Origin of the sequence: Janthinobacterium pasteuri, from assembly GCF_051380775.1 — a bacterium.
Classification (GTDB): Bacteria; Pseudomonadota; Gammaproteobacteria; order Burkholderiales; family Burkholderiaceae_D; genus Janthinobacterium.
This window is the reverse complement of record NZ_JBNYXS010000022.1, coordinates 56249-104153: the sequence shown is the minus strand read 5'-3', so window position 1 is coordinate 104153 and position 47905 is coordinate 56249. Positions and strand designations below refer to the sequence as shown.

The following is a 47905-nucleotide window of genomic DNA, read 5'->3' as shown; positions in this document are numbered from 1 at the left end:
ACCTGCCGAATTATCTGGGGTGGCGCTGGATACTCGACGCCGGACGCATCCGCTCCCCAGAAACATTGTTGAAGGCAACTATGGGAGAGTTCCCACACCTTACGGTGACATAGCCTTTCTTTTTAGCATTGTTCGTTGGCGAACAGATGAGTTTGCCGTCCTGCGAGATGATGCACTCAGGAAAGCTCGACGGATATCTTCAAGGAAATGCGATGAAACACGACAAGACAAGCGGCAACAGGATCTGGCTCGGCTTTATCGGCGGCGGCATCCTGGCCACCGTGCTGGGCTTCTGCGCGCTGGACCTGGCGCCATTGCAAGCGAGCGCGCCCGTTTTCGGCGTCATGCTGCTGCTGACGGGCGGTATGGTCAGTTGCCTGGCGGGCGCCGTCGGCATGGCAGGCATGCTGGCCTGGATACCGGGCATGGCAGATGAACACGCTGAGCGGCCCCGATAGTTGAGCCTTGTGTACGACAGCGTACAGAACGCAAGGGAAAGAAAGTAGACACTAAGTCATGGCATCAGCGCTCAGCGACCGAGTCGCCGCGCAATGACAAAAACCGATGACGGCGCCAGACGCCATTGCCTCGCAAGGCCAAGGCCGTCGCCGTCATCCACACATTACTCTCGGAGGACATATCATGCTGTATACAATCGCCGTCGTACTCATTATTCTTTGGCTGCTGGGCCTGGTAACTTCTTATACCATTGGCGGCTTCATCCACATTCTGCTGGTAGTCGCCGTCATCATGATCCTGCTGCGCCTGATCAGCGGGCGCGGCTTATAGAGCCAATTCGCAGGCCAGACAGGGCGGCGCGCGTGCAAACGGGCGCCGCCTTTTTGTTGCCTTTTGCGTACAGTGTGCACGCACTGGCAAACAGCTTCATTTTGCAGTAACGTGTGCAGGTAAGTCTGGGTATGTCCCAATAACAAAACAAGGAGAAAATCCATGAAAGAAACCTTCAAAAAAGGCCCTGGCGCCAAATCCCTGATCGGCATGCTGGTGATCGCATTGGCCGCGAGCGGCTGCGCGGATATGTCCGCCACACAACGTGGCACAGCCACGGGCGCTGGCGTCGGCGCAGGTCTGGGCGCCTTGATCGGCGGCACCACCGGTGGCGGCAGCGGCGGCCGCACGGCCGGCGGCGCCCTGATCGGCGCGGCAGCGGGCGCCGTCATCGGCAATATCTGGTCGAACCGCATGGAAAACCAGAAGCGCGCGATGGAACAAGCGACACAGGGTACTGGTGTGCAAGTGTCTCAGACGGCAGATAACCGCTTGAAGATGGAAATTCCAAGCGACATTTCCTTCGACACCAACCGCGCCGACATCAAGGGCAACTTCCGCCCCATTCTCGACCGTTTTGCCGCCACCCTGAACGAAAACCAGAACACCACGGTCAGCATCATCGGCCATACGGACAGCACGGGCAGCGCTTCCATCAACGAACCGCTGTCGGTGGAACGCGCGGCTCACACGCGCGACTACCTGTCCATGCGCGGCGTCTCGCCGACCCGCGTCGTCACGGAAGGCCGCGGCGCCCGCGAGCCGATCGCCTCGAACGCGGATGCATCAGGACGCGCACGCAATCGCCGCGTGGAAATCTACGTAGCCGAAATGGCACCGCGCTAAGTTGACGCGCATCAATAGAAAAACCCGCTGGCAATGACATTGCCAGCGGGTTTTTTCCATCTACAACAGCTTATTTTGACGTCGTTGCCTTGGCGCCGCTCTCACCCTCTTTCGCCACCTTGGCAAAATCGCCGGCCGTGACGATCGAGATGGCCGATGGCTTCAGGTGCTCGCGCAAGCCCTGGTTCACTTGCGCCAGGGTCAAGGCGGCCACTTTCGCTTCCAGGTCCTTGTCGTAAGCCATGGTACGGTCTTGCGCCAGGTAATCGGCCAGACCGCGCGCCAGGCCGCTGTCCTGCGTGCGGCCCACTTCTTCCGATTGCAGCCAGCCTTTCTTCGCCTCGACCAATTCCTCTTGCGTAAAGCCGTCGGCCAGCACCTTGGCGATTTCCTCGCGCAGGGCCGCTTCCACCTTGGCCGTGTTTTGCGGCGCGCTGATGGCATACGCCATCCAGAAGCCGGCCGGCTCGCGCGATGGCACGGTCACTTGCGAGCCGACGCCGTACGACAGGCCCTCCTTCTGGCGGATGCGGTCCGCCAGGCGGCTGCGCAAGGCGCCGCCACCGAGCATGTGATTGGCAATCAGCAAAGCAGGATAGCTGGCGGCATCATCCTTGAGGGGAATCGGCTGGATGGCGAACAGCACGCTGTTGGCCTTGTCCGGCGTTTCCAGCGCGACTTTCTCGCCACTCACGGGCTTGACGGCATCAGGTATGCGCACATACGGCTGCTGCGCCTTCCAGCTGCCGTACAGGCTGGCCACTTGCGCCTTCAGCGCGGCCGGGTCGAAGTCTCCCACGGCGGTAAAGGTGGCGTTCGACGCGCCATAGTAGGCGCCATGGAAGGCTTGCACATCGGCCACCTTGATGGTTTTCCATTGCGCCAGTTCTTCAGGCAAGGTACCGACATGGCGCACATGACCTGGCGGCGTGGCATCGAGCAGGCGGCGGAAAGCATTCACGGCCTGCGGTTGCGGCTCAGGCAGTTCCTGCTCCGCGCGGCCGACGCGCTCGCGCTGCAATTCCAGGAATTCCGTCTCGCTCAGGGCCGGCTTTTGCAGCACTTGCGCCAGCAGGTCCATGGCGGCAGGCAAGTTCTCGCGCTTGCCCGTCAGCATGGCGGTGACGCCTTCGGCGCCGCCGGAGATGGCCACTTGCGTGCCCAGCTGGTCGAACTTGTCCTTCACTTCCTGGCGCGACAGTTTATCCGTGCCGCGCGACAGCAGATTGGCCGTATAGCTGCCCACTTGCGCCTTGCCGCGCAAGCCTTCTTCGCTGCCGATCTGCAATTTCAGCACCACGCTGACGGTGCTGCCCTTGGTTTTCTTCGGCAGCAAAGCGCCTTTCAAACCGTTCGGCAAGGTGAAGCGCTGGGTGCGCGCTTCGATATTGTCGGGGCTCGGATCGAACGCTTCGCCCTGCGCCACCACGGCGCGGCCCGTGTAGCCGGCCAGTTGCGGCGCCACGTCGGCGTAAGCCGGCACCACCGTGCGGTCCGGCGCATCGGTAGGGATGAAGCGGCCCAGGGTGCGGTTCGAGCTCTTCAGGTATTTCTCGGCTGCTGCCTGCACCTGCGCCGTCGTCAGCTTGTCGAGCTGGTCGCGCTGCAGGAAGAACAAACGCCAGTCGCCGGCCGCCAGGGACTCCGTCAGGGCGATCGTCAGGCGCGCCGTGTTCGAGGTGGCCAGTTCGATCTGTTTGTTCAATTGCTGCTTGACGCGCGCCACTTCCGCATCCGTGACCGGTTGCGATTTCAGCTCTTCCAGCACCTTCAACATGGCCGCTTGCGCCGCGTCGAGGTTGCCATCGACGGGCACCAGCGCGCCGAACAGGTTGTAACCCGGTTCCAGGTTGCTCACCGAGTTGTATTCGATCTTGCTGGCCAGCTTGGTTTCCACCAGCGCCTTGTGCAATCGGCCGGCAGGAGCATCCGTCAGCACATGGCCCAGCACCTCGATGGCGACGGCGTCCGGGTTGCCGGACGGCGCCACGTGGTAGCCGGCGCCGACGAATTGCGTGCCGCCACTGCGGCGCACCGTCACGGCGCGCTCGCCATCCTGCACCGGTTCGGCCGTGTAGGTCGGCTCGATCACGCGCGTGGGTTTCGGGATCTTGCCGAACAGCTCATTGATCTGCTTCAAGACCTTGGCTTCATCGAAGCGGCCCGCCACCATCAGCACGGCGTTATCGGGCTGATAATATTTATGATAAAACGCGCGCAAGCGGGGAATGTTCACCTGCTCGATGTCGGAACGGGCACCGATGGTCGACTTGCCATAGTTGTGCCAGTCGTAGGCGATGGCCTGGATGCGTTCGCTGGTCACGCCGATCGGATCGCTCTCGCCCATCTCGAATTCGTTGCGCACGACCGTCATTTCACCCTTCTGCGTCTTCGGATTCCACAGATCGTTCTGATCGATGGCGGCGTTCACCATACGGTCAGCTTCCATCGCCAGCATCTGGCGCAGATTGTCGTCGTTGGCGGGGAAGGTGGCGTAGTAATTGGTGCGGTCGTACCAGGTGGTGCCGTTGAATTGCGCGCCCGTCGAGTTCAAAATCTCGACGGGGGTTTTCGTGCCCTTCTTGACGCCGAAGTTGGCGCTGGGCTTGAACAGCAAGTGTTCGAGCAAGTGGGCCATGCCCGTTTCGCCATAGTTTTCATGGCGCGAGCCGACCAGGTAGACGATGTTGGTGGTCAGGGTCGGCTTGCTGGCGTCCGGGAACAGCAGCACGCGCAAGCCATTGGCCAGTCGGTATTCGGTGATGCCTTCGACGGACGTGACTTTGACGGCGGCGCCGCGGTTGGGTGCAGCCTTGCCGGTTTTCTGAGTCGGTGCGGTTTCCACCGGGGTGGCGGCCAGGATGAAGGAAGGCGAAAGGATGCCGGCGGCAAGCAGGAGAGCGGTAATTGGTTTCAAGTCAGAGTCCTATTAACACTACGATATAAAAGTGCGAAAGATGCACAAACGAAAGATGCGTAAGCACAATGCGATACAAACGCAAGAATTGCCACAGGCCCGCGCTGCGTCTTCGCTGCCCAGGGAAATGATTGCTCTCACAATTTACGGCATACTTATCAGTTACGCAAGTCCTGTCATCGGGCTGTTATCTGCCCGTGTTATACTCCGCAATTCCAGAACTATATGCCTGTATATGAGACGAGCTCTCGTCCTGCTCTGCCTTTTTGTTTTCATCGCTTTACCCCAGGCGTTCGCCAGCATGGCCTACGCCAGCCCTTCCCCATTCCAGCATGCAGTCGCGGCCGGCACTACTGCCACGCCTGCCTTCGTCGCGGATTGCCTGGACCCCGGCGCCCATGCGGGCCAGCCCGGCGACAACTGCGATGCCGAAGAATGCGACAACGACCCCATCACGCTGTACCCGACCTCGCGCCAGGGGGCGCCGTCTTGCGCCATCATTTGGCAAGCGGGACCGGGCGCACTTGCCGAAGCGGACGCGCGGCAGGCCACCCGGCCGCCACGCGTCCGCCACTGATACCGCAGCACTCGTTACGCCTGGGGCATTGGGCCGCCAGGCAAGTTTGATACTTACTGACTTTACAAGGTTACACACATGGAATGGTTATTTGACCCGACAATCTGGGTCGGCCTGCTGACGCTGGTCGTACTGGAAATCGTACTGGGTATCGACAACCTGATCTTCATCGCCATCCTGGCCGAGAAACTGCCGCCGCACCAGCGCGACAAGGCGCGCGTGCTGGGCCTGACCCTGGCCCTCGTCATGCGCCTGGGCCTGCTTTCCCTGATTTCCTGGCTGGTCACCCTGACCACGCCATTGTTTTCCCTATGGACATTCTCATTTTCCGGGCGCGACCTGATCCTGCTCGTCGGCGGCCTGTTCCTGCTGTTCAAGGCCACCACCGAGCTGCATGAGCGCCTCGAAGGGGTCACGCATGCCCAGACAGGCCCGAAAGTCTACGCCGGCTTCGGCCTGGTGGTGGCGCAGATTGTCGTGCTCGACGCCGTCTTTTCGCTCGACGCCGTCATCACGGCCGTCGGCATGGTGGACAACCTGTACGTGATGATGGCGGCCGTCGTCATTTCCATCGTCGTCATGATGCTCGCTTCAAAAGTGCTGACGCGCTTCGTCAACGCTCACCCCACCGTCGTGGTGCTGTGCCTGAGCTTTTTGCTGATGATCGGTCTCTCCTTGGTGGCAGAGGGCCTGGGCTTCCACATTCCGAAGGGATACTTGTACGCCGCTATCGGTTTCTCGATCGTCATCGAGTTCTTCAATCAGCTTGCGCGCCGCAACTTCCTCAAGCTGCAATCGAACGCGCCGCTGCGCGACCGCACGGCGCAAGCAGTCCTGAGCCTGCTGGGCGGACGCAAGGGCCGCGAAGCGGTCGAAGAGCATGAAGTCAAGGAAATGCCCGACGTCTCCGCCTTCGGCGTGGAAGAGCGCAACATGGTCAGCGGGGTGCTGACCCTGGCCGAACGCTCGATCCGCTCCGTGATGACGCCGCGCGGCGACGTCTCGTGGGTCAACCTGAACGACAGCAGCGAAAAGATGCTGCAACTGCTGCGCGAAACGCCGCACAGCATGATTCCTGTCTGCAATGATGACCTGGACAATGTGATCGGCATCGCGCGCAGCAAGGACCTGATCGAAGATCTCGTGTCGCATGGCAAGATCGATCCGGCCAGCATGCGCGAAGCCGTCGTCGTGCCGGAAGCGGCCGGCGTGCTGAAGGCCATGGAAACCCTGAAGCGCTCGCGCGGCCAGCTGGTGCTGGTGGTCGACGAGTTCGGCACGGTGCAAGGCGTGCTCACGCCGATCGACATCCTGGAAGCCATCGCCGGCGAATTCCCCGACGAGGACGAGCTACCCGACGTGGAAGTGCTGGGTCCAGGCCACTGGCGCATCGATGGCGCCACCGACCTGCATTACCTGGAGCAAGTGTTCGAAACGGAGTCCTTGGTCAGCGAAGATGGCGAGTACAACTCGCTGGCAGGCTTCCTGCTGGCGCATTTTGAAAACATGCCGGCCGTGGGCGAAGTGCTGGAGCTCGATGATTTACGTTATGAAATCGTCGAGGCCGACGAGCGCCGCATCGCCTGCGTGGACGTGCGCCGCATCGAGCCCGATCACAGTTTGTAACACAATGGCAAGCGTGCCCCGCTTATCATGCAGTATGCTGGGGTCTGCTTTTTTTGGAGATGCCAACATGAACCACTGCCTGCTACGCCTGAGTTTACTGGCCTGCGCCGCCATCGGCGTGCAAGCCGGTGCCCAGGCCTCCTCGCCGTCCACCGCCATCAAGCCGGGCCTGTGGCAAGTCGACAGCAAGATGGCGTCGCCCGATGCCGCCACCGACAACGCCATGTCCATGGTGCTGCAGCAACTGGGCAACCTTCCTCCCGATCAACGCAAGCAGCTGGAAAGCATGGCCGCCAGCCGTGGCATGGCCATGCCCACCGTGGGCGCCGATGGCGCCGTGCGCGTGACGGCGTGCGTGACGCCGGAAATGGCTGCGCGCAAGCAGATTCCCACGGGCCAGCCCGGCGATTGCAAGTCGAAGAACACCGACATCGCGGGCGGCATGCATGTATCGTTCACCTGCGCGAACCCGAAATCGAGCGGCGAAGGCCAGGTGCGCTTCAGTGGCGACCAGGCTTTCAGCATGCAGCTGGCGGTGACGACCAGCGCGCGTGGCACGCCGGAACAGGTGAATGTGACGAGCAACGGCAAGTGGCTGGGGGCAAGCTGCCCTGCGCCATCAACCGCTGCCGCTCAGAAGCCGTGACGAAAGCCCATATTGAAGGCCGCGTCGCCGCGCCCAGCATCGCTGGCATTGCCCACCGTGTAGCGGGCGCCGTTCTTGTTGTGGATCTTCGCGTAAGACGCGTAGAAATCGCTGCGTTTTGACAGCGAATACGTGAGGCCGACAGCCACCTGGCTGGCGTCGCGGTTGGCCAGGTCGCGGTCATCCTTGCGCACGTACGAGGCCAGCAGCTTGAAGCCGCCCACGGGCACGGACACGCCCAGCAAGGTGTCGCGGCTATCCGAGGACGACATCGACAGCGCCAGCGAGCTGTACGCATTGCTGGGGTCCCACGGCGAACTGCCATAGCCCTTGTTCACGCCCACGGCGGCAAAGGCGGTGGCCACTTTCAGGTCGATATTGGCCGCGATCAGGGTGTTGCGCGACGACATGTCGATGGCGGGCAAGGTGCCGCTGGCGAGGATGAAGTTATTCTTGCGCTGGTGCGACACGCTGAGATTCACGGCACCGGCCGAATAGCCGAGCGTGGCGCCATACGCGCGGTTGTTGGCGCTGCTATATGGCGACTCGCCAAAACTGTAAATGGCGCTGGCAGACACGCCGCGCAAGGCGGGCGTCACGTATTTGACGGTATTGTCGTAGCGTTTCACGCTGTAGCCGGCCAGGTTGCTGGCACTACCAGCCATGCCGCCCTTGAACGGGTCGGCCACGTCGGTGAGCGTCAGGTATTGCAGGTTGTACTGGCGCCCCAGAGTCAGCGCGCCCAGGCGGCTGTCCAGGCCCACGTAAGCCTGGCGGCCGAACAGACGGCCGTCTTCCGACTGGCCCGTGTCGTTTTGCACGCCCGCTTCCAGGGTAAATACGGCGGACACGTCATTGCCCAAGGCTTCGCGGCCCTGCAACCCCAGGCGCGAGCCGGACGCCACGCCGCCGGACACCTTGCTGCCGGCACAATTGGCGGCACAGCCCCGTTCGGCAACGATAGCCGCGTCAAGCACGCCATACACGGCAACGTTAGTGGATGCGGCACTGCCCGCGCCATCGGCGGCCTGGGCCGCAGCGCCCAGCGCAAATGGCCCCATCCCTGTCACAGCAAGCGCAAAATACAAGGTCTTCATGATAAATATCTCGGTCACGTGGGTGAAACTTCCCGGTATTGATCAGGACATGCGCTGTATGTCTGATCTTAGTGTTACCTTATCCTCGCTTTTTGTCCAGCCATCCGTGCGTTGTACAACAGAAACTTCAGCTTAGCCCCGGGAAATGCGTCGTGCACTGACAACACGCAAGAATGACCATGATTCATGGCAATCTGCGGCAAAATGAGGTGAATAGCAGGCCCTGCTGTAAAGCAATGTTCGGTGGCGAACGTTGCGCGATTTGAAGCAGGCGGTACACTACTGGTTTTACCGACAGCGGCTCGCCCGTTTTTTCTGCATGCTAGCTATCCTCGAACGCATTGACCCGAACTCCAGCAATATCGACTTGCTGGTGGAATTATTCAACTCACTGCGTCCCAAGCGCCCCCACGACAGCGCTACCGCGATCGCCAACGTGCGCACCCTGCGCCAGCTTCTCAAAGGTAACCCCGCGCAAGCGCGCGCCCTGCACGAATACGTGCTGCGCGTGCTGGCCGCGCGCCGCCACGCAAGCCTGTACACAGACATCGGCGTGCTGTCGAACAGCGGTTTTTTCACCGAATTGAAACGCCGCATCGCCTACCGCATGCTGCCACCCGCCCTGGGCGACGAGTACCTGAACGACGCGCTCGACCAGGTGCTGTACCTGAAGACCGATTATTTGTGGATCAGCAACGTGCCCGCCATGGACTGGCTGGAACTGTTCGACGTGCTCACCAGCGACGCTATCGAACTGGCCGTCGGCGATGGCAATATCATGCTGCCAGGCCTGCTCGACGCCATCCGCACCCTGTCCTACCGCGTCTGCGCCATGGGCCTGGAACCGGAACTGACGCGTTTCCACAACGAAATTGAAGTGTTCCAGTCGCCGTTCATGGTGCAGAACACGGAAGTGAACGCCTACCTGGACGCCTACGCGAATCTGTTGCACGGCAATATCGAGCACATCGAGGACGCGCGCCATTTGCTGGTGATGCTGGACCAGTGCGATGCCGTTATCGCCAAGATCCGCAAGAAGGCGCTGTACCAGGGCACCAGCATTGCCCTCACGTATTTATTGGTGGCGCTGGCGCAAAGCATCGATCGCCTGCGCAAGCTGCTGTTCCTGGTCGACACGAGCGGCGAGCTGCCCGCATCCAACAACGTGGACATCGCTGCCATCACGGTAGACGCCACGCAAGACTTGCTGCACCCCCAGCCCGTCAGCCGCCGCCGCGCAGGCGCCGTCGCGCTGGCGCTGGAACTGATACGCGCGCACAACCACAAGTACAAGGTCAGCGACCTGTTTTCCGACAATATCAACTTGCTGGCACGCAATGTGACGGAAAACGCCAGCCGCACGGGCGAACACTACATCGCGGAAAGCCGGCGCGAGATGGGCGCCATGTTCCTCTCGTCCGCAGGCGCGGGCATCATCATCGGCTTCATGGCCCTGTTCAAGATCCTGATGTCGTATTTGCGCTCGGCACCGCTGGTCGAAGCGTTCATGTTCAGCATGAATTACTCGATCGGCTTCATGTTCATCCACTTGCTGCACTTTACGGTGGCCACCAAGCAGCCGGCAATGACGGCCTCGCGCATCGCCGCCGGCCTGCACAGCAAGGATGGACGAAATATCGACCTCGACAGCATGGCCGAACTGATCAACAAGGTTTTCCGCACGCAAAACATGGCCGTGCTGGGCAACCTGGCCACGGCCATTCCCACGGCCTGGCTGATCGCGCTGGGCTACAAGGCAATCACGGGCCACCACCTGGTGTCGCCGGAAAAAGCCATGCATCTGCTGCACGATATCGACCCCATCGGCAGCCCCGCCATCTTCTACGCCATGATCGCCGGCGTGTGCCTGTTCGTGGCCGGCCTGATTTCGGGCTACTATGACAACCAGGCGCTGTACACGCGCTGGGCGCAGCGCATCGCGCAATTGCGCGGCCTGGGCCGCGTGATCGGCCAGGATCGCTTGCAACGGCTGGGCTTGTACCTGGAAAACAACCTGGGCGGCCTGATGGGGAATTTCTATTTCGGTATCCTGTTGGGCACCATCGGCACCCTGGGTTTTTTGATCGGCTTGCCGATCGATATCCGCCACATCACCTTCTCGGCCGCCAACTTTGCGACCGCGCTGGTGGGACTCGACCACAACATGAGCTGGCAACTGGCCGTCAAGTCGCTGTCGGGCATCTTCGCCATCGGCACGGCCAACCTGCTGGTCAGCTTTGGTTTGGCCCTGTGGGTAGCCCTGCGTTCGCGCCAGGTGCGCTTCAAGCACGGCATGCAATTGTTGAAGATTCTGGGCAAGCGCTTCCTGCGCTCGCCCATCGTCTTCTTCTTCGGCTCGAAAAACCCGCCACCGCTGGCACTGGCCGATGATTCGGCAAACCTGTCACCTACGACCAAGGCTCAAAAATGACCGCCAGACGCATGCAACCCTGTCTCACCGCCCTGCTGCTGTGCTGGACCCTGGCTGCATGCGCCTCGCTGCCCGATGTCAAGAATCTCAACACCACCCTCGAACCAGTGGCCAAGCCGAATGTGATCACGGGCAAGGGCGCCTTGCTGAACGTCAACAGCCGGGCCGCCCTGCTCAACAAGCGCTGGGCCAAGTCCGGCATGGACTTGAAGGCCCAGGCCGCGCTGGAAGAGGCGGCCACGGGCGTGCCTTTGATCAAGGGCAACAAGGTGACCCTGCTGTTTGACGGCCCGCAAACCATGGCCGCCATGTTCCAGGCCATCAGCGAAGCGAAGAACAGCATCAACCTGGAAACGTATATCTTCGACCAGGATCCGCTGGGCCTGAAGTTTGCCGACATGCTCATCGAAAAGCAGAAGGCGGGCGTGACAGTGAACGTCATCTACGACAGCGTGGGCACCCTGGGCGTGCCGCAAGCGTTTTTTGACCGCATGCGCGCGGCCGGCATTCACCTGGTGGCCTTCAACCCCGTCAATCCGGCCAAGCTGAAGGGCGACGACTGGAAGATCAACAACCGCGACCACCGCAAGGTGCTGATTGTCGACGGCAAGATGGCGTTTACGGGCGGCATTAATATCAGCGATACCTATGCGAAAAGCTCGCTGTTCCGTTCGAAATCGAAACCCACCGACAAGAAAGACGTGGGCTGGCGCGATACGCACGTGAAAGTGGAAGGCCCGGCCGTGGCCGCTTTCCAGTGGCTATTCATCCGCACCTGGGCCCAGCAAGATCAGGCCGACTTGCCGGACGCCAATTATTTCCCCGCGCTGTCCGAAGTGGGCGACAAGCTGGTGCGCGTGGTGGCAAGCGAGCCGGACGGCGGCTTTGAAATCTACAAGGCGTATATTTTAGCCATCCAGGAAGCGAAAAAATCCATCCACATCACGTCCGCCTATTTCGTGCCCGACCAGCAGACGGTCGACGCGCTGGTTGCAGCCGCCAAGCGGGGCGTGGATGTCACCGTGGTGCTGCCCGGCGTGTCCGACAGCGGCCTGGTGTTCCATGCGGGACACGCGCTGTACGACCAGCTGCTGGCCGGCGGCATCCGCATCTTCCACTTGAAACTGGCCGTGCTGCACGCCAAGACGGCCGTCATCGACGGCGCCTGGTCGACCGTAGGCTCGACCAACATCGACATGCGCAGCTTCCTGCATAACAGCGAACTGAACGTGATCGTGCTGGGCGACAGTTTCGGCCGGGAAATGGAAAACGCTTTCCAGGAAGACTTGCGCGACTCGGAAGAGATCACCAAAGCGAAATGGGAAACGCGACCCCTCTCGGACCGCATGAAGGAGTGGGCGGCGCGCTTCATGAATTATTGGCTATAAGGCACAGAAGTGTGCCCCGGCAGGTCGGCGCAGGTCGGATTAGCGCAGCGTAATCCGACATTACCACAGCTATGACCAAAGCCAACAATAGCGTCGGATGACGCGTGGCTTCGCCCCGCTAATCCGACCTACAGCGGCCGCAAGCTGGCCCATACCCCGCCTTCGCGCTCGAACGCTTCCGTGCTGACTTTTTCAAAGTCGGCATGCTCCTCGTTCCAGCTGTAGCGCTCGACTCTGATGCAGCTGTCTTCGATGCGGATGACATTGAACGAGTTCGATTCGCCCCTGCCCCGCGTGGACGTGGCCGTGCCCGCCTGCACCATCAGGGCGGCGTAGCCGTCGATCTTGTAGCGCGCCGAGGTGTCGCCCGCATGGCTGGCGTGCAGATGGCCGGCCAACAACAAGTCCACACCACATTCGGAAAACATTTGCAGCGCCAGCGGCGCGCGGTCGACCAGGTCATCGTTGTCGAAGTGCTCGGGCAAGTCAAATGGATGGTGCGTGACGATGATGCGCGTCAAACCGGGCGGCAAACGGCCCAGGCGTTCGCGCAGGACATCGATCTGCTCGTGGCTGATGCGGCCATCCTTGAACGTCAGGGAGCGGGCCGTATTGATGCCCAGCACGGCGATTTCCTCGTCCACATATTCGGGCGACAGGTCCTGCGTCACATGGCGCCGGTATTTCACCAGCGGCGTCAGGAAGCGGGAAAAAACGTTATACAGCGGCACGTCATGGTTGCCCGGCACCACGATCTGCGGCCCCGGCAAGCTGTCGAGAAAGGCTCGCGCCTGCTGGAATTCGGCGCTGCGGGCGCGCTGCGTCAGGTCGCCCGAGACCACCACCACATCCGGCTCCAGGCGCTCGACCAGCGCGCGCAAGGGCGCCAGCAGGGCCGCATCGACCCTGCCAAAATGCAAATCGGATAAATGTACGAGGGTACGCATGGCCTTACTCCGGCGCTGGAGGCGGGGCAGGCACCAGCACTGCCAGCGCGGAAGGGCGGATGCGGTAGCGCAGCGGCGTATTCATGATGGTCACTTCGCCATCGGTGGCCACGCGCAGGCGGCGATGTTGCGTGGCGATTTCCAGGTCATTGGCCGTCAGCATATCGAAATCCTTGGCCTGCGACAACTTGCCGAACAGCGCGTGCAAGGCCAGCTTCAGCAAGCCCAGGCGTCCCGGACGCTGCGCCACGTACAGGCTCAGCTGGCCGCCATCGAGCCGTTCGCGCTCGCCGATATTCAAGCCTTCCATCAGGTACTCGTTATTGCCGATGAACACAAACGGCGTGCGCCGCGCATGCACGGCATCGTTGAGTTTCAATTGCACGCTGAGAAACGGATAGCGGCGCAAGGCGGCCACCAGGGCCCAGCTGAACGCCAGCCACTTGCCCCGCCCCAGCCGGCGCTGCTGCTTTTCGCGGTCGCGCACGATATCGGGATACAGGCCCAGACTGGAATTGTTCAGGAAGATGCGGCCATTCACTTCGCCCACGTCGACCTGGTGCAGCACGCCCTGCGCCACATTGGCGATGGCCGCATCGAGCGCCAAAGGAATATTCAAATCCTTGGCGAAATGGTTCAGGGTACCCAGCGGCAAGACGCCAAACGGCGTGCCGCTGCCCACGACGACGGATGCCACGGCATTGATGGTGCCGTCGCCGCCACCGGCCACGACGATAGGCGCGCCATCGCGCAGGGCCTGCTCGGCCGTGGCAATCATTTCGTCCCCGCTTTGTGCCAGGGTGATGGCGGCGTCGAGCCCCACGGCCAGGAACTGTGCTTCGAGTTGCTGCGCCCAGTCGGGCGCATAGCCACAGCCCGCGCCCCCGTTGATGATGACTGCAATTTTACTCAGGATCATTCCCCTTATTTGGTTTGCCGGATATGCCGGCGGCGGCGCAAGGTCGACACGCCGGCGATGCAGATAGCCAGCCAGCCATAGCTTTCCGCCATGGCCGCCAGCACATCGCTCAAATAATGCGCGCCCAGGTAGATGCGGCTGAAACCCACGAGCGCCGCCATCAGGAAAGCACCCAGCGCGATGGCGATACGCTTGCCCCAGGCACCCGGCGCCGTCTGGCAAATCAGGTAGGCAGCCAGCAAGCCGTACAGGGCCGTCGAGGTGGCCGTATGACCACTGGGAAAGCTGTAGGTGCTGAGGGCCGTCTGCAAGATGGGCTCGTCAAAACTGGGCCGCGCACGGACAAAAATGTACTTTAGCAGCAGGTTCAAAAACATGACGCCCGGCATGGTAATGACCAGGGTAAACAGCCAGTAAGTGGCGCCCTTGCGGTGCAGATACCAGCCCAGCAGGGTCGCCAGGGTGATGGCACCGATCACGCCATGCAGATGCGTGACGACCAGCAGGCAACGGGTGATCCATGGCACGGCATGCTGGTTGAACCACTGCGCCACCTGCAAGTCGATCACCGTGATCTGGGCCATGCCCATCACCGCCTCTGCAATCTCGTGGAACACCACGATGGCCACCAGCATCAGGGCCACGCCTACCGTCATGTGCAGGCCCAGTTCGCCCTCGGGCGACAAACGCGCCTCGACGAAGCGGCGCAGTTTCGTGGTCCAGCCCGTGGTCATGCCCATGTCATTCTTCTCTTGCAAACTGCGCTCACTTTCCTGTTCGTGGTGATGATCAAAAAAACCACACCAGTAAAAAAATACTGTTTATTCATACAGTAGCTGTGTTTTCATACAGTAGTTATGCTATTCTGGTGACTCGTTCAACACATCTCCCTCAAAGGAATTGTCATGGCAACATTGAATAGCGGTTTTGGCTCACGGTTCGGCCTGGAATACGCCCCAAGCTCTTTCCTCGTCCGCATGGGCAAGCGCGAAATCCTCGTCTGCCGCGACTTCCGCAAGCGCTACTACACCGTCAATCCCTTGATCGAGTGCGGTACGGGCATCGAGCCGGGCTATGTTGAAGTGCTGCTGATGCGCCGTTGGCTTTTAATATTATCTAAAGCGCATTAAGTCCACCTTAACCGCGTAGCGGTCCAGGTGTTCGGCCCGGCCATGCCGGGAACGCCTCAGTACCGGCCAGCGGCAACAGCGCTGGCCGACCCCTCACTACTGTGTGCGTTCCGGTGCGGCCGGGCTGGCAGGTGTTTTCACTGGAGACACCTTGTCAAACACATTCGCTTCGTACCACAAGGTTACGAACAACACCATCACGACGGGGCCGATGAACAGGCCCACGAGGCCCAGGGTTTCCACGCCACCCAGAATACCGAACAGCACGGCCAGGAAGGGCAAGCGGGTGGCGTTGCCGATCATGCCGGGGCGCACGAAGTGGTCGGCCACGAATAGCACTACGGTGCCCCACGCGGCTACGCCGATGGCGGCGCCTACATTGCCCTGGAAGATCAGCAAGGCGGCCGCGCACAGGTAAGCCAACGGCGCGCCGAACGGGATGATGGCCAGGATGCCGGTGGCAAACGCCCACAGGGCCGGTGACGGCAAGCCGGCGATGGCGTAGGCGATACCGATCAGCACGCCTTCGGCCAGGCCCACCAGCACCAGGCCGTTGACGGTCGCGCGTATGGCCGTGGGAATTTTTTGCGCATAGCGGCCCCAGCGTTCGGGGCGCAGGAAATGGCTGCCGACGGCCGTGATCTGGCGCGTCAGCGCTTCGCCATCCTTATAAAAGAAAAACAGGCACAAGAAGGCCAGGCCGAAATCGACCAGGCGGTGGAACACGTCCGCGCCGAGGATTTTCAGCATGTCGCGCGCGGAATGAAAGCCGCCCACGGCGCTGCCCGCAAAGAAGTGACTGAGGCCGTGGGGCTGGCTCAGGGTGGCTTGCCACCAGTCGCCGATGGCGCTGCCCGCCAGCGGAATGTGCGCCACCCAGTCCGGCACGGGCAAGCCGTCGGTATTCGCATGGACGATGAAATTGGCCAGCACGGGCACTTCGCGCGCCGCCTGCGCCACGCCGAACAGCACGGGTATGATGAAGATGCAGGCGAACGCCAGGGTCAGCACGGCCGCCGCGATGATGGTGCGCTGGCCCAGGGCCGCGCGCACGCGCAGATACAGTGGCCAGGTGGCCACGCACAGGATGCCGGCCCACACGAGCGGCAAAAAGAAACGCTGCATGACGAAGGCCGTCACGGCGATCAAGGCCAGGGAAAAGCCTGCGCTGACGATGTCGCGCTGGGTATCGTTCATGCCACTCCATTCGTGCGCGACGCCACAGGCCGCCAGTATTTGCTACGCGCCAGTTGCGCAGGCGTAGCGTAACACGGCGGCATGGCAATTTAAACGAGTCCCAGCTCCACCGGTTTGACGCCGGCAAACACGTGATCGAGTTGCGCCGGCGTCAAGCCGAAGGTGCGGCGCAGCAAGCCGCCCAGCACGGCGCGATATTCATTCAGCACGGGCATGTCGCGGTTCTGGAACAGGTTCGCCTGCGAAATCGCCACCTGCTCGCCCGCCACCTGCTTGCCCTTGATCCCGCCACCCAGCACCCAGAACACGCTGCCGTGGCCGTGGTCCGTGCCGCGGTTGCCGTTTTCGCGGAAGGTGCGGCCAAATTCGCTGACCACCACCACGACGGTATTGCGCCACTCGCTGCCCATTTCCTGAGAAAACGCGGTCAGGCCACGCCCCAGTTCATCGAAGCGACCCGCCAGGTAGCCGTTGGCACCGCCCTGCCCCACATGCGTATCCCAGCCACCCACGTCGACGAAGCCGATGTTGTACTTGTCCTTCATCAAGCGGGCGATGCGCTGCGCTTCCAGTTCAAAACCCTTGGTACTGATGGCGTTGCGGTTGGCCGCCTGCATCTCTCCCGTCAATTCCTTCGTTACATCGTCGCGCACGGCAAAGCCCGCGCTGACGGGTTGCTGCAGAGGCGTGCCCTTGTACATGGCGGCGATGACCTGGCTTTGACGCGCATCAATACCGGACTTGCCGACGGAGCGCAGCCCCATGTTCGGCACTTGCACGCCGCCCTGAAAAATCAGGGGCAGCTGGTCCGTGAAGGAAATGGCGTGGTTGCCCTGATTGGCATTCAGGCTTTGCGCCAGCCGGTTCAAAAAGCCCGAGCGGAAATCGCGGCGCCCGCCGATGTCCTGCCCCAATTCGATGCTGTCCTGCGTCTCGAAATGGCTGCGCGTCAAATCCGTCGTGCCTGCGAATGGAATGAAGGCCGCCTCGCCGCCGTTGAACATGGGGTAGATGGTCTCGCGCAAGGCCGGATGCAAGGCCCAGTCGCTATTCAGGGCCAGCGCACCGTTGTCCGCACCAGGTTTCGCTATGGCGATATTCGGCCGCGATGCATAGTAAAAATCGCTGCCGACCGGCACCAGCAGATTGTTGGCGTCATAGCCGCCGCGCAAAAAGACGAACAACAGCCGGGCATTCGTGGCGGGCGCGGCCAGCAAGCTGCCCGCATGCGACAACAGGGGCGCGGCGGCCAGGGCTTTCAACAGGTCACGACGATTCATGGCGATTCCTTCAGTGTCAACTTAGCGATGCATCATTTCTGGCGAAGAGAGCAAAAACGTGTTCCACTCCTGCGGCGAGGCGGCCTGCTCCAGCGCCTGGCGCGTGGCCGGGCTCAAGCTTGGCTGCAGCGACTGGTAATACAGGGCGCTGGCCAGCTGGGGAAACGCCACCTTTTCCTGCGGCTGCAGGCCATCCGTCTTGAACAGGCCAGCGCTGCCCGAGCCGATGGTGCGGGCGATATCGAAGCGCGTCGTCATCTGCCCGGGGCTGGCCCAGGACGCATCCGTCAATGGGTAGCCGTCCGGCGTCTGGCGCCCGTACAGGGGCTGGCCCATGCGCGAAAGCCAGTTCAGCATGGGACCCGCGTTCAGGATGGGCTTGTCGTCATAGCTGAGGCGCACGGCTGACACCACATAATGCATGGGGTCCTTGAATTTCTTGCCCAGCGATTGCCTGAATTCCGGGCTGCTGAACATGGTCTGCAGCACGTCGGCGATCATGCCATCGCTGTGCTGGAAGGTGGCGGCCATGCGTGCGACCAGCGGCTCGGGCGGATTGTCACCGACGAAATACTGGGCCAGCTTGCCGCTGATGAAATGCGCGGTGGCTGGGCTACGGCTGAGGCGGTCCAGCGCTTCATCGAGCTCGGCCAGTCCCCTGCCCTTCACCGTTTGCCCGAGAAATTGCTTATCGCCATAATCGTGGCGGTTCGGATTGAATTCGAACAAGCCCCGGCGCACATATTGCGACTGCAGCGCCGGCCTGACTTTCGGCGTATCCGGCCCCAGGTTGACGCCCACGCCGGTCAGGATGCGCGCCAGTTCCTGCACGTCAGCCTGGCTGTAGCCGCCGTTGACGCCCAGCGTATGCAGCTCCATCAGCTCGCGTGCATAGTTTTCGTTGATGCGCTTGACGGCATTGGCCTCATTGTCCAGGTAGCGCAGCATGGCCGGATGATGGACGGTAGCACCCAGCAAATCGCGAAATTTCCCCAGAGCATGCGGCGCGATGGCGTTCGCCTCGTAATCGCCCACCATGGCGCGCAAGTTGTGCTTGCCCTGGTGCACGCTGAAATGGTTGAGCCAGAACCAGCTCAGCTGCTGCTGCAGCTGGTTGGGCGAATACACGTCCAGCAGCAGCGAACGCGTGGCCGCTTCGCGCGCCAGGCGGTTGAGTTCCTGCTGGTAATCCTTTTGCGCCTGCTGCTTCGCCATGTCGTCCATGACGCCGGCCGAGTCCTTGCGCTTTTGCTCCACGGACATGACGAGTTGATCGAGCGGCACCTGGCTGATGCTCATGGCGTCGATCTGCGCCTGGACGGCAGGCGGCAAGGTCGTTTTTCCTGGGTGCAACTGCGCCTGCAGGTAAGCGTTCCAGCCTTGCGCCTGCAACTGGCGTACGCTGCCGCCGTTCACGCCCCAGCTGACGCGCTCGAGCATGGCAATGCCTTGCGCGGCGTTATCGGGCGCAGCGACGGCGTGCTGTGCGGCCGGCGGCGCCGTCGCGGCACAGCCGGCCAGCAACAGCAGGGAAATCAAGGTCGTCGGCAGCAGTCGGTGGGGGGTCATGGCAATCCTTCAGGCGGTTTCATGCAGAATGTTTGAGGGTACGCCCAGGTTGACCTGTGCATGATTGCCATTTGCAACGAGTTGTAATCAATAGTGCTGTTATGCCAACTCCGCACACTTGTCGCGCAGGAAATCGCGCAGCTGCAGCACCAGTGGCGTCACTTGAGCCCGGTGCGTGCACACCAGGTGCAGAGGCGTCGCTTCGCCCGCCACGTCGGGCAGCAGCACGTGCAGGCGGCCCGCCGCGACGTCACCAGCAACGTCGAGCCGCGATTTGTAGGCGATGCCCAGGCCCGCCACGGCCCAGCGCCGCACCAGCTCGGCGTCGTCGGCACTGCGGTTGCCGCTCACTGGCACGGTGACTTGCTCGCGCTGCGGCAGGCGGTAAAAAGTCCAGCGGTCATGCAAGCCGTCTTCCAGCGCGAAGCGCAGGCAATTGCGCTGCGACAAGTCATCCAGCGACAGCAGGGGGCCATGCGCGCGCAGGTACTCGGGCGAGGCCACCAGCACGCGGTCGTTGGCGGGCGCAATCGGCATGGCGATCATGGACGAATCGTCCTGTTGGCCGTAACGCAAGGCAATGTCCACTTGCTGGCGCACCATGTCGGCCACGCGGTCGCTGACGCTGAGCTGGTATTGCAGCTTGGGATGGCGCGACTGGAATTCATCCAGCCAGCCCAGCATGAGGTTGCGGCCCAAGTCGGAAGGCATGGCAATTTTCAAGGTTCCGCCGAAACTGTCCTTGCCGGCCAGCAGCGCATCATGGCCTGCGCGCAGCAGGCGCAAGGCTTCCCGCGCGTGCTCGAGGTATTGCGTGCCTTCCGGCGTCAGACTCAGCGAACGGGTCGTGCGGGCCAGCAGACGCAAGCCCAGCTCTCGTTCCAGGCGCTTGACGGCAGCGCTGGCCAGCGCGGGCGAGATGCCGATCTCGCGCGCGGCCGCCGATAAGCTGCCCCGGTCGGCCGTGCGCACAAATACCTGCAAGTCATCGAATCGCAGCAATTTTCAGCATTCCTTTGAAAGTGTTTCGGTGCGCACCCCCTGTTTCCAGGCAGGCATTGCCACCATCATACGGTATCCACTCAACGAGGAAGCATATGAAAGCCATCGCCTACCACCACAGCCTGCCCATCACGGATGCGCTCGCCCTGCTCGACATCGAACTGCCCACGCCCGTCGCCACGGGGCGCGACCTTCTCGTCGCCGTGAAGGCTATCTCCGTCAACCCCGTCGACGCCAAGGTGCGCAAGAACCGCGCCCCCAAGGACGGCCAGCCGGAAGTGCTGGGCTGGGATGCAGCAGGCGTCGTCGTCGCCGTCGGCCCCGACGTCACCCTGTTCCAGGTGGGCGACAAGGTCTGGTACGCGGGCGCCATCAACCGCCCCGGCAGCAACAGCGAATTCCAGCTGGTCGACGAGCGCATCGTCGGCCACATGCCGGCCAGCCTGGACTTTGCTCCCGCTGCCGCCCTGCCCCTCACGGCGATTACGGCCTGGGAATTGCTGTTCGACCGCCTGCAGATCAGCCGCGACAAGAGTCTCACCGGCAAGTCGCTGCTGGTGATCGGCGCGGCGGGCGGTGTCGGCTCCGTACTGGTGCAGCTGGCGCGGCAGTTGACGGGCGTCACCATCATCGGCACGGCATCGCGCACGGAAACGGCCGACTGGGTCAGGGAACTGGGCGCCCACCACGTGATCGACCACGGCTTGCCGCTGGCGGAGGAAATCACGCGCCTGGGCTTGCCGCCCGTCGATTATGTGATCAGCCTGAACCAGACCGACAAGCATTTCGACCAGATCGTGGAATTGATCGCGCCGCAAGGCAAGTTCGCCCTGATCGACGACCCCGAGCATATCGACGTGCGCAAGTTCAAGGGCAAGAGCGTATCGCTGCACTGGGAACTGATGTTTACCCGCTCACTGTTCCAGACGGCCGACATGCTCCAGCAGCACGCTTTGCTGGAAGAACTGGCGCAACTGGTGGACGCGGGCGTCATCAAGACCACCCTGGCCGAGCGCTTCGGCACGATCAATGCGGCGAATTTGAAGCGCGCGCATGCCTTATTGGAAAGCAACACGGCAAAAGGGAAAATAGTGCTGGAAAATTTCCAGTAATCAGGTAATCAAGATGGCCCGAAAATCATTGACGTTCGTCAAGGTCGGGCCCGTGATCACACTGTCTCCCAGCGCCTGGAAGAAGCCGTGACCATCGTTATTGTCGAGGCTGTCGCGCGGCTTGATGCCCAGCGCCCAGGCGCGCTGCAGGGTGTCCGGCGCCAGGACCGCGCCGGCGATGTCTTCCTGGCCGTCGACGCCATCCGTGTCGCCGGCCAGCGCGTGGATGCCTTGCTGGCCTTCCAGCGCGATGCCCAGCGCCAGCAAAAATTCTACATTGCGCCCGCCGCGGCCTTTGCCGCGCACGGTGACCGTCGTTTCGCCGCCCGACAGCAGCACGCACGGGGCGGGAAACGGCTGACCCCGCAAAGCCGTTTGCAGCGCGATGCCGGCCATGACTTTCCCCACGTCGCGCGCCTCGCCTTCCAGGCTGTCACCTAATATATATGGCGTGACACCGGCCGCGCGCGCCACAGCCGCCGCTGCTTCCAGGGCCATCTGCGGCGTAGCGATCAGGGTCGTGCGCGTGCGCGCCAGGCGCGGGTCATCAGGCTTGACCGATTCGCCGCGCCCGCTTTCCAGCGCCGCGCGTACGCTGTCCGGCAAATCCATGCCATAGCGGCGCACGATGGCCAGCGCATCCTCGCAGGTGGTGGCGTCGCCCACCGTGGGGCCGGAAGCGATATCGCCGAGCTTGTCGCCGGGCACGTCGGAAATGGCCAAAGTGACGACTTGCGCCGGATGGCAGGCGGCCGCCAGCCGGCCTCCCTTGATGGCAGACAAATGGCGGCGCACGCAATTCATTTCGCCGATGGTGGCACCCGAGGCCAGCAATGCGCGGTTCAAGGCTTGCTTGTCTTCCAGGCTGATGCCCTCCAGCGGCAAAGCCAGCAGGGAAGAGCCGCCGCCCGAAATCAGACACAGCACGGTATCGTCAGCCTGCAAGTTGGCGACCAGGTCCAGCATGCGCTGCGCTGCCTGCATGCCGGCAGCGTCAGGCACGGGGTGCGAGGCTTCGACGATTTCGATGCGCTCGCACGGCACAGCGTAACCGTAGCGCGTGACGACCAGCCCGGACAGCGGCCCCGGCCAGTGCCGTTCCACGGCTTGCGCCATGGCGGCCGACGCCTTGCCGGCGCCGATGACGATCAGGCGCCCCTTGGGCGCGGGCGGCAGATGGGGCGGTATGCAATGCGACGGCTGCGCCGCTTCGATGGCGGCCTGAAACATGGCTTGCAGCAAGTCGCGCGGCGCTGGGGTCGTCGTCATGGTGTTTCCTCCGGTATCCGAACCCGATCATAGCAGGGACGGCGCCGCCCGGAGGCTACAATGGCGCCTTGAGCACATCACAGGAATGCCATGAGCGACGCCATCGAATGGACCAGTCTTGCCCGCACTTTCGGGCTGTTTACCGTCACGGCCGTGGCTGAACTGCTGGGCTGCTACCTGCCCATGCTGTGGCTCAGCAACAAGGGTAGCGCCTGGCTGCTGTTGCCGGCCGCCATCAGCCTCTTGATCTTCGTGTGGCTGCTGACCCTGCATCCAGCCGCCAGCGGCCGGGTGTATGCCACGTATGGCGCCATCTATATCGCCACGGCCCTGGGATGGCTGTGGCTGGTGGACGGCGTCACGCCCGCCTGGACCGACATCGCCGGCGTGGGCCTGGCCCTGGCCGGCGCCGCCGTCATTGCCATGGGGCACAAGGCGGTTTGATGTGCCTCAGGCGGCATGTGCGCGGAAGTTCGTTTCCGCCGACCATGCCGCGCTGGCACGGGCCAGCAACACGGCTTCGCCATCGGCCAGCCAGTCGTCCGCATCGGCGATCTTCCACATGGCTTGCAGCAGCTTGCGGCGCAGATCCGGGTCATCGATTTCATCGAGCAGGCTGTCGATCACGCCATTGGCCAGCTGCACGGCGCCATGCACGGTCGACGTCAGCATGTCGTCGCACAAGTCTTGCAGCAGCTGTTGAAAAGCGGCTGGCGCCAGGTCGATATGCTCGAGAATCTTGCTGCGGTGCATGGCTTGCAGCTCGGCGCTGGCCAGGTTGCCGTCGACTACCATCATCAGGGCCAAAATACGTCCCGCTGCCTGGGGACTGTTCATTTCATAGGTACGCATAGTTTCTCTTCCATTGTGAGTTTAAACAGCGCGCCACCGCCATGCGGGGCGCGCCATATCGCTGTTAAATTCGCTGTTTATTTCTTGTCGCTGCGGGTGATGAACACGCTCGCCACGCAGCTCGATACGATCAGCACGGCCACCACCAGCAACGAAGCTTCCACCGGCATGTGGTACCACGGCATGATCAGCATCTTGGCGCCGATGAACACCAGCACCATCGCCAGGCCATACTTGAGCATGTGGAAGCGGTCAGCCACATCCACCAGCAGGAAGTACAGGGCACGCAAGCCCATGATGGCGAACAGGTTCGACGTGAAGACGATGAACGGGTCCGTCGTGATGGCGAAGATCGCCGGGATCGAATCGACCGCGAACACCAGGTCCGTCACCTCGATCAGGATCAGCACCAGGAACAGCGGCGTGACATAGCGCAAGCCACCTTTTGTCACGAAGAAACGCTCGCCATGGTCGCCGTCTGCTACCCGCAAGTGGCGGCGGGCAAAGCGCAGCACGGGATTGTTCGCCACGTCCGGTTCCGCATCGGCCGCTACCAGCATGCGCATGCCGGTGATTAACAGGAAGGCGCCAAACAGATACAGGACCCAGCTGAACTCGCTTACCACCCAGGCACCGGCCATGATCATCACGGCACGCATGACGATCGCGCCCAGCACGCCATAAATCAACACGCGGCGCTGGTACTGGATCGGCACCTGGAAGGCGCTGAAGATCAACAGGAAGACGAACACGTTATCGACCGACAGCGCTTTCTCGATCAGGTAGCCGGAGAAAAATTCCAGCGCCTTCTGGTTGGCGATCTCGGGACCGGCCGTGCCGTTCAGATACCACCACAGGCCACCGTTGAACAGCAGGGCCAGGCTGACCCACACGAGCGACCACGTCGCCGCTTCCTTGACGCCCACCTTGTGCGCCTTGTTGCCGCCGAAGACGAACAGGTCCAGCGCCAGCATCACCAGGACAAAGGCGATGAAGCCGGCCCACATGGGTGCCGTCGCAATGCTTTCCAGGCCGTTCATCGGCGGCCTCCGCAACTGTCTGTGTGTATCCTGATGCCCATGGCACTCTCCTTGCATGAATTGAGCAGCCATCATAGTCCGAATATAAACATCGAACAAATCGAATATAATTTACAAATACATCGGAAAATTCGATGCATTAATTTCCGGGAAGATCATGTCGACACTTAACTTCAAGCACTTGCGCTATTTCTGGATGGTGGCCAAGACGGGCAGCATCGCGCGCGCGGCCGAGCAACTGCACCTGACGCCGCAATCGATTTCCGGGCAGCTCAGCGAGTTTGCCGACACGCTGGGCGTGGAATTGTTCCGCCGCAGCGGGCGCCAGCTGGAATTGACGGACACGGGCAGGCGCATCCTCAGCCATGCCGAAAGCATTTTCAACACGGGCGATGCATTGCTGGAAATCGTGCGCGACCAGTCGCGCACGGCAACGACCACGTTCCGCGTGGGCTGCGCCGATTCCGTCTCGAAACTGATCGCTTGCCGCCTGGTCGCGCCCGCGCTGGGCCTGGCCGAACCGCTGCGCATCATTTGCCGCGAAGGGCGGCTGGCCAGCCTGCTGGCGGACCTGGCCGTGCACCGGCTGGACCTGATCATGGCGGACCGCCCCATGCCGGCCCATTTGAGCGTGCGCGGTTTTAACCATTTGCTGGGCGAAAGCGGCATGACACTGTTCGGCACGCCAACCCTGGCCGCCACGTTGACCGGAGGCTTCCCGCAATGCCTGGATGGCGCGCCGCTGCTGCTGCCCGGTGAAGACTTCGCCATTTACGGGCGCTTGCTGCAGTGGCTGGGGGATCACCATCTGCACCCGCGCATCGTCGGCGAGTTCGACGACAGCGCCATGATGAAGGCCTTCGGCCAGTCCGGCGCCGGCCTGTTCTTCGCGCCCACCGTGATCGCGCCCCAGGTGTGCGAACAGTACGCCGTGGTAGCGCTGGGCCGGGTCGACAGCCTGGTCGAGCAAGTCTACGCGATCACCACGGAACGGCGTTTGAGCCACCCGGCCACCATCGCCATCAGCCAGAGCGCGCGGCACGAACTGTTCGTGTAAGCGCTACACCGCGCTGACGACGATCTTGCCCGGCTGCCCGCCCCGCTCCAGCAGCGCATGCGCGCGCCGCAGGGTGGCCGCATCCATCGGCGACAAACGCTGCCGCAGCGTATGGCGCAGCACGCCCTCGTCCAGCAGGCCCGCCACGCGGGTCAGGATGCGCTGCTGTTCCTGCATATCGCCGGTGGCGTACAACGGCCGCGTAAACACCATTTCCCAGTGCAGGGAAATGCTCTTGCCCTTCAGCGGCGCCGCATCAAATACATCGTGGTCGTCGATGACGGCCAGCTTGCCATGCGGCGCGATCAGCTCCAGCAGTTCCGCGACATGCTGCGCCGTGTGCGACAGGGCGGCGATGTGGCGTACCGGCGCTACGTTCAATGCCGCCACCTGCGCCGGCAAAGGCTGGCGATGGTCGATCACGTGATGCGCGCCCATGGCCCCGCACCAATCCGCGCTGTCGCCGCGCGAGGCGGTGGCGATCACGGTCAACCCCGTCAACTGGCGCGCCAGCTGGATCAGCAGCGAACCGACGCCGCCCGCGCCGCCCAGCACCAGCAGGCTGCCCCGTGGCTGCCGGTCGCCGGGCGTGATGACAAAGCGCTCGAACAGCAGTTGCCACGCCGTCAGCGCCGCCAATGGCACGCTGGCCGCCTGCGCATAATCCAGGGTCGCCGGCATGCGCGCGGCGATGCGCTCGTCGACCAGGTGGTATTCGGCGTTCGCGCCCGCGCGGTCGAAGGAGCCTGCGTAATACACGGCCTGTCCCGGCGCGAACAGGGTGACCTCGCTGCCGACAGCATGCACGATGCCGGCCGCATCCCAGCCCAGGGTCGCGACACGCTCCGGCACTTTCACAAGCCCCGCGCGCACCTTGGTGTCGAGCGGATTGACGCCCACGGCGCGCACTTGCACCAGCACCTCGCGCGGACCGGGCACGGGCATCGCCCCCTCCATGTCGAACAGGCTCCCTTGCTCGTCCACACTGCTGCCCTTGTTGAAACCGATCATCTTCATTGCCTACCCCTGCAGATAAAAGCCCATGGTAAGCAGCCACGCGACAAAGAAAAATATGCTTCAATGCGTTTCACACCTGACCAAACTGTCATGAATCATGCAAAACCAAGATGTCGACAACCTTTCCGGCGTGGCCCTGTTCGTGCAACTGGCGCAGGCGGGCAGCTTTGTTGCCGCCGCGCGCCAGGCCGGCATTTCGCCGTCGGCCGTCAGCAAGAGCCTGGCGCGTCTGGAGCAACGGCTGGGCGCGCGCCTGTTCCAGCGCAGCACCCGCCAGCTGAGCCTGACAGCGGAGGGCAAGCTCTTCCTCGCGCGCAGCGAGACCATCCTGGCAGAAATGCAGGCGGCCCAGGAGGAGCTGGCGGGCCATCGGGTGCCGCGCGGCCGTCTGCGCCTGGGCTTGCCGGAACTGGGCGCCCTGTTCCTGCCCGCGCTGGCCGAATTTTCCCGGCAGCACCCCGCCATCGCGCTCGATCTGGACTTTTCCGACGCGCTGGCCGACGTCGTCGGCGATGGCTTCGACGCCGTCATCCGCATCGGCGCACCCCGCGATTCGCGCCTGGCCGCCCGCAAGCTGGGCCAGTTCCGCTCCTGCCTCGTGGCCTCGCCCGCCTACCTGGCGCGCCACGGCACGCCCAGCCATCCTCCTGATCTGCAACAACATGCCTGCCTGCACTACCGCTTCCGCCACAGCGGCAAGATCGAACAGTGGCAGTTGCGCCAGGAGGCGGACGCTGCGCCCCTGGACTTGCCCGTGTCGATGGTGTGCAACAACATCGAAGCGCGCTTGCACTTCGCCCGGCAAGGCCTGGGCATCGCCTGGCTGCCCGACTTTCATGTGCGCGGCGCGCTGGCCGACGGCAGCCTGGTCGAAGTGCTGACGGACTATGCGATCACCGATCATCGGGCCCACAGTTGCTGGCTGCTGTGGCCTTCCGGGCCGTACCTGGCGCCGAAAGTACGGGCGCTTGTCGATTTCATGGCCGAGGCAGGTATTCTGTTGCCAGCCGCCCACGGGTCAGGCGCATGAAATACATTTGAGCAAATATATCGATATAATGGCAAGTCTCCCCGACGCCCTGCGCGCCCTACCCTGGACTTGCCGCAATGAAGCACTTGCATGACATCCCCTCTGCCTTCAAGCATGAATTTGCCAACCCGCGCCTGTGGTGGTCGCGCGCCGTCGTCGTCGGCATGGCCGCCATCGCGGGCCTCGTCGTCGTCGGCTTTACGTGGCTGGCGGCAGAAGCGCTGGACCTGTTTCTCTTTTTTAACGGCAAAGCCTGGTGGTTCGCCCTGCTGTGGACACCAGCCTGCGCCGCCCTGCTGGTCTGGCTGACGCGCCGCTACGCCATGGGCGCGGCCGGTTCCGGCATCCCGCAAGTGATGGCCACCCTGGACCCGGCCGTGGCGCCCGAGCAGCGTTCGCTGTTCGTCTCCCTGAAACTCAGCGCCGCGAAGATCGTCCTGACGGCGGGCGGCTTGCTGGGGGGATTGTCACTGGGGCGCGAAGGGCCGTCCGTGCAGATCGCCGCCGGCGTGATGCTGGCCGCGCGCCGCTGGCTGCCCCGTCACTCGCAGGTGAGCGCCCATTCACTGCTGGTAGCTGGCGGCGCGGCCGGCATCGCGGCCGCCTTCAATACGCCGCTGGCAGGCGTCATGTTCGCCATCGAGGAACTCTCGCGCTCGCCCGAGCAGCGCAACAGCGGCCTGATCGTGGCAGGCATCGTGCTGGCCGGCATGATGGCCGTCTCGATCCACGGCAACGCTACCCACTTCGGCATCATCCACCCCGGCCCCATCGGCCTGGCGCTGGCCTTGCCGGGTTTACTCGTGACCCTGGTCGCGGGCGTGGCCGGCGGCCTGTTTGCGCGGCTGCTGCTGGCCTCCGCCCGCGGCAATCCGCTGGGAAGATTGTCCGCGTGGAGAAAAGGCCGGCCCGTGCTGTTCGCCGCCGTCTGCGCTCTGCTGGTGGCAGCCATCGGCATCGCCAGCCATGGCGCCACCTTCGGCAGCGGCACCGTGGCCACGCGCGCCATGCTCGATGGCGCCAGCGACGCCTCGCCCGCCTTTGTTGCCTTCAAATATGTAGCCACCTGGCTGACCGTCTGGTCGGGCGTGCCGGCCGGCATCTTCGCGCCCTCTCTGGCCATCGGCGCTGGCATCGGCCACGATATCGCCGTGCTGCTGCACTACCCGCACGCGCCCGCCCTGATCGCGCTGGGCATGGTGGGTTTCCTGGCCGCCGCCACGCAAGCGCCGCTGACAGCTTTCATCATTGTCATGGAAATGGTCGACGGCCACGGCATGGTACTGAGCCTGATGGCGTGCGCCGTGGTGGCCAGCACCGTGTCGCGCGTGCTCAGCGAACCGCTGTACGGGGCGCTGGCGCAGTTGCAGCTGCAACGGCTGCCGGCGCCACCCAACTAAAAATGACTGCAGGGACGCAGCAAGCGGCCCTGCTGCCATGCGCAAAGAGTGCGCGTGCCGCCCTCGCCCCAGCTGCGCTCCAGCCCGTGCTTGCGACCGTCAACATACTCGACGGCGTGCAGCGGCGTGCCATCCTCGCGCCAGCTCTGCGTGCTCAGCAGGACGCCATCCTCGAACAGGTTTTTCTGCTCCAGCTGGCCATTCGCGAAATATAGCAGCGACCAGCCCTGCGGCTTTCCATGCAGGAAATTGAGGCGCGACTTTTCACGGCCGTCCGGCCACCAGGTCTGGTGCAGGCCGTTGCGCTGGCCTTCCAGATACGGCCCCTGCTCGGCCAGCCTGCCGTTCGGATGAAATGCTTGCGCCTCGCCCGACAGCACGCCGTCGGCAAAATGCGCGCGGTTGCTCACCTGGCCATGGGCATCAAAGCTCAGGTATTGCCCATCGGCGGGCTGGCCCGCCTGGTACCGCAATTCACGACTCAGCTGGCCATTCGCATGATAATGGCTGTGCAAGCCCTCAAACTCGCCGTCGCGGTAAGCCTTGCGGCTCTTCACCGCACCATTCGCATGGTATTCGACGCTGACGCCGTCGAAATCGCCCTCCCCGTTGCGCTCTTCCAGCAGGGCCAGCTGGCCATCGGCGAAATACACGCTGCGCTGGTAGGCATAGCGGGGCGACGCCAGGTTGGCGTCCAGCAGCCAGGCATCCATGTGCAGCTTGCCTGGCGGCTGCGCGAAATGCAGCTGCCAATGCCAGGCCTGGCGGGCCGCATCATGGCGCAGCGGCGCGCGCTGCTCGTACACGGCCGCAGCGGGTGCGGCGGGCTGGTAATCCGCGTCGAAATGCAGGGTGGCCGGCGACTGCCCGGAAGGCAAGGCAGGGGTAGCCAGGGCGTGGGCAAATGCGTTGGCCATGGGAATGGACGAGGAACCGGCCAGGACGGTGGCCAGCAAAAAGGGAATGACTATCTTCAATGCGAACTCTCATCAACGGTGCGACAGCGCCGATGATAATGGCAAGCGGGGCGGTCCAGCCACACGCTTGCCCCTGGATTACATGGTGAAAGGAAACGGCTGCATGCCCGCCTGCCTGTCATCGGGGGCGACCACGGCCAGCAAGGCGTTCAAGCCCTGGTTCAGGTGCGCCAGGCTGTCGGGGTCCAGCTGGGCCAGCGCGCTGGGCAGCAAGCCGCGGGCCGGTTGCGGCGCGCCGGCGATCACGGCCTGGCCTTCCGCCGTCAAGGTCAACGTGACCACGCGCTGGTCGGGTTGGTCGCGCGCCTTGCGCACATAGGCTTTTTTCACCAGCGCATCGACCAGGTTGCTGGCCGTCGTCTGGTGGATGGATATCTTGCTGGCCAGCTCGCCCATGCGCAAGCCTGGCTGCTCCAGCAATTCCTGCATCACCCACAATTGCGCGCCCGACACGCCACATTGTTTCTCGATCTGCGCCGAGTGCCGCTGCGCCGCGCGCATGACGACGCGCATGTTTTGCAAGGCCATGCCTTGCGCCCTGGCCATCGCCGAACCTTCCGCTTCCACCACCATTGCCTCCAGTTATCCTGCCGGCTTCACGCCTGCTGGCGGGCCGGAATCCGTACATGATACCTGCAAAGGCGGGTGGCCCTCTACTGCCTATAGCCCGACAGGCACTGGCACTCCGGCCTGCCATGTCTTCTCCCATACCTGTTTGCCCAGCTCGTCCCAGCGCCGCTCGATGCCCTGCTTCTTGCCATGCTCATACGGCACAAGCTGCAGCAGGCTGCCGTCGCTGGCCCAGACTTGCAGCAAGCCATGGCGCTGGCCATTGTCATGGCTTTCAAACGACCAGCCATCGACTTCGCCATCCAGCCAGACCTTGTGCGCGAGCACCTTGCCATCCTCGGCCAGGGTGAGGAACTCGCCATCCTGCTTGTCATCGGCGTAAAACACTTCCGGCAAGCCATGCATCTTGCCGCCTTTCAAGAAGGCATGGCTGCTCATCTTGCCATTCGGCACGTATGACACGTACTCACCATCGGCCAGGTGGACGAACCTGGCCTGGCGCTTGCTGCTGCCACTGTGCCGCAGCCTGCTGTTACTCCTGTGTCTGCTTCTGCGCCGCCAGCGGCAGGGCCGTCATGAGCACAGCCAGCAGCGCCAGGCGCATGGTCCGCATGGTCTGTCCATACCGCATGCTGATCCCCCTATTTCGCTACAGGCTGTCCATCCTGCCAAGCCTGCTCCAGCACCAGCTTGCCGGCCTTGTCCCACTGGCGCTCGATGCCGTGCTTCTTGCCGTGCTCATACGGCACGATCTGGCGCAGGCTGCCATCGCTGTACCAGGTTTGCAGCAAGCCGTGGCGCTGGCCTTTGACAAACGGCGTCACGCTGGCGCGCACGCCGTTGGCATGCCAATCCGTCGTATCGCCGTGGTCGCGCCCCTGCGCATCTTTCTGCCAAGCAAAGATCGGGCGGCCGTTCGGACCCCACGTTTGCAAGCTGAGCACGGCACCTTTCCGGTACAGCGACTTGTTCGACATGACGCCATTGCCATGGCTTTCAAACGACCAGCCGTCGGGCTGGTCGTGCACCCACACGGTCCTGGCCAGCACGCTGCCATCCTGGGCATACGTGACAAACTCGCCCTCGCGCTTGCCATTCACAAACTGTCCCCGTTGGAACAGCTTGCCATCGTCATAAAACGATTCCTGCACGCCATCCATCTTGCCATTGCGTTGATACGAGCGGTGGCTGACGGCCCCGTTCGCGGCATACGACACTTGCTCGCCATCGGCCATCTCGTCATCGTGATACAGCGTCTTGTACGCCAGCTGGCCATTCTCGTGATACGTTTCCGAAATGCTGTCGCGCCCGTTCGGCAAGGCGGTCACCCGCTGCTGGACCTGGCCATTCTCGAAGTACACGCAGCCGCCCAGCAGCTCCTCGCCCTGGGCATTGAAGTAGGTTTCGCGCAGCAGCTGGCCATTCTCGTAGTAATGCTTGCGAAAACGCACGAACCTGACCTTGCTCAAGTCGAGGTCCGTGGTATAGGTTTCAAAAGCCAGCACGCCCGGCGTGTCGGGAAATTCGAGCCGCACATGCCAGGCGCCCAGCGCCTCGTCGCGCTCGGGCGGCGTGCGCAGCGCATACGCGGCGCGACGTTGGTTGCTGGGCATAAAATTGATATCCAAATACATGGTGTGGTCTTCCTCCTGTAGCGTTGGTGCTGGGGTTGGCGTTGGCGCTGCGGGCTGTTCCTGTGCCGCCACGGGCAAGGCTGCGCCCATGCCCAGCGCGGCAGCTAGCAGCCAGCGCATCGTCTGTTGTGTGTGCATTGTGTTCCGTTGCAATGTTATTGTGCGGCTGCCATCATAATGGAAAGCAACGTTTTCCCCTGTCACGAAAGAAATCCATGCACTTGCCCGCCGCCCCCAGCGACTCCCATATACTGGCCATCATCGATGCCTGGATCGCCGACCTGGCGCGCGGCGATTACGCGTGCGCCCATGCGCGCACGGCGCATGACGCGTATTACGGCTGGACGTCGGCGCTGCTGCGCGCCGTGATCGAAGGGTATGGTTCGCCGGAGCCGTATGCGGACGGCAGCGTGTATCGCGTTACGCCGGCAACGCTGGCCAGCGGCGCGCCACAGGAGCGCTGCGTCGAGCGCCCGACTGGCCAGGACGGCGGCGCCGCGCTTGCCGAAGCGCGCCATTCCCTGCCACTGAATGGCGTTTGGTCCGATCTGACCGCCACGTTTCGCGTGGAGCACGCGGCGCCGGGCGTCAGACTGGTATTACAGGAAATTCACGTGTTCTAAGAGCCTACCCCAGTAGATGAATACATCCCCTGCTGGCGACCCTCAGAAGCGGGGACTGTGTTGATCGTCGTAGCGTGGCTCGCCACGCGTCCTCCTCACGCCTTGTTCGCGCTCCTGATGTTCTGCCAGCAGAAGACGCTCCCTACTGGCATAGGCTCTAAGCCGCGCCATCCTTGACGGGCGACAACTGGCTTGCGTGCAGGCGCGCATACGCGCCGCCCTGTTGCAGCAAGGCGGCATGGCTGCCAGACTCCACCAGGCGCCCTCCCTGCATGACGACGATGCGGTCGGCGCTTTCGATGGTGGATAACCGGTGGGCGATGACGATGGTGGTGCGCTTGCGCATCAGCACTTCCAGCGCCGCCTGCACCTGTCGCTCCGATTCCGTGTCCAGCGCGCTGGTGGCTTCGTCCAGCAGCAGAATCGGCGCGTCCTTGTACAGGGCGCGCGCGATGGCCAGGCGCTGGCGTTGCCCGCCCGACAGGCGCGAACCATTCTGCCCCGCCTGCGTTGCGTAGCCTTGCGGCAACTGCATGATGAATTCGTGGGCGTAGGCGGCGCGCGCCGACGCTTCGATGCGCGCCATGTCCGGGGCCGGGTCGCCATACGCGATATTCGCCGCCATCGTGTCGTTAAACAGAATCACATCCTGGCTGACGAGGGCGAACTGGCGCCGCAGGGCCAGCAGGGCGTAGTCGCGCAGGTCGACGCCGTCGAGCAGGATCTGGCCGCCGCTGACGTCGTAGAAGCGCGGCAGCAAGCCCAGCAAGGTGGTCTTGCCGCCGCCCGAACCGCCCACCAGGGCCACCGTTTCGCCGGCGCGGATGTCGAGCGTGATATCGCTCAAGGCCGTGGGCGCATCGGGATCGTCGCTGTTGTAGCGGAAGTGGACGTTTTGCAGGGACAGGTTGCCCTGCACTGCCGCCGGCGCGATGCTGCCAGGGTCCGGCTCCAGCGGCGTGTCGATCAGCCCGAAGACGGATTCGGCCGCCGCCAGGCCCCGTTGCAGCGGCTCATTGATCTTGGTCAAATTCTTGATCGGCGACTGCATCGCCATCAGCGCACCCATGAAGGCGACGAAGGCGCCCGGCGTGATGGCGCCGCTTTGCGCGCGCAGCATGGCAAAGTAAATCACGGACGACAGGGTAATGCCGACGAGCATCATGATGAAGCCGGAATTCATGGCCGAGGTGGCTGCATGCTTGACGGCCAGCTGGCGGTTGCGCTTGACGACGTCGACGAAACGCGCCTGTTCATAATCTTGTCCGCCGAAAATTTTCACCACGCGCTGGCCGGCGATGCTTTCGTCCAGCACGGAAGTCAACTCGCCCACGGCTTGCTGCGAACTCTTGCTCAAGTGGCGCATGCGGCGTCCCGCCAGGGTCACGACGATGGCCACGATGGGCATCGACGCCATGCAGAACAGGGCCAGTTTCACATCGATGCTGAACAACAGGATCAGGTAGCCGATGGTGGCGACGGAATCGCGCACCATCACATTGAGCACGTTCAAGCCCGCCTGCGACACCTGGCTGGCGTCGAAGGCCACGCGCGACTGCGTCAGACTGGTGGTGGTGGTATCGAAAAAGCGGCTGGGCAGACGCATGATGGTGGCGAACATCTTTTCGCGCAGGTCGGCCTGCACCCGGCTCGATAGCCATACGGAACCGTAATCGCCGGCAAAACTGGACACCATGCGCAGCACGGCCAGGCCCAGGATGGTGGCGGGGATGACCCATAAGTCCACCTGTCCGGCCTGTGCCGGCAGGAAACGGTCGACCCAGCCCTGCAGCATGCCCATCACGCCGGACGCGGGCGCGATCTGTGCGCTGGCCGTCGAGCGCATGGCGTCGACGACGTTCTGCAACTGGCGGATTAACAACACATCGGTGGCGGACGCCACGCCCACGGCCAGCAAAGTGGCGGCAACGATGGCGCCATAGCGGCGAAACTGGCCGACCAGGCGGAAGAACAGGAGGCGACTTTGCTGCATGCAGATGATAAAAGTGAGGGTAAAGCGTGATTCTAACCGCTGCAACACTTACTTATGAGAAAGTCGTCGCCTTGCCGGCGCAGAGCCGGCAAGGACAAGCACGGACTATCAGCTCTTTGCCACTTTCCACGCAGCCGTGCCAGCCTTGCACACTTTCAGCTTCAGGGTCTGTTCCTGGCCCTTGGCGCTCAAGCCAACCTGCACCGTGCGGCAGGTTTGCGCATCCGTCTTTTCCGTCTCGCTGGCAGTGATCTCGGCGGCGATGCGCACGGAATTGCGCAAGCCTTCATTGCTCCATCGCACAGTTTCGCCATCCTTCTTGTCATTGAGCACGTCGGTGACGGCTTTCACAAACACGGGCTTGTCGTTCTTGTTCAGGTAGGCCATCGGCGTATCAGCCAGGAAACCCAGGCCGACGGCGGAAGCGGAAGCGCTGAAGACGACGCTGCCGAAGATCAGGGCGGACAGCAATGTGGCGGGACGAATACGCATGGAAAACTCCTTGTGAAGTAAAAAATAGGGACAGGACCGGGAGCCGCCGTGGCGGCCCTTCACCAGAATCGGCCGGTGAAATAGCCACTGCCAGCAAGGCATCGATGCTGGGCACGAAATAGATCGCCGACGACAGCGGCGTGGAAAAATTCGGCAGCCTGTCAGTCTTGCTGACGCCATCATAGCCTACACCATACATTTGCCGCAGCATGCCCATGGTCACCGTGAGATCGCGGCAGAAACCGACAAATTGACGCGCACCAGGCCGGCATGGAACTGCTCAGTTTTTGCCGCCGCAACGACTATGTCGACTACACGGCAGACGAGGTGCCACCGGTGGGCTGAACATTGGCAAGCGGGCACGCCTGCCGCATAATGCGGGCATGTTCAAACTGACTTTTCTCGGCACGTCTTCCGGCGTGCCCACACGCCACCGCAACGTCACCTCGCTGGCCTTGCAAACCACGCACAACCGCGACTGGTGGATGATCGATTGCGGCGAAGCCACGCAGCACCGGCTGCAGCGCCTGCCCTTGTCCGTGCACGACCTGGTGGGCATCTGCATCACCCACGTGCATGGCGACCACAGCTATGGACTGCCGGGCTTGCTCGCCAGCGCCTCCATGACGGGCCGCAAGAAACCCCTGCTGCTGATCGCCCCGGCCGCCATCAAGACCTGGATCGACGCCACCCTGCTGCATACGGAACTGTTCTTGACGTATCCGCTGATCCACATCGACGTGGACAGCGATCGCATCGTCCACCAGGAAGCGGGCTTGACCATCTCGCGCCACGCGCTGTCACACCGCGCACCGAGCGTCGGTTATCGTTTCGCGCTGGAAACGAGCAGATGGAAGCTGGACAAGGCCGCCCTGCAGGCGGCGGGCGCGCCACCCGGTCCCGCCTGGGGACTCTTGCAGGCGGGCCAGGATGCGCTCCTGGACGATGGCACGGTCTTGCGCGCCGCTGCTTTCCGCCAAGTGGAAACGCAGCGCGCCACGGTAGTGATCGGCGGCGACAACGACACGCCAGCGTTGCTGGCGGACGCCTGCGCGGATGCGCAGCTGCTCGTGCACGAAGCCACCTACACGGAAGCGATGCTGCAAAAAGTGGGCCCCGGCCCCACCCACAGTTCCGTGCAGCGCGTGGCGCAGTTCGCCGCATCGGTCCGCTTGCCGAACCTGATCCTCACCCACTTCAGCGCCCGCTATCACAATGCGGACGGCATGACCGAACTGGAAGCGGAAGCGCGCCTGCATTACTCGGGTGAACTTTTCCTGGCGCGCGATTTCGACAGCTATGAACTCGACGCGGCCGGCGGGCTGAGCAAACTTGAGACGCCGCCCAGCAAATGAGCGGCGCGTAGCCAAGCTGAGGGCGCTATTCTGCGTCCGTCCGTTCGGCCGCTTTCCCTGCCGCCGTATTGACAGCCACCGCCGTGGCATTCACGGATGTCGTGGCGGTGGTCACGCTCTTTGTCACCATGCGCGTGTAGTCGGCCACATTCACGCCCGCTTGCGTGGTATAGCCGCTCACATGCTGGCCGACTTTCACATTCCTTGTCACCGAAAAACCCGATCTGAACATCTTGCCCAGCGATGCGATCACGATGGCCAGCAAGGGCAGCGAGGCGAATAACAGCAGCAATTCGCTGAATGGATCGCTCTTGCGTGACAGCCACGCCGTCAGGAAAAGACAGAACAGGCCATACGCGAGCGGGCTAAACAGGGGATGGTGGATTTCCGGCGCCAGCGCGGCGATAAACACGACCAGTATCAAGGCTGCCTTGAAAGCGATCGGCAGCAATACCTGCAATGCCGCCAGGACGCTGGCCAAGGCATACAGTATCAACAGGACATCGGCGATCCAGCCGACGACGGGAATGAAGGCGCACAGCATCAATATCCCGATCAGCAGCAACGATCCCGCAATACCTTCCAGGATGGCGATACGATTGCGGTACAAATGTGCCACCAGCGATAGCAGGCAGGTCGCGGCAGCCGTCATCGCTGCCAATGGCAGCCGGTCTTCCTTGCCCGCCGCGCAATACAGCAGAACATAGGGAATCAGCAGCAGCATCAGTATCGAGAACCGGAAGCCACCACCCTCTTTCAGCACAGTCATATTATCCATCTTTTATATAGTGATCGGCCCGCATGCGCGAATTCGCCTTGCCGGCCTGCCGCTGCCGGGCACGCCATCGCTATATTGTAAATGTAAAAATTTCTCAGTGGAAATATTTATTGAATAATAAATGAACTTGCGGGAAGTAGAATAATGCTGCGGCCATAATATGAATTAATGCGGATCGGTGCCATACTGCGCCGCATATTCGGCCGCCAGCGCGCGTGCCGCCTGCTGCTGTGATGGCGTGAGGATTTCCAGCAACTGGTCGCGGTTCTTGACCGATTGCGCGCTGCCCGCCTCGGCTGCCTGGCGCCCGTACGCCAGCGATTGCGCCATATCTTGCGCCACGCCATCGCCACTCGCATACATCAGGGCCAGGTTGGCCAGCGATGGCGGAAAGCCCGCTTGCGCGGCGGCCGTGAACAATTCCACCGCTTTCGGCACGTCTTGCGTTACGCCGTGGCCCTGGTAATACAGGCTGGCCAGCAAATGCTGGCCGGCGGGATCACCGGCCGCGGCGGCCGCGGCGAATTGCTGGAATGCCTCGGCGTAATTGCCGTCGTTATAAGCGAGGATGCCCGCTTCATTAAAAGATGCTGTCGAGACGGTCATGAAGATTCCTAGTCCGGGGATTTCGTGGCATTGCACACAGCACTGCTCCGCGCAGAATGTACGATAGAGATCGGTATGGCGCATTGCCCAAATCATGCGTTATGATCATTCTCCGCATGATGCAATCGGGGCATGGTGTCCCAATGCCTTCCCAAGAATATCTCCATGAAACTGATTGCTCTGCTTTTATCCCTGATTTCCACCTCGGCTTATTGCGGCACGCTGCACCTGGGAAAAGCCGCGACAGGAAAAGTGCGGCAAGCGGCCGATATCCGCTATGCGAATCACGATGAAAAGCAGACCTACCAGCTGAAAATCGGGAAGCAGTGGATGCCTGGCAGTTGCAGCAGTAGCGGCACGGGCAATTTGCACGCGCTGCTGCTGGACATGAATTTTGACGGCCATGCCGACCTGTGGGTGACCGGCTACACGGATAGCCAGGGACGCGTCCGCTGTTCCGACGTGTGGCTGTGGGATACGCAAGCGAAGCAATACAGTTTCAACAAGCCATTATCGGCGATTCCGAATCTGGATATCAGCATCGCAGACAAAAGAATCGAAGGCGGCATCGCCAATTGCGGCTGCGCGGCGCAATGCTTTTATGAAGACAGCTATGCCTGGCGGGCTGACAAATTAATCGCCACCGCCCGGCGCGAACAGGATTGCGAGCGCTACCGGGAATACCGCTTGAATGACAAGCAGGACTTGATCATCGTCAAGGATGAAATCATCGATAGCGGCAATTCCGGCCAGCAGGCAATCGAGAATACCAAAGTAGTTGACTGGCAGCGCCTTGCGCACAGCATGCGCAAACCCTGGGAATGATGTTTATCCGCCTCTACCTGCCATTTACACGACATTGTCGATTACAGACAAACACATGACGACACATCCCCCTTCCATCACCTTCCATGCCGCCAATGCGAACGACACCCCGGCCTTCATCGCATTGCGCGGCAAAACGCGGCAAAACGCCATTTCCGCAGAGCGCCTGGCGGAAGTGGGCATTACCGCCGAGTCCTGGGCCGAGATGATGCACTCAGGCAGCTTGCCCGGCCAGGTCTGCCATCACGATGGCCAGCTGGTCGGCTACTGCTTTGGCGAGCGCGACACGGGAGAAATCATCGTCCTGGCGCTGCTGCCGGAATTCGAAGGCCTCGGTATCGGCAAGACCTTGCTGCAACTGGTGATGACGGAACTGCGCGCGCAGGGCCATCAACGGCTGTTCCTGGGCTGCTCCAGCGCCCCCGCCTCCCGCTCCTACGGCTTTTACCGCTACCTCGGCTGGACGGCGACGGGGGAAACGGACAAGTATGGCGACGACGTGCTGGAGTTCATGTTCAACTGACCGCAAGGGGCGCCTTCGTCGCGTCCTCGTGTAATGCACAGCCCCATCCAACAGGTAAATGGCTTGCCCTTCCACAATGACGATTTTCGACGTACTCGCAACAAGCTCACCGCTGCTATCAAAAAAACTTCTGTTGACAATTTCTGCGATACGCGAATTGCAAGAAATGTCACGACCTTGATGCACGGACTTTCGCTCTGAAGCGGCATGTTCTCTTGTGCCCCCGGCTTGCGGCCTCACGCCGCCGTATGCTTCTTTTCCCTCTACCACCTGCCGCCCTGGCGAAAAATTCAGCATCCTGCACTTGTAAAGAAATTTTTTACTGTTGTAAATAAGAGCAACAGCGATAGATAAAATTGACATTTGCTACACCGAAATGTTTTTATGTGCCCCCTAGGTAAAATGAATATCACATTTTACAAAAATGACTGAACATAAACGGTCAAACTAGATCGGGTTGGCAGGTGCTTGCTTATCGCAATGTATTTGTTTCAACAGTTTTTCGCATAAAAACGAGTCCTGAGAATGACTTGTACGGAGAAGTGAATTGACCAAGAAGTTTGTTTTGAAACGCAGCGTCGTCGCTGTCGCATTGACACTGTCCTCATCCCATTTCGCGTTTGCACAGCAAGTTCCGGCAGAGCCGGCAGTGCAAAAAGTCCTGGTAACCGGTTCGAACATCAAGCGCACTGAAAAGGAAGGTTCCTCGCCTATCCAGACCTTGAATGCCAAGCAGATTGCCGCTACCGGCGCCAATACTGTGGCCGAACTGTTGCATTCGATTCCCGCATTTGGTTCGGGTTCGTCGGTGGACGTGACCGACGGCGGCTTCGCCCGCGGCGCGGCAACGGCCTCCATGCGCGGCCTGGGTTCTTCTTCCACGCTGATTTTGCTCAATGGCCGCCGCATCACGGCATCCGCCTATGCCGACCCGAATCAGGGGAAATCGGCTGTCTATGACTTGAACAGCATTCCTGTGTCGGCCATCGAACGCGTCGAAGTGTTCAAGGATGGCGCATCGGCCGTGTATGGTTCCGATGCCATCGCCGGCGTGGTCAACTTCATTACCAAAACCAAGTACACTGGCGCCGAAATGAGCGCCAGCATCAGCGCCAACGACGACGGCGAATTTGCCCGCAAGAGCGCCAGCGGTATCTTTGGCTTTGGCAAGGACCGTTTCAATGCCTTCGTCAGCTTTGACGTCGCCAAGCGCGACAGCACCATCATCAAGAATGAACGGGATGTCGAGAAGGGCATGTATGCGGACATCAACGGTCGCCTGAACCCTTTCTCCAGCAGCCTGACCACGTCGCCTTTCTTCTACGCTGAAATGAAACCAGGCACGAAAAAGTTCGCCACCACCTACGAACAGCGCGCGCAAATCATCAACCGCCTGGACTGCCCGGCATCGCAGCAGATCACCGGCAGCATTGCGGACCACAATATGGTGGCAACCGACCCGTTGGTGGGACGCACCTTCTGCAACTTCAACATCGACGATTACGCCGAAGTGCAAAGTGCAGGCAAGGACGCCAACATCCTGTCGCGCGCCACGTTCGAAATCAGCCAGGACATCACCGCCTTTGCCGAAGCCGGCTATAGCCGTTCCGAGCGCACCTATCTGCGCGTGCCGACGGCCTTCCGCAGTACGGCTTCGACCACCGTGTACCAGCTCAACGGCGCACCGCAGCAGTTCCAGATGATCTTGCCGGTAGGTCATCCTGACAATCCGTTCCCGACACAGCGCGCCGCTGTCGGTTACCGCGTCAGCGCCCCGGGCGGCGCCTCCAATCTGAACGAAAGCTATCGCTTGCTCGCTGGTGTGCGCGGCACGGCAGGCGAGTGGGATTGGGAAACGGCCGTGCTGTGGAACCGCGCCGAGCGCACGGAAACCACGAATGGCATGCTGTATCGCCCGACCCTGGAAAAGGTCATGACGCAGAACTGGACCCTGGCGCAAGTCAATGCCGATCCTAGCGTCACGCGCGACCTGGAAAACCGCGGCTTTGCCCAGGTAACGCAAGTCGATGCCAAGGCAAGTACCGCATTTGGCCAGCTGGCCGGCGGTCAGATTGGCGTGGCTTTCGGCGCTGAATTCCGTCAAGAAAAAATCGGCCTGACGCCAGACATGGCGACGCAGCGCGGCGACATCATCGGCCAGGCCAACTCGCTGGCCGACGGACAGCGCAATGTCAGCTCGACTTTCGTCGAAGTGCGCACGCCGTTTGCGAAATACTTTGAAATGGACTTTGCAGGCCGTTACGACAAATACCCCAACCTGAAGGGCAATTTCGTGCCGAAAGTCGGCGCCAAGTGGACCATCAGCGACCGCGTAGCCGTCCGCAGCACCTATGCCGAAGGCTTCCGCGCGCCAGCGCTGACTCAGGTTTCGCCTGGCGGCGTACAATCTTTCACCAACGTGGTTGACCCGCTGCGCTGCCCGGATGGCGTCCATCCGGCCACCGGTGCCGATACCAGCGATTGCAAAAAAGGTATTTCCAGCCTGTCCTCGGCCACCCCTGATCTGCGCCCTGAAACATCGAAGAGCTACTCGCTGGGCCTGATCCTGGCACCGACCAAGGACATCGACGTACTGGTCGATTACTACCGCATCAAGAAAGTGGATGAAACCGCTTTGTTCAGCGCGCAGTACATGGTTGATCGTCAAGACCGCTATAAAGGCAGCGTGGTACGCGACAGTAATCCGGCAAATCTGGTGACCGATGCCAATGGCAACGTGGTGCCTAACTCTGGCCCGATTTCCCAGGTCAACCGTTCGTATGTGAACCAGGGCAGCACCGAAGTGCAGGGTATTGATTTCGAGGTGGCGTATCGCAAGTCGCTGGGCGATCTGGGCCGTCTGACAGCCAACCTGAACTGGAGCTATCTGTTGAGCTTCAAGCGCGCCGAGCGTCCGGGTGAAGTAGCAACCGACACCTCCGGTGCGAATGGCGGCCTGTCCGACTATGCCACCTCGGTCGGCGACAATCCAAAGAACCGCGGCAACCTGTCCGTCAACTGGACCCGTGGCGACCACTCGGTGACGACGTCGGTAGATTTCGTGGGTCCCGTATCGTTGCTGCGCCGTAGCGACAACAATGTGGTCTACGAGACGCCATACTGCCAGTACGGCGTGGGACAACCCAAGTCGGCATATGGGCTGGGCGGCTTGCCGAAGTACAGCAACTACATCAGCAGCTGCGACGTGAAAAGCTGGACGACGACCAATATGTCGTACTCCTACACGGGCTTCAAGGATTTGACCCTGTCGTTCAATATCAAGAACCTGTTTGATATCAAGGCGCCATACGATCCACGTTACCCAGTGGAAGGCTTCAATCCACAGTTGCACAATGGTCAAGGCCGCTACTTCCGCATTAGCGCCAACTACCACTTCATGTAATCTCCTGCTGCCGGCGTGATCGTGCGCCGATAGCCAAGGGCTGAGTTCTGTCTTGCACAGGGCTCAGCCCTTTTTAGTTTCAGATGGAGAATATCGGTGCTCAAGCCATACACTGAGCTCGCCCCCGGCACGTCCAGTACGCAAGGCGCTTGGCGCATAGCCGATACGCCGATTGCAGTACTTCACGGAGGCAATCGAAGAGTGGACGGTTTCAACCGTTGACAAGCAGTTTGCTGCCAGATCACAGCCGACTCAAGGCTTTTTCTTGTCTTCCTCCCTGTCGGCAGCCGCCAGCCCCCAGTCATTCCAGCCTTCGCCAAACAGCTCAATCGGATGCTGCGTGCGCTCGGAACCATTCCCGCAGCGCATGGCGTCCGGCGGACAATACTTGTCGCAACCCCAGCAGATGCGTTCGGGGTTCTTGGGGCTTAAGGGAAAAGGCTTGGCCATGGCGTGGTCGACGGAGTCGGTTGATATCTTCCTGTTGACTCTAGGTCTTGCGCGGGCGAGGGTCAAACGAATTCGCGTGAGGAGTTCACTTAGGTCAAGCTTGCGAAGATGGCACGGGGTGCCAACTTGAAGAAGTAACTTCATCCCCATCGACATTGTTCGCCCATCGCAAGGTTGGCGTTGGCGGCAGCTTGCACATGACGGTCAAGCAAGAGACCTGCGGGTACCATCCAGAGGATGGCATTATTTCCTTTCATAACTGCTCACGGCATCATTTGCCTCACTTTTAATGACCGTCATTCTCTTGGTGTTGCCGCTGTATTTCATCTCGAGAATTCTCAGTTGATTTTTCGCCGCCTTGCAGGATTTATGTATGTTGTTCAGAGTGTCATCCTGTTATCCAGCAGAAACAGGCGCTTCCAGCACGGTCCGCGCGACATTGATACCGCCATCGGATGCCGGCTGTGCCTTGAGCTCGTCGAGTGCATACACCATCGTCACCATGGCGCCGCTTGATATCCTGCATGTGGTGCGCGTAGATGCTCTCATCGACGGTTGAGCTGATACCAACGGCCACATGGCCGGCATGTCCATACGGTTATTCAAGCGCCTCCAATCTGTTAAAATAGTTGGAAATTTTAATGATTAGATCATGAATAACCTGAATTTTTCAAATACAAGGAATGTGCTTAGCCAATGAAAGCCATTATATTCTGCACCAGCTATATAAAAGATGCCCCGTCATGGGAAAGTCGGTATCAACGGTGGCTCGATTATTACGAAAACATACCAATCAATGCAATAAAAAAAATAATGATTGATGATGGTTCCCCGTATCTTCCACCTGCTGAAATTATCAATACACTTTCCGATAAAGCTCCGCTGGCTTCAAATACCGACACAAATCTCATCATTCACTTCGACAACAATCTCGGACGACAAAGCGGAGCTGACTACCCAGGTTGGTGGCGGAGTTTCCTCCACTCCATTCATGTAGCAAATGAATTAGGTGTTGATAAAATCATCCATATCGAGTCGGATGCCTATATTTTGACGCCTCGCCTGGTAAATTTCATCAATGAAATAGAATCAGGCTGGAACGTCCTATGGTCTCCACGCTATCGTTTTCCAGAGACTGCCATTCAAGTCATCTGCAGAGATCAATTTGGAATTTTTGAAAAACTCAAAGACGACAATCCACGTTTTGCTTTCCCGGATATTGCGGAAAGATTACTTCCTTTCACGGCTGTACATCAGCAGTTCAAAGGGGACCGCTACAGCGATTTCACGAAAAACAGATGGATATTTCGTTCGCGAAAATTCAATAAAATTCCAATTTTTAAACGGGAATTTTTCTGGGAAACAATACCGCCGGATGCTGACTTTGTCACGCAAGGCATTAGCCGCCAACAATTCGTATTTAGACGGGATGAAGAAGCTTGACCTTGTCATCGCAGGGAACTCGCCAACTCGCCCATGCCAGGTAATGGCGCAATAAGCGGTTCCGTCATGCGGGCAGGGGCTGGCGCGTCGTGAGGCTTCGGCCGCGCCGTAGAAAAATATACTTGCTGGAAATGTGGAACCCGCTTTTAACTAATAAAGAGCAAACTTGGCAAGGATTGTAAATATGTTGCTATCGTCACGATTGAATAAACGCGGGTACGCCGCCCTTGTTAGCTCCTTTTTTCTTGTTGCGGGTGTCTCATCGGCACTCGCGACGACTCTTGACGAAGATCGGACACGAGGTGACATACATGGATTGTTTGAGATAAGGGATGCCGCTGTAAAGTTCATTGCAGCAGAGAATCTAAAAAATGGAACAAGATGGCAGGCCATGGAGCCGAACCGGAAGATTCTGGTTGCCAAATGCGCGATATCTTTGCATGTGAAATGGGTTCCGAAAAGTCAAGGCCTGTCTGGACCGAATGTTGCCGTCATTTGCGGCAAGACCGTAAAGCCCACGACACAAAAGAAATGGGAAGTCTTCGTACCAATCGATAAAGGCACGATGGCGCATTAATGATCACATCGGGGTCACAATCGATTCAATCCCCCCCGCGAGGGGCAGTCCGTTACCAAGAGCACCATGATTTTGCCACAAAAATCACCTGGCTAGTGTAACCGACCAACGGCAGATATAATAATGGATGAAAATTTTATTGATGCCAAAATATTATATGAAAACGAAAATATTATTCATCGCATCGCTAGGAATGCTATCACTCATTCAAGCATCTTCATCCTTCGCGGATAATATCAATGGAAAAAATCTCTATATACAGAGATGCTCCATGTGCCACGGAACAGATATCAAGGGAACAGGGCCATTGGCGAACAAGAGTAATCCTCCCACGCCTGACCTTACAACATCCGCCTTCAAAAAACGTCTAAAAGACTATCCGGGGGTTATTGTTTCATCAGTCATCCTTCGCCCAAATGGCGACTTGATTCCAAAAACTTTGCGAGAAAATGGCGTAAAAATATCACCATACGCATGGAGGGTTCAGGATTTTCGCGATTTAAATCAATACATGCGTGGTGTGATTTTAAAGGATCGATGATCTTCAGATCAGAGGGGCGGGCGCAGGGTCAGGCCTGCCATGTGTACACGAACTGATGCGTAGGTATCGGCCGACTATTCCTTACCATCATGGTAAGGTCATATCCAAACCGACCATTCTGACAACGACGAAGGTGACGATCCCCAAGGCCAGCAGCGATAGTACGAAGAGTGCGACCACCTTGCCGCTCGCGCGCAGCACCGCGCGATTCTGCTTCGCCTTATCCTTATCCTTCTTCCCTTGATCGTAATGCCACTTGATGGCGAAGAACATGCCCGTGCCGAGCACGAGAGCCTTGAACGTCACGAAGACTATTGGGGTCCAATCCATCATTTTGCGTATTTCCAGTCTATTACTTGACACTATCTATCGTGAGGAGCGCTACCTCAAAACGCTGCTTGCGCAGCTTCTGTTCAAACCATCCCTCAGGCATCCTGTTTGACTCTTTCATTATATCTGCCGATGAAATAACCATGGCATCGGGCGCAGTGATTTGCCGAATGCAGATGAGAGCAGAGAAAACGTCAGCGACTGCCATGCAAGGATGGTGTTGCTGCACGTTCTAATGCATACTACCTGAAAACAATTTCCATACATTGAGACAAAATGTCCCAGTTGAAAACCATACAAGATGAAAATTTGACTACCTGGTTGCCGCGCTTGGCCGGGAACAAAGGGCCACGTTTTTTGCAGATTGCGGATGCGTTGCAGGTGGCGCTGGCAGACGGATCTTTGATACCGGGTGACCGCCTGCCTACGCAGCGCCAGTTGGCAGCACAGCTGGACGTCGACCTGACGACGATCACGCGCGCATACGACGAAGCCAGGCGCCGCAACTTGCTGGAAGGCCGCGGCGCTCGAGGCACTTATGTCGCGGCGCCGAAAGTCGAATTGAGCGCTATCCTCGACCTGAGCATGAATACCCCACCACCGCCGGATGGCGTGGACTTCGACGACATGTTGAAACAGGGTTTGTCTCAAGTATTGATGAGGGCAGATAATGAATTGCTGATGACTTACCACTTGGGCGGAGGAAGCGACTCCGACCGCAAGGCAGGCGCCAGATGGCTAGCACCGATGTTCGGACATCTGGATTCCCGGCTGGTTGTTGTCTGTCCGGGTGCGCAAGCGGCGATCGCCGCATTGATCCTTGCGCTGACGGAGCCCGGCGATGTGATCCTGGCAGAGCCTATGAGTTATCCCGGCTTGCGTGCCGCAGCGAACCAATTCGGCCGGCACATCATTGCCGTGGAAGCAGACAAGCACGGGATGGTGCCGGAGATGCTTGAGGAAGCATGCCGCCAGCACAAGCCCGGGCTGGTCTATCTCAATCCGACATTACAGAACCCGACCGCCATCACCATTCCGGAATGCCGGCGCAAGGAGCTCGCCAGCATCGCGCAGCGCTGCAATGTACGCATCGTCGAGGATGATCCCTACTGGCTCCTTGCCGATGCCCCGCCGCCACCTATTGCCACGTTTGCCCCGGAACAGGTGGTCTACATTTCAACCCTGTCGAAATGCCTGACGCCCGGCTTGCGTGTCGCCTTCGTGCTGATACGCGACCCGATTGAGCGCGAACGCTTCCTGGTCGCGCTAAGGTCATTTGCGCTGATGGTCGCTCCTCTGACAGCCGCACTGGCCACTCAGTGGATACTCGACGGTTCGGCTGACGGATTGATGGAAGGCGTACGCAACGAAGCGCGCCTGCGCCACCAGATGGCTCGGGATATTCTGGCGGGGCGGTACAGCGGCTTTGGTGACGGCCTGCATGTATGGATCGAGTTGCCGGGGTATTGGAACTCTACACAGCTTGCGCGTGCAGCCGACAGCGAGGGCATCGCAGTCACGCCGGCGGAGGCATTCGCAACTGGCAGCGGATCAGTGAATGCCATTCGAATCTCTTTGGGTAGCATCAAGGACCGTGGACGCTTACAAGCGGGTCTTCAACGACTGTCTCAACTACTTGCGCGGCGG

The 47905-nt window shown here is 61.0% G+C and carries 47 protein-coding genes and 2 pseudogenes (1 of these 49 only partly in view); 24 read left to right on the top strand and 25 right to left on the bottom strand.

Going from position 1 to position 47905, the window contains the following annotated elements; translation table 11 throughout:
* The 4 genes and pseudogenes from ACQ4WN_RS20560 to ACQ4WN_RS20545 form a co-directional block, all read left to right on the top strand.
* Positions 1 to 113, top strand: a pseudogene (locus ACQ4WN_RS20560) (IS1595 family transposase); the annotation flags it as partial.
* Between the two features lie 99 nt (positions 114 to 212).
* Complete coding sequence (locus ACQ4WN_RS20555; RefSeq protein ID WP_436553178.1) at positions 213 to 458, top strand: hypothetical protein; 246 nt, start codon at positions 213 to 215, stop codon at positions 456 to 458.
* A 184-nt stretch (positions 459 to 642) separates the two neighbouring features.
* Entirely contained in the window at positions 643 to 789 is a 147-nt protein-coding gene (locus ACQ4WN_RS20550) for a lmo0937 family membrane protein (RefSeq protein ID WP_121670992.1), read from the top strand.
* A 210-nt stretch (positions 790 to 999) separates the two neighbouring features.
* Entirely contained in the window at positions 1000 to 1635 is a 636-nt protein-coding gene (locus ACQ4WN_RS20545) for a YiaD family glycine zipper/OmpA-like lipoprotein (protein WP_101484433.1), read from the top strand.
* 70 nt (positions 1636 to 1705) lie between these two features.
* Here ACQ4WN_RS20545 and ACQ4WN_RS20540 read toward each other — a convergent pair whose 3' ends face one another.
* A complete protein-coding gene (locus ACQ4WN_RS20540) occupies positions 1706 to 4552 on the bottom strand; it encodes a M16 family metallopeptidase (protein WP_436553177.1) in 2847 nt (948 codons plus the stop codon).
* A 301-nt stretch (positions 4553 to 4853) separates the two neighbouring features.
* On the opposite strand from ACQ4WN_RS20540, the gene ACQ4WN_RS20535 reads away from it, so the two are divergent.
* The 3 genes from ACQ4WN_RS20535 (at position 4854) to ACQ4WN_RS20525 (ending at position 7401) form a co-directional block, all read left to right on the top strand.
* Positions 4854 to 5129: a hypothetical protein gene (locus tag ACQ4WN_RS20535; RefSeq protein ID WP_436553176.1), complete on the top strand. Its 276-nt coding sequence runs from the start codon at positions 4854 to 4856 to the stop codon at positions 5127 to 5129.
* Between the two features lie 78 nt (positions 5130 to 5207).
* Entirely contained in the window at positions 5208 to 6755 is a 1548-nt protein-coding gene (locus ACQ4WN_RS20530) for a TerC family protein (RefSeq protein ID WP_436553175.1), read from the top strand.
* Positions 6756 to 6822: 67 nt separating this feature from the next.
* Positions 6823 to 7401: a DUF3617 domain-containing protein gene (locus tag ACQ4WN_RS20525; protein ID WP_436553174.1), complete on the top strand. Its 579-nt coding sequence runs from the start codon at positions 6823 to 6825 to the stop codon at positions 7399 to 7401.
* On the opposite strand, the gene ACQ4WN_RS20520 is transcribed toward ACQ4WN_RS20525, so the two are convergent.
* Positions 7389 to 8498: a porin gene (locus tag ACQ4WN_RS20520; RefSeq protein ID WP_436553173.1), complete on the bottom strand. Its 1110-nt coding sequence runs from the start codon at positions 8496 to 8498 to the stop codon at positions 7389 to 7391. The two genes, ACQ4WN_RS20525 and ACQ4WN_RS20520, sit on opposite strands and share 13 nt — an antisense overlap.
* 319 nt (positions 8499 to 8817) lie before the next feature.
* On the opposite strand from ACQ4WN_RS20520, the gene ACQ4WN_RS20515 reads away from it, so the two are divergent.
* Positions 8818 to 10929, top strand: coding sequence for a site-specific recombinase (locus ACQ4WN_RS20515; RefSeq protein WP_436553172.1), 2112 nt, complete (start codon positions 8818 to 8820; stop codon positions 10927 to 10929).
* Positions 10926 to 12317, top strand: a complete 1392-nt coding sequence (gene cls / locus ACQ4WN_RS20510; RefSeq protein WP_436553171.1) for a cardiolipin synthase — start codon at positions 10926 to 10928, stop codon at positions 12315 to 12317. The genes ACQ4WN_RS20515 and cls overlap by 4 nt, the downstream gene beginning before the upstream one ends.
* A gap of 128 nt (positions 12318 to 12445) precedes the next feature.
* On the opposite strand, the gene ACQ4WN_RS20505 is transcribed toward cls, so the two are convergent.
* Genes ACQ4WN_RS20505 through ACQ4WN_RS20495 form a run of 3 tightly spaced genes read right to left on the bottom strand, consistent with a single transcriptional unit; the run spans position 12446 to position 14923 of the window.
* Positions 12446 to 13264, bottom strand: a complete 819-nt coding sequence (locus ACQ4WN_RS20505; RefSeq protein ID WP_436553170.1) for a metallophosphoesterase family protein — start codon at positions 13262 to 13264, stop codon at positions 12446 to 12448.
* Positions 13265 to 13268: 4 nt separating this feature from the next.
* A complete protein-coding gene (locus tag ACQ4WN_RS20500; RefSeq protein WP_436553169.1) occupies positions 13269 to 14183 on the bottom strand; it encodes a diacylglycerol/lipid kinase family protein in 915 nt (304 codons plus the stop codon).
* A gap of 5 nt (positions 14184 to 14188) precedes the next feature.
* A complete protein-coding gene (locus ACQ4WN_RS20495) occupies positions 14189 to 14923 on the bottom strand; it encodes a phosphatase PAP2 family protein (RefSeq protein ID WP_436553168.1) in 735 nt (244 codons plus the stop codon).
* Positions 14924 to 15088: 165 nt separating this feature from the next.
* Between ACQ4WN_RS20495 and ACQ4WN_RS20490 the strand changes: the two genes are divergently transcribed.
* On the top strand, positions 15089 to 15313 hold the full coding sequence (locus ACQ4WN_RS20490) for a hypothetical protein (protein ID WP_010396348.1): 225 nt from the start codon (positions 15089 to 15091) through the stop codon (positions 15311 to 15313).
* 96 nt (positions 15314 to 15409) lie between these two features.
* Here the strand turns inward: ACQ4WN_RS20490 and ACQ4WN_RS20485 are convergent, their stop codons facing one another.
* The 4 genes from ACQ4WN_RS20485 to ACQ4WN_RS20470 all read right to left on the bottom strand — a co-directional run bounded on the left by ACQ4WN_RS20485 (position 15410) and on the right by ACQ4WN_RS20470 (position 20361).
* The gene (locus ACQ4WN_RS20485) at positions 15410 to 16510 is read right to left on the bottom strand and encodes an AI-2E family transporter (protein ID WP_436553167.1); all 1101 of its coding nucleotides are present in this window, start codon (positions 16508 to 16510) and stop codon (positions 15410 to 15412) included.
* Between the two features lie 89 nt (positions 16511 to 16599).
* Complete coding sequence (locus ACQ4WN_RS20480) at positions 16600 to 17790, bottom strand: DUF1501 domain-containing protein (RefSeq protein ID WP_436553166.1); 1191 nt, start codon at positions 17788 to 17790, stop codon at positions 16600 to 16602.
* Positions 17791 to 17811: 21 nt separating this feature from the next.
* Positions 17812 to 19359 (bottom strand): DUF1800 domain-containing protein, encoded by a 1548-nt coding sequence (locus ACQ4WN_RS20475; RefSeq protein WP_436553165.1) that lies wholly within the window; start codon positions 19357 to 19359, stop codon positions 17812 to 17814.
* A 99-nt stretch (positions 19360 to 19458) separates the two neighbouring features.
* Positions 19459 to 20361, bottom strand: coding sequence for a LysR family transcriptional regulator (locus ACQ4WN_RS20470; protein WP_436553164.1), 903 nt, complete (start codon positions 20359 to 20361; stop codon positions 19459 to 19461).
* 95 nt (positions 20362 to 20456) lie between these two features.
* On the opposite strand from ACQ4WN_RS20470, the gene ACQ4WN_RS20465 reads away from it, so the two are divergent.
* Positions 20457 to 21473, top strand: coding sequence for a zinc-binding alcohol dehydrogenase family protein (locus ACQ4WN_RS20465; RefSeq protein ID WP_436553163.1), 1017 nt, complete (start codon positions 20457 to 20459; stop codon positions 21471 to 21473).
* Here the strand turns inward: ACQ4WN_RS20465 and ACQ4WN_RS20460 are convergent, their stop codons facing one another.
* Positions 21474 to 22742: a glycerate kinase type-2 family protein gene (locus ACQ4WN_RS20460; RefSeq protein ID WP_436553162.1), complete on the bottom strand. Its 1269-nt coding sequence runs from the start codon at positions 22740 to 22742 to the stop codon at positions 21474 to 21476. It lies immediately after the preceding gene.
* A 90-nt stretch (positions 22743 to 22832) separates the two neighbouring features.
* Here ACQ4WN_RS20460 and ACQ4WN_RS20455 point away from each other — a divergent pair, with 90 nt between their 5' ends.
* Positions 22833 to 23186: a YnfA family protein gene (locus ACQ4WN_RS20455; protein WP_436553161.1), complete on the top strand. Its 354-nt coding sequence runs from the start codon at positions 22833 to 22835 to the stop codon at positions 23184 to 23186.
* A 6-nt stretch (positions 23187 to 23192) separates the two neighbouring features.
* On the opposite strand, the gene ACQ4WN_RS20450 is transcribed toward ACQ4WN_RS20455, so the two are convergent.
* Both ACQ4WN_RS20450 and ACQ4WN_RS20445 read right to left on the bottom strand, forming a co-directional pair.
* Positions 23193 to 23594, bottom strand: coding sequence for a tellurite resistance TerB family protein (locus ACQ4WN_RS20450; protein ID WP_353658185.1), 402 nt, complete (start codon positions 23592 to 23594; stop codon positions 23193 to 23195).
* 77 nt (positions 23595 to 23671) lie between these two features.
* Positions 23672 to 24634, bottom strand: a complete 963-nt coding sequence (locus ACQ4WN_RS20445) for a TerC family protein (protein WP_436553160.1) — start codon at positions 24632 to 24634, stop codon at positions 23672 to 23674.
* 157 nt (positions 24635 to 24791) lie between these two features.
* Between ACQ4WN_RS20445 and nhaR the strand changes: the two genes are divergently transcribed.
* Positions 24792 to 25691 (top strand): transcriptional activator NhaR, encoded by a 900-nt coding sequence (gene nhaR, locus ACQ4WN_RS20440; RefSeq protein ID WP_436553159.1) that lies wholly within the window; start codon positions 24792 to 24794, stop codon positions 25689 to 25691.
* A gap of 3 nt (positions 25692 to 25694) precedes the next feature.
* Here the strand turns inward: nhaR and ACQ4WN_RS20435 are convergent, their stop codons facing one another.
* Complete coding sequence (locus ACQ4WN_RS20435) at positions 25695 to 26708, bottom strand: zinc-binding alcohol dehydrogenase family protein (RefSeq protein ID WP_436553158.1); 1014 nt, start codon at positions 26706 to 26708, stop codon at positions 25695 to 25697.
* 97 nt (positions 26709 to 26805) lie between these two features.
* On the opposite strand from ACQ4WN_RS20435, the gene ACQ4WN_RS20430 reads away from it, so the two are divergent.
* Positions 26806 to 27738, top strand: a complete 933-nt coding sequence (locus tag ACQ4WN_RS20430) for a LysR family transcriptional regulator (protein ID WP_436553157.1) — start codon at positions 26806 to 26808, stop codon at positions 27736 to 27738.
* A gap of 77 nt (positions 27739 to 27815) precedes the next feature.
* Positions 27816 to 29138, top strand: coding sequence for a chloride channel protein (locus tag ACQ4WN_RS20425; RefSeq protein ID WP_436553156.1), 1323 nt, complete (start codon positions 27816 to 27818; stop codon positions 29136 to 29138).
* Here the strand turns inward: ACQ4WN_RS20425 and ACQ4WN_RS20420 are convergent.
* From ACQ4WN_RS20420 to ACQ4WN_RS20405, 4 genes are all read right to left on the bottom strand, one after another.
* Positions 29135 to 30115, bottom strand: coding sequence for a toxin-antitoxin system YwqK family antitoxin (locus tag ACQ4WN_RS20420; RefSeq protein WP_436553155.1), 981 nt, complete (start codon positions 30113 to 30115; stop codon positions 29135 to 29137). The genes ACQ4WN_RS20425 and ACQ4WN_RS20420 overlap by 4 nt on opposite strands.
* A 78-nt stretch (positions 30116 to 30193) precedes the next feature.
* Positions 30194 to 30688: a MarR family winged helix-turn-helix transcriptional regulator gene (locus ACQ4WN_RS20415; protein WP_436553154.1), complete on the bottom strand. Its 495-nt coding sequence runs from the start codon at positions 30686 to 30688 to the stop codon at positions 30194 to 30196.
* Between the two features lie 87 nt (positions 30689 to 30775).
* The gene (locus ACQ4WN_RS20410) at positions 30776 to 31147 is read right to left on the bottom strand and encodes a toxin-antitoxin system YwqK family antitoxin (protein ID WP_436553153.1); all 372 of its coding nucleotides are present in this window, start codon (positions 31145 to 31147) and stop codon (positions 30776 to 30778) included.
* 179 nt (positions 31148 to 31326) lie between these two features.
* Positions 31327 to 32457, bottom strand: coding sequence for a toxin-antitoxin system YwqK family antitoxin (locus ACQ4WN_RS20405; protein ID WP_436553152.1), 1131 nt, complete (start codon positions 32455 to 32457; stop codon positions 31327 to 31329).
* A 77-nt stretch (positions 32458 to 32534) separates the two neighbouring features.
* On the opposite strand from ACQ4WN_RS20405, the gene ACQ4WN_RS20400 reads away from it, so the two are divergent.
* Positions 32535 to 32942, top strand: coding sequence for a hypothetical protein (locus ACQ4WN_RS20400; RefSeq protein WP_436553151.1), 408 nt, complete (start codon positions 32535 to 32537; stop codon positions 32940 to 32942).
* A 157-nt stretch (positions 32943 to 33099) separates the two neighbouring features.
* On the opposite strand, the gene msbA is transcribed toward ACQ4WN_RS20400, so the two are convergent.
* The 3 genes and pseudogenes from msbA to ACQ4WN_RS20385 form a co-directional block, all read right to left on the bottom strand.
* Positions 33100 to 34935, bottom strand: a complete 1836-nt coding sequence (gene msbA, locus ACQ4WN_RS20395; RefSeq protein WP_436553150.1) for a lipid A export permease/ATP-binding protein MsbA — start codon at positions 34933 to 34935, stop codon at positions 33100 to 33102.
* Positions 34936 to 35043: 108 nt separating this feature from the next.
* Positions 35044 to 35427: a hypothetical protein gene (locus ACQ4WN_RS20390; protein ID WP_436553149.1), complete on the bottom strand. Its 384-nt coding sequence runs from the start codon at positions 35425 to 35427 to the stop codon at positions 35044 to 35046.
* Positions 35330 to 35665, bottom strand: a pseudogene (locus ACQ4WN_RS20385) (hypothetical protein); the annotation flags it as partial. The gene ACQ4WN_RS20390 and the pseudogene ACQ4WN_RS20385, both read right to left, overlap by 98 nt.
* A 145-nt stretch (positions 35666 to 35810) precedes the next feature.
* Between ACQ4WN_RS20385 and ACQ4WN_RS20380 the strand changes: the two are divergent.
* Positions 35811 to 36782 (top strand): ribonuclease Z, encoded by a 972-nt coding sequence (locus ACQ4WN_RS20380; protein WP_436553148.1) that lies wholly within the window; start codon positions 35811 to 35813, stop codon positions 36780 to 36782.
* 25 nt (positions 36783 to 36807) lie between these two features.
* On the opposite strand, the gene ACQ4WN_RS20375 is transcribed toward ACQ4WN_RS20380, so the two are convergent.
* Together ACQ4WN_RS20375 and ACQ4WN_RS20370 are read right to left on the bottom strand one after the other, a co-directional pair.
* Positions 36808 to 37551, bottom strand: a complete 744-nt coding sequence (locus ACQ4WN_RS20375) for a hypothetical protein (protein ID WP_436553147.1) — start codon at positions 37549 to 37551, stop codon at positions 36808 to 36810.
* Between the two features lie 174 nt (positions 37552 to 37725).
* Complete coding sequence (locus ACQ4WN_RS20370) at positions 37726 to 38166, bottom strand: tetratricopeptide repeat protein (RefSeq protein WP_436553146.1); 441 nt, start codon at positions 38164 to 38166, stop codon at positions 37726 to 37728.
* Positions 38167 to 38331: 165 nt separating this feature from the next.
* Between ACQ4WN_RS20370 and ACQ4WN_RS20365 the strand changes: the two genes are divergently transcribed.
* From ACQ4WN_RS20365 to ACQ4WN_RS20355, 3 genes are all read left to right on the top strand, one after another.
* Positions 38332 to 38991, top strand: a complete 660-nt coding sequence (locus ACQ4WN_RS20365; RefSeq protein ID WP_436553145.1) for an XAC2610-related protein — start codon at positions 38332 to 38334, stop codon at positions 38989 to 38991.
* Positions 38992 to 39046: 55 nt separating this feature from the next.
* Entirely contained in the window at positions 39047 to 39514 is a 468-nt protein-coding gene (locus ACQ4WN_RS20360; protein WP_436553144.1) for a GNAT family N-acetyltransferase, read from the top strand.
* 649 nt (positions 39515 to 40163) lie between these two features.
* Complete coding sequence (locus tag ACQ4WN_RS20355) at positions 40164 to 42917, top strand: TonB-dependent receptor (protein WP_436553143.1); 2754 nt, start codon at positions 40164 to 40166, stop codon at positions 42915 to 42917.
* 252 nt (positions 42918 to 43169) lie between these two features.
* Here ACQ4WN_RS20355 and ACQ4WN_RS20350 read toward each other — a convergent pair whose 3' ends face one another.
* Complete coding sequence (locus ACQ4WN_RS20350; protein WP_436553142.1) at positions 43170 to 43367, bottom strand: DUF3079 domain-containing protein; 198 nt, start codon at positions 43365 to 43367, stop codon at positions 43170 to 43172.
* 396 nt (positions 43368 to 43763) lie between these two features.
* Positions 43764 to 43916, bottom strand: coding sequence for an immunity protein RhsI2 family protein (locus tag ACQ4WN_RS26185; RefSeq protein ID WP_495542760.1), 153 nt, complete (start codon positions 43914 to 43916; stop codon positions 43764 to 43766).
* A gap of 147 nt (positions 43917 to 44063) precedes the next feature.
* Here ACQ4WN_RS26185 and ACQ4WN_RS20345 point away from each other — a divergent pair, with 147 nt between their 5' ends.
* From ACQ4WN_RS20345 to ACQ4WN_RS20335, 3 genes are all read left to right on the top strand, one after another.
* Positions 44064 to 44810: a hypothetical protein gene (locus tag ACQ4WN_RS20345; protein WP_436553141.1), complete on the top strand. Its 747-nt coding sequence runs from the start codon at positions 44064 to 44066 to the stop codon at positions 44808 to 44810.
* 184 nt (positions 44811 to 44994) lie between these two features.
* Positions 44995 to 45387 (top strand): hypothetical protein, encoded by a 393-nt coding sequence (locus ACQ4WN_RS20340; protein WP_436553140.1) that lies wholly within the window; start codon positions 44995 to 44997, stop codon positions 45385 to 45387.
* A gap of 157 nt (positions 45388 to 45544) precedes the next feature.
* Positions 45545 to 45928: a c-type cytochrome gene (locus ACQ4WN_RS20335; protein ID WP_436553181.1), complete on the top strand. Its 384-nt coding sequence runs from the start codon at positions 45545 to 45547 to the stop codon at positions 45926 to 45928.
* A gap of 87 nt (positions 45929 to 46015) precedes the next feature.
* Here the strand turns inward: ACQ4WN_RS20335 and ACQ4WN_RS20330 are convergent, their stop codons facing one another.
* Positions 46016 to 46261, bottom strand: coding sequence for a hypothetical protein (locus ACQ4WN_RS20330; protein ID WP_436553139.1), 246 nt, complete (start codon positions 46259 to 46261; stop codon positions 46016 to 46018).
* A 273-nt stretch (positions 46262 to 46534) separates the two neighbouring features.
* On the opposite strand from ACQ4WN_RS20330, the gene ACQ4WN_RS20325 reads away from it, so the two are divergent.
* Positions 46535 to 47905: the 5' portion of an aminotransferase-like domain-containing protein gene (locus ACQ4WN_RS20325; protein ID WP_436553138.1), read on the top strand. 30 nt of this gene lie beyond the right edge of the window; only the first 1371 of its 1401 coding nucleotides appear in the window; it begins with the start codon at positions 46535 to 46537; its stop codon lies beyond the right edge, outside the window.

Excerpts from the sequence above, each read along its gene's own strand:
- ACQ4WN_RS20555 (WP_436553178.1), top strand. The coding sequence starts at position 213 with ATGAAACACGACAAGACAAGCGGCAACAGGATCTGGCTCGGCTTTATC.
- ACQ4WN_RS20550 (WP_121670992.1), top strand. The coding sequence starts at position 643 with ATGCTGTATACAATCGCCGTCGTACTCATTATTCTTTGGCTGCTGGGC.
- ACQ4WN_RS20545 (WP_101484433.1), top strand. The coding sequence starts at position 1,000 with ATGCTGGTGATCGCATTGGCCGCGAGCGGCTGCGCGGATATGTCCGCC.
- ACQ4WN_RS20535 (WP_436553176.1), top strand. The coding sequence starts at position 4,854 with ATGGCCTACGCCAGCCCTTCCCCATTCCAGCATGCAGTCGCGGCCGGC.
- ACQ4WN_RS20530 (WP_436553175.1), top strand. The coding sequence starts at position 5,208 with ATGGAATGGTTATTTGACCCGACAATCTGGGTCGGCCTGCTGACGCTG.
- ACQ4WN_RS20525 (WP_436553174.1), top strand. The coding sequence starts at position 6,823 with ATGAACCACTGCCTGCTACGCCTGAGTTTACTGGCCTGCGCCGCCATC.
- ACQ4WN_RS20520 (WP_436553173.1), bottom strand. The coding sequence starts at position 8,498 with ATGAAGACCTTGTATTTTGCGCTTGCTGTGACAGGGATGGGGCCATTT.
- ACQ4WN_RS20515 (WP_436553172.1), top strand. The coding sequence starts at position 8,818 with ATGCTAGCTATCCTCGAACGCATTGACCCGAACTCCAGCAATATCGAC.
- cls (WP_436553171.1), top strand. The coding sequence starts at position 10,926 with ATGACCGCCAGACGCATGCAACCCTGTCTCACCGCCCTGCTGCTGTGC.
- ACQ4WN_RS20505 (WP_436553170.1), bottom strand. The coding sequence starts at position 13,264 with ATGCGTACCCTCGTACATTTATCCGATTTGCATTTTGGCAGGGTCGAT.
- ACQ4WN_RS20500 (WP_436553169.1), bottom strand. The coding sequence starts at position 14,183 with ATGATCCTGAGTAAAATTGCAGTCATCATCAACGGGGGCGCGGGCTGT.
- ACQ4WN_RS20495 (WP_436553168.1), bottom strand. The coding sequence starts at position 14,923 with ATGGGCATGACCACGGGCTGGACCACGAAACTGCGCCGCTTCGTCGAG.
- ACQ4WN_RS20490 (WP_010396348.1), top strand. The coding sequence starts at position 15,089 with ATGGCAACATTGAATAGCGGTTTTGGCTCACGGTTCGGCCTGGAATAC.
- ACQ4WN_RS20485 (WP_436553167.1), bottom strand. The coding sequence starts at position 16,510 with ATGAACGATACCCAGCGCGACATCGTCAGCGCAGGCTTTTCCCTGGCC.
- ACQ4WN_RS20480 (WP_436553166.1), bottom strand. The coding sequence starts at position 17,790 with ATGAATCGTCGTGACCTGTTGAAAGCCCTGGCCGCCGCGCCCCTGTTG.
- ACQ4WN_RS20475 (WP_436553165.1), bottom strand. The coding sequence starts at position 19,359 with ATGACCCCCCACCGACTGCTGCCGACGACCTTGATTTCCCTGCTGTTG.
- ACQ4WN_RS20465 (WP_436553163.1), top strand. The coding sequence starts at position 20,457 with ATGAAAGCCATCGCCTACCACCACAGCCTGCCCATCACGGATGCGCTC.
- ACQ4WN_RS20460 (WP_436553162.1), bottom strand. The coding sequence starts at position 22,742 with ATGACGACGACCCCAGCGCCGCGCGACTTGCTGCAAGCCATGTTTCAG.
- ACQ4WN_RS20455 (WP_436553161.1), top strand. The coding sequence starts at position 22,833 with ATGAGCGACGCCATCGAATGGACCAGTCTTGCCCGCACTTTCGGGCTG.
- ACQ4WN_RS20450 (WP_353658185.1), bottom strand. The coding sequence starts at position 23,594 with ATGCGTACCTATGAAATGAACAGTCCCCAGGCAGCGGGACGTATTTTG.
- ACQ4WN_RS20445 (WP_436553160.1), bottom strand. The coding sequence starts at position 24,634 with ATGAACGGCCTGGAAAGCATTGCGACGGCACCCATGTGGGCCGGCTTC.
- nhaR (WP_436553159.1), top strand. The coding sequence starts at position 24,792 with ATGTCGACACTTAACTTCAAGCACTTGCGCTATTTCTGGATGGTGGCC.
- ACQ4WN_RS20435 (WP_436553158.1), bottom strand. The coding sequence starts at position 26,708 with ATGAAGATGATCGGTTTCAACAAGGGCAGCAGTGTGGACGAGCAAGGG.
- ACQ4WN_RS20430 (WP_436553157.1), top strand. The coding sequence starts at position 26,806 with ATGCAAAACCAAGATGTCGACAACCTTTCCGGCGTGGCCCTGTTCGTG.
- ACQ4WN_RS20425 (WP_436553156.1), top strand. The coding sequence starts at position 27,816 with ATGAAGCACTTGCATGACATCCCCTCTGCCTTCAAGCATGAATTTGCC.
- ACQ4WN_RS20415 (WP_436553154.1), bottom strand. The coding sequence starts at position 30,688 with ATGGTGGTGGAAGCGGAAGGTTCGGCGATGGCCAGGGCGCAAGGCATG.
- ACQ4WN_RS20405 (WP_436553152.1), bottom strand. The coding sequence starts at position 32,457 with ATGCACACACAACAGACGATGCGCTGGCTGCTAGCTGCCGCGCTGGGC.
- ACQ4WN_RS20400 (WP_436553151.1), top strand. The coding sequence starts at position 32,535 with ATGCACTTGCCCGCCGCCCCCAGCGACTCCCATATACTGGCCATCATC.
- msbA (WP_436553150.1), bottom strand. The coding sequence starts at position 34,935 with ATGCAGCAAAGTCGCCTCCTGTTCTTCCGCCTGGTCGGCCAGTTTCGC.
- ACQ4WN_RS20390 (WP_436553149.1), bottom strand. The coding sequence starts at position 35,427 with ATGCGTATTCGTCCCGCCACATTGCTGTCCGCCCTGATCTTCGGCAGC.
- ACQ4WN_RS20380 (WP_436553148.1), top strand. The coding sequence starts at position 35,811 with ATGTTCAAACTGACTTTTCTCGGCACGTCTTCCGGCGTGCCCACACGC.
- ACQ4WN_RS20375 (WP_436553147.1), bottom strand. The coding sequence starts at position 37,551 with ATGACTGTGCTGAAAGAGGGTGGTGGCTTCCGGTTCTCGATACTGATG.
- ACQ4WN_RS20370 (WP_436553146.1), bottom strand. The coding sequence starts at position 38,166 with ATGACCGTCTCGACAGCATCTTTTAATGAAGCGGGCATCCTCGCTTAT.
- ACQ4WN_RS20365 (WP_436553145.1), top strand. The coding sequence starts at position 38,332 with ATGAAACTGATTGCTCTGCTTTTATCCCTGATTTCCACCTCGGCTTAT.
- ACQ4WN_RS20360 (WP_436553144.1), top strand. The coding sequence starts at position 39,047 with ATGACGACACATCCCCCTTCCATCACCTTCCATGCCGCCAATGCGAAC.
- ACQ4WN_RS20350 (WP_436553142.1), bottom strand. The coding sequence starts at position 43,367 with ATGGCCAAGCCTTTTCCCTTAAGCCCCAAGAACCCCGAACGCATCTGC.
- ACQ4WN_RS26185 (WP_495542760.1), bottom strand. The coding sequence starts at position 43,916 with ATGAGAGCATCTACGCGCACCACATGCAGGATATCAAGCGGCGCCATG.
- ACQ4WN_RS20345 (WP_436553141.1), top strand. The coding sequence starts at position 44,064 with ATGAAAGCCATTATATTCTGCACCAGCTATATAAAAGATGCCCCGTCA.
- ACQ4WN_RS20340 (WP_436553140.1), top strand. The coding sequence starts at position 44,995 with ATGTTGCTATCGTCACGATTGAATAAACGCGGGTACGCCGCCCTTGTT.
- ACQ4WN_RS20335 (WP_436553181.1), top strand. The coding sequence starts at position 45,545 with ATGAAAACGAAAATATTATTCATCGCATCGCTAGGAATGCTATCACTC.
- ACQ4WN_RS20330 (WP_436553139.1), bottom strand. The coding sequence starts at position 46,261 with ATGATGGATTGGACCCCAATAGTCTTCGTGACGTTCAAGGCTCTCGTG.